Origin of the sequence: Microcoleus sp. S36a_B3, assembly GCF_036700745.1 — a bacterium.
Lineage (GTDB): Bacteria > Cyanobacteriota > Cyanobacteriia > Cyanobacteriales > Microcoleaceae > Microcoleus.
Genome location: NZ_JAUBPN010000017.1, coordinates 1 through 57,671, shown reverse-complemented (window position 1 = coordinate 57,671; position 57,671 = coordinate 1). Strand labels below are relative to the sequence as shown.

Below are 57,671 nucleotides of genomic sequence, written 5' to 3'. Positions count from 1 at the left end.
TGGCTCGCTAAATCAATCGCAAATCAGGATAGCCGGCCAACATATCATCAGCAGTGAGAGTGTCGCCGCTAGCTTGAGGAGTCCACAGCACCTCAACCGCCAGCAACTGCTCGCTCGATACTCCACCAATCTGGCGCAAAGCTTGGCGCAAATCTTCAGAGTTTTTCACCGAGGGCAATTCCAATTTGCCTTGAGTACCGACAATCACCGTCACCACAATAAATTCACCGGGAGCGGAATTCAAATCGGAAGTAACCAGCGCGCCGTTTTCCTGCAAACCAGGCAAGATATTGCTGCTCCCTGCCTGCCGGAGCTGATTGTTATAATTCGAGAGCGTTTCTTCAGAAAACTTACTGCGTTCTGCCAAAGAAAACTGGTTAAATTTAGCTTCGGCTGCTTCCAAGCGAGTTTGCATAGATTCAGCGCCCGCGTAAACCCAGTATTCAGGATGGCGCAGCATCGCCAGAGTAGATTCTTGCAGCACTTGAGCGCGACCGACTGCTGTATCGGTATCCGCTGTGCGCGCTAGGGAGTCGAGTTCGGCTTGCAAACTGCGGGCCTCTGCTAACAAACCCACTTGCAAGCGGGCCACAGATACCGTGGTGCTAGAAACGCTGTTGCCGAGTTCGTCAGTTCCACCCCGGGCGCTGCGGAAGCTTTGCACGAGGAAATTGGCGATCGAAATAAAAATCAAAATCGAGAACAGGCCGCCAAATCCGCCGCCAAATCCAAAAAACGGCAGCAAGAACGGGAAACCAAATCCACCGCCAAATCCGCCACCATAGCCGCCAGGGTAGTAACCCCCTCCAGACGGCGCGCGACTGGGAGATGAATAACTGCGCGCGGGCGCTCCAAAAGATCCGCCGCCCATACGTCCTCCGCTGCGAGCAGCCAGGGCTCCGTCAGCGTTACTGAGGGCTAGCGTCACTACCAGACCGATCGCAAATAGTGATTTCAAAAGCGGTTTGATCATCTTTGTAATTAGTTGCTTGTACATAACACCGTTACTATTCGATACATTTATAATTTACAATCTATTCTTGCGGATGGGCAACGCGGTTGTAGGGGTGAACGGTGCGAGATATCCGTACTAGCCGAACTCTCCATCGCTAGAACTCTGTCGGGGAACGACAAAGGCTAGAGAGAGTATAGATCACTAAAGTCCTTACTACGAACCACGGACGCGGATTTTACAGAACTTTACGTAGTTTCAGGGCGATCGACAAACAATAAGCTTTAGACTTTTAAAGAAATGCCCCCAGTCCTAGAAACCAGGACTTTATCCACCGTAAAAAATATTATGTTTCCAACCCACCGCCCCCGCCGCCTCCGCAACCATCCCCAACTCCGCCGGATGGTACGCGAAAATATCTTGACAACCAGCGATTTAATTTACCCTCTATTTGCCGTACCGGGGCAAGCTGTTGCCAAAGAAGTTACATCGATGCCCGGAGTTTACCAGCTATCGGTAGACAAAATCGTAGAAGAAGCAAAAGAAGTTTACGACCTCGGCATTCCCGCGATTATTTTATTCGGCATTCCCGCAGACAAAGATACAGATGCGACTGGTGCTTGGCACGACTGCGGCATCGTCCAACAAGCTACCGCAGCAGTGAAAGCCGCCGTACCCGATTTAATTGTCATGGTTGATACTTGTCTGTGCGAATATACCAGTCACGGTCACTGCGGCTATTTGGAAGTCGGAGATTTAAGCGGCCGAGTTTTGAACGATCCCACACTAGAATTGCTCAAAAAAACCGCCGTTGCTCAAGCTAGGGCGGGTGCAGATATTATTGCACCTTCGGGAATGATGGACGGTTTTGTCGGAGCAATTCGTGAAGGATTGGACAGTGCGGGATTTGAAGATATTCCTATCATGTCTTACGCGGCAAAATATGCCTCAGCTTATTATGGCCCGTTCCGGGATGCGGCGGATTCTGCTCCTCAATTTGGCGATCGGCGCACCTACCAAATGGATCCCGGAAACGGCAGCGAAGCTCTCAAAGAAATTGCTCTCGACATTGCCGAAGGCGCGGATATGCTGATGGTTAAACCGGCTTTAGCATACATGGACATCATCTGGCGCGTTAAGGAAGCAACCAACCTACCAGTTGCGGCTTACAACGTTTCTGGAGAATATGCGATGGTGAAAGCCGCCGCCCTTAACGGTTGGATTGATGAAGAAAGAGTAGTGATGGAAACCTTGACAGGATTTAAGCGTGCTGGTGCTGATTTGATCTTGACTTATCACGCCAAAGATGCGGCCCGCTGGCTGCAAAACTGAGCCCTACCTAATGCCCCAATACGTTTGGAGTCGGAATAACGGGCGGTTGAAACCGCCTCAGCGTCAAACCAAACCCATGCTAAGCGGGTTGAAGAAAACGAGGTAAAAATTATGCGCTCATCTTCTTCAGTCCGCAGAGGCAGACTTTGCTTGAGAAGCAGCGGTTTCAACCGCCGTCCGACTTTTTTCACAAGATTTACACAAAATAGTATTAATAATCACCGAAATTAGTTAGACAATATGTATGAATAACAATAGTTTTGTAAATCGGGAATTTAATTGTCGATAGTTCCCCAACAAAATCAACTATACCGGTTAAGGCAGTAAAAGTAACAGAGTTTAGATAAAACTTAAAGGCACATTGAGCATGACATCAACCAGTAGGGATTCCAGTCACATTCAATTTTGCATAGAGCGCGATCGCGCGGACATCGTACAAATCCAAGAACTATTTAAAGCAGCCGCCTTTTGGGCGAGGGAACGCAAGATAGAAGATTGGGAAATTGCGATCGCCAATAGCGAACCAGTGGTAACAGTTTGGGATTCCTCGCGGGCGATCGGCTTTGCTAGAGCCACATCCGACGGCATCTATCGAGCCACCATCTGGGATGTCGCCATTCACCCAGATTACCAAGGTGCAGGACTAGGCCGCAAATTAGTCCAAACCGTCTTGAGTCATCCTCGGATGTGCCGAGTAGAGCGAGTTTACTTGATGACAACCTACAAACAAAGCTTCTACGAGCGCATCGGTTTTCAGCCCAACGCCAGCACCACAATGGTACTTGAAAATCAGCTTTTAGACGAGAATATCGAATTAGAAATTGGCAAGGGCGAATTGCTAATTTCTAATTGTTAAACAAGCACAAAAGTTACACCAAAATCTCTAAATAGTATGGCGTGCAATGCACACCATACTATTTACAAATAATTTACCTCTTCCCTCCCTCCATTAAATCCATTACACAATCCGTTTCCTTCTTCCTGATGACTAATGACTAATGACTAATGACTACTGACTACTGACTACTGACTAATGACTAATGACTAATGACTACTGACTACTGACTACTGACTTCTTCACAAAGTTGCCAAAGGAATAGAACACTGAGTGCGATTAAAATTCGACTCTTCAGACTCAGAAGGCACAGCTAGAACCTCCAACTTTCCATTCATCAAACTTAACAAAGTCTGATTCATCAATAACCTCATGCCAGAAGACACCTTAGAATTATCGCTGTTGTTATTAGCATCCGACACCAAATCGTGTTTTAGCAAATCCCAAGACTCGCTCCAAGCACTAATTGAACGCTGATCGTCCACCCAAATATGAACGCATCCAGATTCCGGCGAACAATGGGCCGAAACAGAAATACTCCCCTCATCCATCTGAGCAATAGCAGTATCTACCAAATTAATTAAAACTTGCCGAAACCTGGGCAAATCTGCCAATACATAAATCCCCGGATCGGGCGGCAATATCTCCAAACGAATGCTGCGATTAGCAGCTTGCAAGTAAGTTAAATCATCAACTTCATCAAACACCTTAGCTAACTGAATCGGCTCAATATCCATCGTGTCAGTGCCGTGTTCAGTTTTAGCAACAGAGATAATTTCATCTATCAATTTCACCAGCTTGAGTGCTGCAACGTGAGCTTGTTCGACAAACTCTCGTTCCTCTGCAGGATCGTCGCACAAATCCGACAGAATTAATTGCAGCGTACCAATCATAGTGCTCAGGGGCGATCGCAACTCGTGAGAAGTTCGAGCCAAAAAGCCCCCCTTAAATAGACTCATCTCCGATGCCATCTGATAAGCCAATTGAGTTTGCTTCAGTTGCTCAGCCAAGGCATCAAACTTCTCTAAGTTAATTTCTTGAGGAGTTGGCGGCATAGGGGACACAGGTTCTGGCTGTTGCGAGCTTTTTTGTCGCCCGCGCCAAATCAAACTGCTTCCCCAACCCAGTCCTAATCCCATACCTAAATATATCAAGTCGCTCCAGCCGATCGGCGCCATATTGCTTTGCCTAGGAGTTTAGCTTTTAGCATTTTAGCTCGATCGCGCCCTGTCGCAAGATTTCCCAATCACCACCAGTCCATTTCGCCACAGTCGAAGGCAAACTCGAAGCTGTTGTTGCTGTTGTTAATTCAGCAGCAACTAATGTCAAGACTTCGGGAAACTGCGCTTCTATTTCTGCCACCGACGACCGAGGCGCTTGGCCGGATAGATTAGCACTGGTAGTAGCCAAAGGGCCTGTCTGCTCTAAAATCTTGAGGGCGAGGCGAAAATTAGGCACTCGTACTCCGATTGTAGTGCGATCGATCGCATTCATCGCCCGTGGCACCAGTGGCGAAGCCGGCAGCACCAAAGTTAGCGCCCCAGGCCAATAGGATTGGGCCACTTGCTGCCACAATGTTAATTCTGCCGGACTCCCCTGCACGTAGGGCCACAAAGCTTGGGGCGATGCTGCCATCAAAATCAGCGGCTTGTCTTGACTGCGCTGTTTAGCTGCAAAAATCAACTCCGCGCGATCGGGCCGCGCCGCCAAAGCGGGTACAGTATCAGTAGGAAAACTGACAATATAATCTCCTGAAATTGCCCCTTGAATCAAGGAGTCGATCGAAACTTGAGTCATCCGATTTTAGAGGGTAGATTTTAGAGGGTAAAATTGCGCCGCCATTTTCTTTAAAAAATTTTAGTGGCTTTTCTCCATATTATTTTCCAACAATTTACGGAAATCGCACAATTGCTCTTCACCGCTGAATGCACGCTTGGGAACTATAATACACTGCATATTTGACACAGGATAGAGAGACGGCATCGGATAAATCATGAATAAACTGCTAGTTTCGACAAAAAGTGTAAAAGCTTCCCATTTAAAAGTTTCTTGCCAAGTAGGAGTATTAACTATCAGCCGTTCTTCTATCACTTCCACAGTCATAGTTTCTCCCTCGTTCGTCGAATTCTTGAGAATTGGCGCCTTTATCTCTACGCCTGTTACGGGCTTCTCTCTATCTATATATTCTCTATATTCTATATCTATGTCTGTTGTGCTTGTTTTTACAAAAATTTTGCACAAAACAGGCATGACCACCAAAGAAATGCCCACCACTAAAAAGCCCTTCTCTTGACAAACTATTCCCAGGACAAGAAAAAACAACCCTGTTAGAAATACCCACTTATGAATGGAGCGCTTTCTCGATTCTTCCGAATTTGAGTATTTTTTTAAATCCACCCCAATAACTTCGTTGCGATCGCTAGAATTAAGTTGAAAGTCTAACTTCATTACTTTCTATCTAACTATTAAGAACTGGAACAATCTTGCTGCATAGAAATTCTCTCAACGCTTGACGCTGCTCTGGTTTAAAGGCACGTTTTGGGAAAAAATGCTGGGAGTCGGAAAAATAGATAATGAACAAATTTTCGGTTTCTGAAAAATGCGAGTAAAATTGCCACTTGAGTTTGAGACTAACTTTAGCAGTTTCCAACTCCAGTCCAGATTCAGTCACTTGGAGAGTAACCAAGTCGTGCCAAATATTAGTTTTCTGTATCCAACTACGGAGGTGAAAGATGCCAAAAAATTCAAATATCCAATAAAGCAGTTGGCCAATTGTCCACATTAAAAACCAAGGAAAAAAATAGGACGCTGGAATTCCAGGTTTGAACCAAAGTCTAATCTGTAAGAAAATTACAGGCCAAAATAAACCCAGATCGCGCGACATGATATTACGCCGCTCTACGAACTTCACCAGAGGGATATAGCAGATGCTAAAACCGATAATGAAATAACCCCATAGGGGATTTAAACCTACCAGAATATAGGCAATTCCTCCCGCCGCAATAACTACAGCCCGAGTCCACAACTCGAATTTCGAGAAAGGCACTAATTTCGTGGAAATTCTACTCGCTTCTAAATATTCTTTGAAAGTAAACTGGTATTGCAGCCTCACCGTGATACCTCTGACTGAGCGCGATCGCAGTTTTTACGCCAACTATATCTCAAAATCCAGCAAGCAGAGTCTAGCAATTCTATCTTTCCTGGGCTTGTTCCCTAAAGACGATAGGCTAGAGCAAACCGATCGATTCCCGCTAAATCAGAAAATATCTGAACTTGACCATAACTCCCGTGACTTTGCAGCATCTGTGCTATTTGCTCAGCTTGTCCCGCCATCATCTCCACCAACCAAACTCCCCCAGATTCTAAATAATCGGGAGCCGTTTCTACCAAATGCCGGATGCAATCTAAGCCATCAAAACCGCCGTCTAAGGCTAGGTGAGGTTCGTGCTTCAAAACTTCCGGTTGCAGAGTCAGCACGGTGCTGCTGGGAATGTAAGGCGGGTTAGACACCATGCCGCTAACTTTGCCCTTCAGAAATTCTAGGGGTTCCCACCACAAACCTTGATAAAAATTAACTCGCGAGCCAAAACCCAAATTTTCAGCATTTTGTCGAGCCACTGCCAAAGCTTCCGAACTGCAATCTACTGCATAAACTGTAGCATTTGTCAACTCCGAAGCTAGACCGATCGCGATCGCCCCGCTACCCGTACCCAAATCCACCCAATGGGATTTTGGATCGATTGAACAACTTTTAACAGCATCCACAGCCAAATCGATCAGCAATTCCGTTTCAGGACGAGGAATTAGCACCGCCGGCGTTACTTTCAGCGAAAAATTCCGCCAATGTGCGACTCCCGTCAAATACTGCACAGGCACCCGTTCCTGCAAGCGCTGCTCCCACAATAGATCGAGTTCAGGTAAAGACAACTTTAATTCAATTTTTGGCAAATCTTTAAACGACTCCAAACGCAGAGCCAATTTATCCAAACCTGCCAGCTCTTGCAGCAGCCAGTCGAGTTCTGAGTTGGGAATGTCACAGGCGATCGCCTCCGTCTTAGCTTGATTCACCCACTGCCACAACTCTAAACCAGAAACAAATATCAGATTTTTTAGTAATTGAGAATTAGTCATTTGTTATTTGTTATTTGTTATTGGTTGTTGGTTATTGGTTGTTGGTTGTTGGTTATTGGTTGTTGGTTATTTGTTGTTGGTTGTTAGTTATTTGCGATTGGCTATTTGTTATTTGTTGTTGGTTATTATGGCGGTTATCAAAAAAGTGAGGATAGCCCTATGCCCTATGCCGTATGCCGCATAGTACCTCATCTTTCGCTTGCAAGGCTATAGTTATTAGTCATTAGTCATTAGTCATTTGGAATTGGTAAATAGTAGGTTGAGTCGAGCAGTCCAACCTACTAACTCAGTCCTGAATGCAAAACCTAATTATGTAGGGTTCGATTCACACCGCACCTTACCACTATTATCAGTAGTGCCTAAAACCACTTCTTGCGTAAATTCTGTCTGTAACTAATGACTACTGACTAATGACTACTGACTAATGACTACTGACCAATGACTAACAGTTAGCGAGTCGGTCGAGCTGGAGCCGGAGAGGCTGGAGCCGGAGAGGCTGGGGCCACCTGTGGATTTTGGCCAGCACCGGCGGGTTGGAGCGATCGCACAAATTCCAGCGACTCCCGCGACGGCACCAAAATCATTTGGGTCAAAAACTGGTCGTTTTCAGTACGCAGAGCTTCCAAAACGCTTTCCAAGTTCACAACCTCAATCTTAATCGAGGTCGTTATGTTGGGTTGCTGCTGCTTAAAACGCTCCACCATTCCCAGCAATTCTTCCTTATTAAAAAATAAAGGAATCACCTCTTGCTGGCCCCGTTGAATCGTCAAATAACCATTTTCCGCGCCCCCTCTGGCCAAAAACAGAGGTACACCGTTGAATTCGTTAACTTGTTGCCCAGTCTGCTGAAGTACAGTTTTAGCCGACTGCACCTGCTGCGGAGCCGGCACAAAAGCAAACTGCACCTGATCCGGCTTGCCTTTATTGGCTTGAGTGATTTGATAAATTTCCCCCAGCGACACCGGCATCACGCGCACCGATGCAGCCAACTGAGGATTTCTGGTTTTGAGCTGATCGACAAAAGCTTGAGCATCTTTCTGGCTGATAAAAATTCCCGCCACCGAAGCATTGCCAGTTTGACCTTGACCTTGTTTGGGTACAGAAGCGATCAGGGGCGCACCTTGAGCATCTGTAATTGTAAATACCGGCACCGATCGCAATTTTTCCAAAATTTGTGGTTCGGGAATTGCCAGTGCAGACATCTTACCCATTGGCTGCGGCCCGAGCAGAGCGCAGCCGACAATTCCCAATATTGCGCCGAAACGAACTAATGATTTCATGTTTTTCCACCAGGAGCAGTTCTGAAACACATTAACGCAAAGACTGACACCTTGACACGATCGGCAAAAACTGCCTCAATCTTTTTACATTTTGACTAAATGTAAAACTCAGAGACTGTTTCTGTTTCAATCTATCTATTATTTAACATTGTGCGATCGGGATGACAGGATTTGAACCTGCGACATCCTGCTCCCAAAGCAGGCGCGCTACCAAGCTGCGCTACATCCCGTTGTGATAGTTAGCTATCCTTTAACTATTAACACACAACACCCTCAGTTTGTCAAGCTTTTTTTTATTTTAGCTTTGGGTGCTGGGCCGAAGTTACCTTCAGTTTTTGCTATGTGACAATAGTTGCACCACTTCAAAGCAGCCATGCTGCGAAACATCTGGAGCGTAAATGACCCCGCCCAAACACGGATACAGTTTCCCGCAGGGTTCTCGCGAACAGGTAAAAATTTGAGACTAAAGTTCCTGCTTTGGTGATTCACCCAGCAGCAAGCAAATCTCCAATACCCGAATCGACTTACCGCAGCGCAGGGGGCGAGGAGGTGTTAGCAGCGTCGATATTGAATGCTGGACTTTGCTCTCAAAAAATCAACGCCGATTTGCACCTGACTGGCTAATCTGGATACCAAAACATACCTTTAATCCCCTCCGGATCGGACATAAAGCCCAAATTTCGGTAAAAATCCACCACTTGAGGGTCAGCAAATAAAGTAATGTTGCTGATATCTTCACTGCGGAGTTTTTTAATGATGTATTGCATCAGCGCTTTGCCCATGCCTTTACCCTGGTAGTCAGGATGAACTACCACATCCCAAAGCGTGGCATTAAAAGCATGGTCTGAAGTCGCTCTGGCGAAACCCACCAGCCGTCGCTGGTTGCCACGCATCTCCCACATAGAGACGACTAGGAAGCTGTGCTGAATAGCTTTTTTGACTTTACGCAGGGGACGGCGAGACCAACCCACTGCATTACAAAGTTCTTCGAGTTCGTAGAGATCGATGTCCCGATCGCAACTGAAAAAGATGCGAGCATTGCCACTGGCGGGTTTGCGAAATGTTGGGGAAAGCGGATCGCCTAACCCGACGGCCACATCTTCCTCAAATTCCGCTGTTTGGGATACAGAGGCAGACTCAGGACTACTAAATAAGTTTTTCCAAAAACCCATGCAGGCGCGGTTGAGGTAGTAGAAGTTGGACTACGTGAAAGAAAACCCGACAGACAAACCCACTCCGAGTGGCGTGGGATAAATTACGGGTAGCCTTTTGAGCAACAGTTTACGGTAAACTCATCTTACGCCGAAAGCAGCGATTTGTCGTCTAACATTGAGTCTGAGCTTTTTTTGATTCTCGTCAAGTTAGGGAGAAATGTTCTGCAAGCCTGTGCTCGAACAATCCGCTCTTAAGGTAAAATTTGTTGCTGGCTCACGACAGAGGCATTTTGGGAATTGCTTCTTTTAAGTGCTGCCGATCGCGCCGGAACTTATACGCTGGCTGGGAAATACGACCCGAAGATCGCAACCGTGACCTTCTGGTAATACATTCTCACACAGATTTTACCCACCCAACAACGGATATCGTGCCACTTACGACCGTCGTGGAGAGATAGAAATTTTAGACAAGAGTTCCAACTCCCAGATTCATCTGTGGAGTAAATCTACAATCTAAAATCTACTGACCTCTGGTTTTAGTTTAGAGGCGATCGCAATTTAAGTCCGATCGTCAAATCGAAAATCCCATTGCCATAAGGCATGGGAGAGCAAATACCTAGTATATCTCCCGCACCTTCCCCTCAATTATGGCTTCGGGTTTAAAACCATCTACCCTAGAACTTCTCAAGCGCTTTAACCGAGCGTTTCCACAGTTTTACGAGCAATTTGTCAGCAGCGAAATCCAACTGCAAAACCTCAAATTAGCTTATCAGCTTTACAAAACTCGGCAAGCAGTCATCGAAATCAGAGCCGAAGGTAATAAAAGTGCCCTGCATTTTGCTTACCGGAACCAATCTTTTCTCCTGAGCGACATTTTTGGAGTATTGGCGGCCTACGGGCTGACCATTCACAGTCTGAGTCTGTACGGTCAAATTTACCCGCCAATGCTGGTATTTATCAAATTGGTAGTATCTCGCGGCGGCAAGGTGCTGGCAGATAAAACAGCAGAAAATGTCTGCAGGGCAGTTCGAGAGGCCTTGGCTGGCCATTTTGAGGTTGAAGAGATGTTGGCTGTGGAATTTAATCTAGACGCGGGTTTGGAGGATGTGGCAACTGAATTTTACGTCGATCCGGTTTTCCACTTGCCAGCTTTGCTGATAGAAGCTGATAATCAGCCTGGACTTTTTTACAAAGTTATGTATGCCATCTGGCAAGAGGATTTGTTGGTGGTAAATGCTAATTTGCTGGTTTGGCGGGGGCGAACTCGCCTGATTCTCTACTTGTTGGGGCCCAATGAAAGTTTAATTCCTGAGTATCTGGGCCAGAAAATCGCTGAGGGGGTCAGACAAAGATTGCTGGGCGAGCGATTTTAGGTGGTTGGCAGCGGGCAGTTGACTGTTGGCAGTTGTAGTTGGCGATCGATCTGTTCTTGAGCGTTGATTTCGGGATAGGATAAATGTATGGCAACCATCGACATCCTAGGGGTTCGGCACGCTTGCGATCTGACGGCTCCGACTGCAACTTCTCCGGTTCTGGTATTTGTCCACGGCTGGCTGTTAAGCCGCCGCTACTGGCAACCTGTGACCGATCGCTTGGCACCAAACTATCAGTGCTTGACCTACGATTTGCGCGGGTTTGGCGATTCTCAACCGGACGGCGACGGCCATCCGGGGCCTTCGGAACCGCTCGATTCCTGCTACACTCCCGCAGCTTACGCTCGCGATTTGGAAATTTTACTCGAAAAACTAGATATTTCTAATGCTTGGTTGGTGGGGCACTCTCTCGGCGGTACGATCGCTCTTTGGGCCGCCAGTCAATTGTCCGATCGCGTTAAAGGTGTCGTCTGCATCAATGCAGGCGGTGGCATCTATCTAAAGGAAGAATTCGAGCGCTTTCGAGCGGTCGGCAAGCAGCTAGTAAAAATGCGTCCCCGCTGGCTGTCTCACTTGCCGCTAGCAGATTTCGTGTTTGCCCGCGATTCTGTGGCAAGATCGATCGGCAGATGTTGGGGAAGGCAGCGCTTGATAGATTTCGTGGCAGCCAATCCTGACGCAGCTTTGCGGGCTTTGTTGGACTCCACCACAGAAGCGGAGATTCACCTCTTGCCGCAAATAGTGTCCCAACTCAAGCAGCCTGTTTATTTTATTGCCGGCAGTAAAGACAAAATTATGGAACCAAAATACGTGCTGCATTTGGCTAGCTTTCACTGGATGTTCCAAGGTTGCGGCGAGAATGTCCTTCAGATTGATAGCGGTCATTTGGCAATGGTGGAACAGCCGGATGCAGTGGCTAGTTACTTGCAAAATATTCTTCACGAACACGCTTAAAGGGCATGGGGCATGGAGCATGGGGCATCGGCAAAACAGGGCATGGGCATCGGCCAAACAGGGCATGGGGCATGGGAGGTTATTGGTAACTAATAACCAATAACCAATAACCCATAACCAATAGCCAATAACCAATAGCCAATAGCCAATAACCAGTAACCAATAACCAATAACCAGTAACCAATAACCAATAACCAGTAACCAATAACTACTGCCTTCTTCCTTAACCTAAAATCTGTTATGTTTAAATAAGTAACTCTGCCCGATCGCCCTCTCGACAGAGATTCTCAATCAATAGTGGCTTTCAACTCTAAATTGTAATTCTACTTAAATATCTGTGCGCGTTAACCTCACCGATCGGCAACAACACATCCTTTGGGCAACGGTTCGCCACTACATAGCTACAGCGGAACCCGTTGGCTCAAAAGCTTTGGTTGACGAATTCAACCTCAGCGTCAGCCCAGCTACAATTCGCAATGCTATGGGGACTCTCGAAAAAGCTGGACTGCTATATCAGCCCCACACTTCGGCCGGACGAATCCCCTCTGACTCCGGCTACAGAATTTATGTAGACCAGTTGATTCAGCCCTCTGATACCCTCGCCCGCAAGGTGGAACAGGTACTAGACCAGCTCAACTGGTCAGACGGCCGCATGGATGCCGCACTCCGCGGCGCTGCTCAAATCCTGGCAACTATCAGCGGCTACATTGCCATGATCACGATACCGCAAACCAATACGGCTTGCTTGCGCCACTTGCAACTGGTGCAGCTAGAGGCGGGAAAGGTGATGCTGATCGTGGTGACTGATGTTTACGAAACTCATTCGGTGTTGGTGCAGTTACCCAAGCACGCAGATGGTAGCTGGCCAGATGAGGCAATTGTCGATCGCCAATTGCAGATTTTGTCAAATTTTTTGAACACCAAGCTGCGGGGGCGATCGATCTCGGAACTCTCAACTGTAGACTGGAGCGAGTTAGATCGAGACTTTGAACTCTACGCAGAATGGATGGAAACCATGCTGGCTGCTTTGAGCAGCCGCCAAAGCAATCCCACCTACACGCGAATTCTGATTGGCGGTTTGGCAGAAGCCCTGCGCTTGCCTGAGTTTTCGCAGTTGCAGCAAGTGCAAACCCTGGTGCAATTGCTCGAACAAGAGCAGGAACTGCTTTGGCCTTTGATTTTTGAATCGCCGGATTTGGAGAAGTCAGGGAAGCGGGTAACGGTGCGTATTGGCTCGGAAAATTCCTTAGAACCAATTCGCGGCTGTACTCTGATTTCTTCGATTTACCGCCGGGGATCGGTGCCGGTGGGTAGTGTTGGGGTTTTGGGGCCGACGCGGATGGTTTACGAAAATGCGATCGCGGTGGTGGAAGCTGCAGCAGATTATTTGTCGGAAGCTATGGGCGGAAATCGAGTTAATTTTCCAGAAGGATAAGCTGTGACGGCATTTGAATTTAATTTTGGGGCGGGCTAAGAGTGCCCGCCCGACTCATGGTTTCGAGAAATAGGGTTTTGAAAGTTAGATCCCACATTCGGCACCCTCAATTGTTGCTCGTTACGAATAAGAGCCTGGTAATGCAGATAGGCAAGGCTCTGCTTCTCTTTACCTCGCGGCTTGTGGAAAGAGAAAAGCGCGGCCGATGTTTAAGTTATTAAATTTTTGTTCCTTAGATCCCACATTCGACACCATCAACTGTTACGTTCGGTTTTTACGGTTTTAGATATAGCATTTAAGCTATAAATTATACTTTAAACCGTATATTTACGCAAACAAATCGGGAATAAGCCCGATCGCTCGCTGAAACAATCGATTATTCTCGGTGATTGTACTGTGAAACAGCCAGGGTAAGGAATATGGGTTAATACCTTGTTAGATGCACGCTAATGCGATCGCCCCAAGTTGAAGTAATTTGGTTTTTTTTGTGCCCTAAAGCCGCTTGCAACATCGAAACAACCGGGGTTGATTGACAAAAAATCTTGGCTTTCAGGTTCTGGTTGGGCCAAGAAACTAAACCACTCGCGCTTCACGAGAGATTTTTATTCTAAAAAACGGGGTTTCTGCCTCCCTGGGTCGATCGGAAACAGTGAGGATTTGCAGGCGATTAAGAGCTCGATAGCTTAGTTTCTCGCTGGGAGATGGCAAGTGGGGCGATCGCACCTTGGCGATCCAAAAATTAAGGAAACTGGACAGACAATGCTAGGGAGGCACAAGTCAGTAAAATTTCCAAATATTAAGACATTTTAGAGAGTTCGTCAAAAACAACTAAAAAAGATTAGTGTTGATATGAAAGCTATATTTCTTTTGGAAATAGCTCTGGTTAGACAAATGCAAATAACTTGCAGTAAATTTAGCTTGATTGCGGCTCCATCAAAGATTTAAACGCTGAGTTAAGATCGAAACTCAATTTAGGGAATTTTCTTTTAGCATTCAATGAAATCGACCGATCAAACTAAGAATACCTTTGCAATTACAACGCCTCTGTACTATGTAAACGATTTACCTCACGTTGGCAGCGCTTACACGACTATGGCCGCAGATGCCCTAGCCAGATTTGAGCGGCTGCGGGGCAAATCGGTCTTGATGATTACCGGGACTGACGAACACGGGCAGAAAATTCAGCGCACCGCCGAAAGTTTGGGACGATCGCCCCAAGCTCACTGCGACTTAGTAGTTCCGGCCTTTGAAACGCTGTGGGAACAACTCTCTATCCAGTACGATCGCTTCATCCGCACAACTTCGCGCCGCCACGAGTACATTGTCAAAGAATTTTTCCAGCGCGTCTGGAACTCCGGCGACATCTACTTGAACCAGCAACAAGGCTGGTACTGCGTCTCCTGCGAAGAATTTAAAGATGAGCGGGATTTGTTACCGGGAAATCGGTGTTCCGTCCACACCAGCAAGGAAGTTGAGTGGCGCGACGAAGAAAACTACTTTTTTCGCCTGTCGCGATATCAAGACCAACTGCTGGCCTTGTACGCAGAACGTCCAGACTTCATCGCGCCGGAAAGTCGGCGCAATGAAGTTCTCAGCTTCGTCAACTCCGGCCTGCAAGACTTTTCGATTTCGAGAGTTAATCTCGCGTGGGGCCTACCAATACCGGTTGATTCGAGTCACACTATTTACGTCTGGTTTGACGCTTTGCTGGGATATGTCACAGCCTTGCTAGATCCGGACAGCGATCCGATGTTAGAGAATGCTTTATCTAAATGGTGGCCGATTGACCTGCACTTGATCGGCAAAGATATTCTCCGGTTTCATGCAGTTTACTGGCCGGCAATGCTAATGTCAGCGGGTTTGTCAGTGCCGGGGCGCGTCTTCGCTCACGGTTTTTTGACCAAAGACGGCAAAAAAATGGGGAAATCGGAGGGCAATACTTTAAACCCAGTTGAATTGGTAAATAAATACGGCGCTGATGCAGTGCGTTACTATTTCCTCAAAGAAATTGAGTTCGGAGAAGACGGCGATTTTAATGAAACTCGGTTTATCAATATATTGAATGCTGAGCTAGCAAACGATTTGGGAAATTTGCTCAACCGCACCTTAAACATGGCTCGCAAATATTGCGGAGGCTTAGTGCCAAATGTATCAGCAGATAACATTTCCGGCGACAACCTTCTCAAGAGTATGAGCCTGGATTTGGGCGATCGAGTCGCGGGTTTTTACGAAGAATTGGCTTTTAGCAAGGCTTGCGAAGCTGTACTTGCATTAGTGAGAGCCGGGAACAAGTTTATTGACGTACAAGCACCTTGGAGTTTGTACAAGCAAGGACAGCTCGAAAGTGTCCAACAAGTGCTATATTCTGTTCTGGAATCTGTTAGACTGGCATCTTACCTTTTATCGCCGATTCTTCCTAATATCAGCACTGCTATCTATCAGCAGCTAGGTTTTTCAATTGACTTTAACGATCGGGTTGCCGTTAACAGTTCAGCGACTTTTGCAGTTCATGCTGCCTGGGGCGCAATGCCTGCCAACCAAACTCTGGGAGAACCCCAACCAGTGTTTAAGCGGCTCGAACTGTTGGAAACATTACCGTCATAGTTCGCAGCCAGCGATCGGGGTGCTATGACAGATTATGAATTAGCACTTTTTTCCTTAACCAATCTTTCATAAAAATTGAGGCATAACAATCATGTTGAATAGAATAGAAAGCAACGACCTTTTTACACCGGAACAGGTTCTCGAAAATCGGGGTCGAGTAGCAATTTTTATTGACGGCTCTAACCTTTTTTACGCGGCTTTGCAGTTGGGAATAGAAATTGATTACACTAAGCTCCTGTGCCGTTTAACTGCGGGTTCGCGGCTGCTGCGCTCTTTTTTCTACACTGGTGTCGATCGCACTAACGAGAAACAGCAAGGGTTTTTGCTGTGGATGCGCCGCAACGGCTACCGAGTGATTTCTAAGGATTTGGTGCAGTTACCAGATGGTTCTAAGAAAGCCAATTTGGATGTAGAAATTGCTGTGGACATGATGGCTTTAGTGGGGTCCTACGACACGGCCGTTTTGGTCAGCGGTGACGGCGATTTGGCCTATGCTGTGGATGCTGTGAGCTATCGCGGTGTGCGGGTGGAAGTCGTCAGTTTGCGATCGATGACCAGTGACAGTTTAATTAATGTAGCCGATCGCTACATCGATTTAGAAATGATTAAGGATGACATCCAAAAAACATCGCGCCCTAACTATGCTTACCGCCCGCTGTCGGGTCTAAGCTTGATGGAAGAACACGACGATAGATAGGGATTTGGCAAGAGGTAGTAGGGAATGGGGAATAGGAAATGGGGGATAGGCATAGGTAATAGGTAAGGGGTGGAATCATTAAAAATAAGAAGTTAAAAATTTAGATAAAGTATAAAACATTTTTAATTTTTGATTTAGTGTTTTTAATTAGCCAACTACCAATTACCAATTACCAATTACCAATTACCAATTACAAATTCCCAATTATCGATTACCAATGATTAATCTCCAATCTCAAAATTTCCATCTCAAATCCCCAAAATTCGTGCTGCTATTTTTAGCAGCATTGATTTTGGGGATTAGTGCTTGTGCTGCTCCCCAAGAAACTCAAAAGAATAAATTAGCGGACGATCTCAAAACCGCTCAGCAGGCAAACAGCAGTTTAACATTGAACAAAGTAACCCTAGAACAAGCAAACGAAAAGGGCGAAACCTTCTGGAAAGTGAACTCAAAAACTGCCGTTTACAGCAAAGACAAAAAGACTGTTGACGTTCAGAAACCAGTGGGAAAATTGTTTCAGGATGGCAAAGAAATATACGACATTCAGGGAGATACCGGGCAGGTATTTCAGGAAGGAAATCAGGTTTTTATCAAAGGTAACATCGTCGCTACTGACCTAAAAAATGGCTTGGTATTGCGGGGAAACGAGCTTGAGTGGCGACCGAAGGAAGATGTTTTAGTTGTTCGCAATAATTTGACCGGAGAGAACAAACAGGTGACAGCTTCAGCGAAGGAAGCGCGGGTTTTCAGTAGGGCGAAGAGGATGGAGTTATTTGGTTCTGTCGTGGCGAATGTGAAAGATCCGGTTTTGCAACTGCGTACCGAGCACTTAGTGTGGTTTGTCGAGCAACAAAAAATAAACAGCGACCAACCGACTCAAATTGATAGATATAAAGATAAAAAAGTAACAGACAGCGGTTTTGCTGACCAGGTAGATGTAGACTTAAAAACCAAGATTGCTACCTTAACGAAAAACGCTCAATTAATGCCATCCGACCCGCCGCTGCAAATAGAAAGTAGTTTGATGAGTTGGAATTTTCCGGCTCAATCTGTGGTATCGCCAGGGCCTGTGAAGGTTTTTCACCGGGTGGAAAAGGTGACGATGACTGGGGATCAGGGGCGGGGAGATTTAGAGAAAAAGATTTTTTATTTAACTGGAAATGTGGTAGGAATTGGGGAAAAACGTCAATCTCAATTAAATACCGATCGCGTAACATGGTATTTAACTAACCAAACTTTTGACGCAGAAGGCAATGTGGTTTACAAGCAACTAAATCCGGTGTTTAATTTAACTGGGCCGAGGGCGGCGGGAGAGCTTAAAAATCAAACTGTGATTGTTAAGGGTGACGGTGGTGGCGGCCAAGTTGTTACGGAGTTTGTGCCGGATGAAAATAAGGGAATTTTGGAAAGTAAATAGAATTGCAACCGCAGATGTCGGCAGACGAACGCAGGTGAACGCAGATATAATGAAGACGGGATTGAGTAAGGAGCGGTTCGGATGACGAAAACTTTAGAAAAGTTAGAAAAGCTCGATGAACCTATCTTAATTGACGGACTGAGCTGGAGAGAGTTTAAAGCTGTTGAACAGTTACTATCACGTCCGGGAATCAGGCTGTCATTTTTAGATGGGGTGTTGGAGATTAGACGTATGCCTGGAAGAAAACATCAAATTGTTAAAGAACGGATTTCAACGCTAGTGAATCTGTATTTGGAATCCACAGGGATTGACTTTACGCCAACTGGCTCGGTGACACTAGAAAGTGAAACTGGAAGGGTGAAGCGAGAAGCGGATTGGTCTTACGAATTGGGCGCTAACCGAGAACGTCCTGATTTGGTGGTGGAAGTGGTGGTGAGTAGCGGTGGGATTAATAAGTTAGAGGCTTACAAACGCCTGGAAATTCCTGAAGTTTGGTTTTGGGAAAATGGCGCACTTGGTATGTATTTGTTGGGGGCTGATGGATATGCAGAGGTCGATCGCTCTGGTGTTCTCCCAGACTTAGATATTGTACTATTGGCGCGGTGTATCAATATGGAAAATCACCTTCAAGCCATGCGCGAATTCAGACAAGCAATTCCAAGTGTTTAGAGAGGCTGCGCGTGAAAAACGACAAATCACAATTAGAAGCTTTTTAACGCCACACGCGCCTCAAATTTAGCACAAATCCGGGCAATATATCTTCACCGGACAACTCGGCTGGATCGATTAATATTTCTACTTCTACCTGCTGTCTATAAATTTCTACCCGCCGATTTTGCGGGTCAATTAACCAACCCAATCTCGCCCCGTTTTCCATGTATTCCCGCATCTTTACTTGGAGAGTCGGGAGACTGTCAGATGCCGATTCCCTACGGGATAGCTTCGCTTCACGCAATTCTACTACAAAGTCTGGACACAGGGGAACGAAGCCTTTTCGCTGTTTTGGTGTCAAGGCTTCGAGGCGTTCTCGACTCACCCAGGAAGCGTCGGGAGAACGGTTAGCACCGTTAGGAAGGATGAATCCTCCCGAAGAGTCAAAACCCCATCCTAAATCCTCGTTGTCATCGCACCAGCGAGCAAGTTGCCCGGTAATGTTGAAATTCCTTTCGCTGGATTCTCCGCCGGTGGGTGGATTCACGATTAATTCTCCTTCTGTGGTTCTTTCTAATCTCAAGTCGGGATTTGCCAATGCTAAAGCCTCGAATTGTTCGCCGGTGACTAATAGGGCGATCGAATTCGGCACTTCTAGAGATATAGTTTGTGGTTCAGTAAATGTTTGTACCATATTCAATTCCAGGGTTTTTTGGGTAAAACTTGGTAACAAAAAACTATTGTGTAGGGTGCGTCGCTGTGATATTTTCAAGCTGACTTGCAGATTGTCAATAGCGACGCACCCTACAGTTTCTACTTCTTCCTTCTTCCTTCTTCCCTCTTCCTTCTTCCTTCGATTACAACTGACCAAAACCTTTTTTAGGCTTGTTCTTTTTCTTTTTCTTCTGACCGCCCATTCCCGGCATTCCCGGCATTCCTCCCATTCCTGGCATTCCCGGCATTCCTCCCATTCCTGCAAAATTGCCTTGACTCATTTGCTGCATCATGGTACGCATTTTTTGGAAGTCGCTGACGAGTTTTGTTACGTCATTTTCGGCGTAGCCTGCGCCTTTGCCGATGCGGCGGCGGCGGGATGGAGAACTTGCTAAAAGTTCGGGATTGCGGCGTTCTTCAATTGTCATTGAATTAATCATGGCTTCGGTGCGTTTTAGCTGCACTTCTCCCTGCCGCATTTGTTCGTCTGAGAGTTTGTTCATCCCCGGAATCATTTTCATGATGCCGCCGAGGGAACCCATATTTTTTAACAGCCTGGTTTGTTTGAGAAAGTCGGTAAAGTCAAACTTTGCCGTGAGCATTTTCTCTTGCATTTTCTCGGCATCGGCGATGTCGAATTCTTCTTGCGCTTTTTCTACTAGCGTCAAGACATCGCCCATGCCAAGTATTCTCGATGCCATGCGATCGGGATAAAATGGTTGCAATGCTTCCACTTTTTCGCCTACGCCGACAAATTTAATCGGCGCGCCGGATATTTGGCGCACGGACAAGGCTGCACCGCCGCGGCTGTCGCCGTCTAATTTGGTGAGGATTGCACCGGTAATCCCGATTTGTTCGTGAAAGGTGCGGGTTAAATTTGCGGCTTCTTGGCCAGTCATGGCATCAACAACTAACAGCGTTTCATGGGGTTGTACTGTTTGTTTGATGCGAACCAATTCTGCCATCATTTCTTGGTCGATTTGCAGGCGGCCTGCTGTATCGATGATGATGGTATCTACGCCTAGTTCTTTGCCGCGTTCGAGCCCTTGGCGGGCGATTTCTACGGGATCGGTATCTTTGCCTAATTCAAATACTGGTACGTCGATTTGTTTGCCGAGGGTCAGCAATTGGTCGATCGCCGCTGGTCGATAAATGTCGGTGGCGACTAGCAGTGCGGTAAGATTTTGCTTGCGGAGGTGCAGGGCTAGTTTGGCGGTAGCTGTGGTTTTCCCGGTTCCTTGCAAACCTGCCATCAGGATCACTGTGGGCCCGGATTCGGCGGTGGCGAGGGGTACATTGGTTTCCCCCATGACGCGGACGAGTTCGTCGTGGACGATTTTGATGAATTGTTGGTCGGGACGGACGCCTGAAACGACTTCTGCCCCTTGTGCTTTGGCCGTTACCTCTCCGACAAAGTTTTTGACGACTTGGAGGTTGACATCGGCTTCCAGGAGGGCGCGGCGGACTTCTTTGATGGCGTCTTGGATGTTGCTCTCGGAGATTTTATTCTGTCCGCGCAGTTTTTTCCAGGTGGATTCGAGTCGATCGGCAAGGGCTTCAAACATAGGGCTTTGTTGGCTAGTCAGTCTTTTTTATTTTAAGGCTAAACGGGGGTTTTTGGATTGATGTTTGCTGAAAGAGTCCCAAACGCACGATCGACTCAAGAAACCGGGTTTTTTATGAAAATATTTCTTATCACCCACAGCATCGTGTAAAAAACCCGGTTTCTGCCCTCATGGGTAGTTTGATGTTTGTATTTTTTAACCGCTGGCGATTTTCCACTAATTTTTGTTTTATTCTGTTGGCGGGTGCCGCCAGCACTCCCACTGACGCCTAACGGTGACAGCAATATTATTGTTTAGTTGTAGTGCTGTGACTGTCGCGCGACAGCAGTCTGTAACTCCTCGAATTTCTGTACCTTCTTCACTCCATGCAAAATGATCCGACCATTGCTGAGTGCGCGGGTTAAACAACGTAACGCGCGTTTGTGTGACTGAATCTAATGCGTCTGTTTGGGTTCCTTTGTAATTATTGCACAGACTGCAGACCAGCCAGAGGTTTTCTTCAGCGTCGGTGCCACCCACAGCTTTGGGAATAATATGGTCAATTTCTAATATTCCCAGCACATACATTTGTAAACTACGACAATAACCGCATCAGTCAAGTCGCGAGCGTACAAATTTTAATTTTTAGATTTTGAATTTAGGATTAAACTATTAAAAATTGATTGTTAGTTTAACAAATAATTATTAATCAAAAAAAACTCAGTCTTCTTTTAGAGGACTTGAGCTGTGAGGCAGGGAATTAATTCCCTGCCGGACTTTTGGACTGCGGAAAAGATTTATTAGCGCCAGCGATCGTTAGCTTCGATCTACTCAATAAATAGCTCGATCGCCCATCAAATCCGCCTACACAAAACTAAGCCAAAAACTGGAACTGAGTACCGTTAATTGCCAAAGCAAACGGACTGGCTTCTTCAAAGGAACCGAGAAGCTCAAAGTTATCTGTGTTTAAAACTACCCCCAAAATCCGTCCGTCTCTTCGATTGCGAATCACCATATCATCAATAATTCCGTCGTTATCGTAAGCGATCAGATTGTCGTCAGTGAAGAGGAGGTCTAGTTCCGTTAAACCGTCAGTCAAACCGATGCGATCGCCTTCCTCAAAATTAAAATCTGTAATGACATCGGCTGCATTGACTCCAAATCCTTCGTCGTTGCTTCTGAGCACAAATATATCAGCACCGGGGCCTCCCGTGAGCACGTCAACTCCCCGATCGCCCACCAAGAAATCGTTGCCATCATTGCCGTCTAAATCGTCGTCTCCTTGCCCTCCCCGCAGGACATCGTTTCCAGACCCTCCAAAAATAATGTCGTTTCCCGCGTCGCCCCTAACTAAATCGTTGCCATCATTTCCATCCAGGCGATCGTTCTCTTTGCCGCCGTAAATGATATCATTTCCCTCGCCACCGCCGATAATATCATCCCCATTATTTCCTAGCAGCCGTTCGTTAGAATCCGACGAACCTGCTATGGTATCGTTGCCGTCTAGTCCCCAAACTCCCCAGGGAAAAGACGATAAATTTCCCTCTTCTACGTCAATCTCATCTGGTGTAGCGAATGCCAAAAAACGCGGCCCGCCGCCAGCAAATACAGGAAATCCAGTCAAATCACCGATGAGATTGTTAATCGTCAAAGCCATAAGTATGTCCTTGCAAAATGTTAATATTTACATTATATATTTTAATTAAATCATTGGCCAATAGCAAGGATATTTTATTTTGCATTACTTCAATTAACTAAATAATTGATGGCAATTGGCAAATTATCAATTACTAATTACAATTTTAAATTACCAAGGCTGTGCGTCGTTCAAGCCAAAGCTGCTATTTCGCCGAGGAGTCAAATAGCATTAGTCGCTGACAGTATCCGCTACGGCTCACCGCCTATAATGGGTGTGACCCGTCAGGCCGCAAACACGTTAATATCACCTATAACGTCGAGACTCAGAGGTTGTTTGTCAAGCAAAGTAAAAGTTTCTGGGGCGATCGTCCAAAAATACACTTAGTTTCCGAGACCAATACACAAACTTTACAAACAAGATCTAAGTTCTTTACATTCGCTCTAAATCCCCGTTCGCTCATTTTTTAACAAAATCCACTGCTTTCAGGTGTTTTGCTTATGTCTACTCCTAAATCGCCTTCCCCTCAAAACAACAATAACTCCGTAAAATCACGGTCAACCGCAAGTATCGCTCAAACAGAGCAAGACAGTGACAAGATGTCAAGCGAACCAAGCATGGAACAGCTACTCGAAGCTTTGGCGGCCCAAGTACCCAGTAAATCTGCTGAAATTGAACCCTTGAAAACGTGGAAACAAGATTTACAGCGATTGTTTCAATTTCTCGGCGATCGCCGCGTTTTAATCGCAGTAATGCAACCGGGAACTTTTGCCCTGCGGTACGCTAACGCAGCATTTTGCCGCTTGGCCGGTTGGGAAGAAACGTCCTTGGCAACTCAATCTATCAACGGTTTGTTTGCAGAAACCGACATCACTCTGCTGGAACTGTTCGAGGATTGGGGCGGCAAAACAGCAGAACAATTGTACCGCCGCCATCTTTTGCACTGGGTATTTAAGCAATATTATCAAATTGACATTGATGGTTTGCGGGTGCTAGAAGAACCTGTCACTGCGAGTGTAAAAAACCCCAAACACCGAGAACCCAGATTTATAGAATTTTGGCTGGGTTCGGAACAGTTGAAAATTACTCGAATTGACTCAAAAATAGATGAATTCGCAGATGTTTCTTTAAGATTAATGCCTGTAGCGGAACGGGAAGCTTGGCTGATGCAGCCGAATCAACTGGAGAATTTAGCCGATCGATTGCAGTTGGATAATTATCGCGTAGAAGGCTTGCTGTTGCTAGAAGGTTTTGATGTCACTGTGCAGGAGCAAATTCGCCGACTGACTCAGTTATTGATCGATCAAGATTCGATGCTGCGACCAGACAAATTTGAGAAAATTGATCGGTGTTTGCGATCGCTTTTCAATGCTGACGGCACTTTGCTGCTGCGGCCCGACGGCGAACAGGTACAGCTATTAGTTGCAAAAGACGGCCAACATTTGCAGCCAATTCTTTATTCAATGAATTCTTTAGAAGCTTCTCACTTTTTGAAGGCCACAGCAGCAAATCAAGTTTGGAACGTGCCAGACTTGCGTAGGGAGTGCGAAACCGAGTGCGATCGAACTTTGCGGAGAATGGGAACTCGATCGATGCTGCTGGTGCCCCTGGTAGTCAAATCCGTCACCCGTGAGGGGTGCGGGGTGCGGATTTTGGGTGTTGTGGGGCTGTTGTGCGATCGGCCAAACCACTTCAACGGCATTGACGCTCAACACGCCCAAGAACTCATTCCCGCCTTCATTGCAGCCCTGCGGCAAGCCATCCAAGAACGGTTTACCCACATTCACAACATCCACCCCGCAGTCGAGTGGCGGTTCGCCCAAGAAGCAGAAAGGCGAAGTTGGGGACTACCTGCTGAAACAATCGTATTTGCTGATGTTCATCCGCTGTACGGAATTTCGGACATTCGCGGTTCTAGCGACGAAAGAAACCGAGCCATTCAAACTGATTTGCTCGAACAATTCCGCTTAGGTTTAGTCATAGCTGATGCCGTTTGCGAAACACAAACTACCCACCTCGGCGAGCAACTGCGGCTCGACTTGCTCGACTACATCCAGCATTTAAAACAAAAAGTAACAGTCGATATGGAGGTGCGAGCCGCCGAGTATTTAAACGAGCATTTAGAAGTATATTTTGACTATTTTGTGCAGTGCGGGCCCAAGGTTCAGGCAGCCGTTGAAGCTTACCAAGCAGCCTGTGAAAACGAACATAACTGCGTTTACAGCGATCGCAACCGCTACGACCAAATGCTGAACTTAATCAGCACCAAACTCCAGGAAACCTGGGCCCGCTGGCAAGAAAAAATGCAGCAAATTCTCCCCCACTACTGCGACATCGAATGCACCGACGGCATCGATCACATGATTTATGTAGGAAAATCGATCGATCCCAAATTTAGCCAGTTTCACCTGCACAGTTTGCGGTACGAACAACTGCGAGCTATTTGCGATTGTGGCCGCACAGTTTTTCGCCTACAAGCCGAGTCTCAAATCAATATGGAACTCGCACATTTAGTCTTAGTGCAGAATACCACGATCGACATTTTTCACAACGAAAACACCGAAAAAATGTTTGATGTCAAAGGCACTCGCGACATTCGCTACGAACTTGTGAAAAAGCGGATCGAAAAAGCCGTTGACAAAGACGCACAAGAGCGAATTACCCAGTCGGGAATGTTGACTGTTGTTTATTCCACCGAGGAAGAGTGGGAAGAGTATCAGCAATACTTGCGCTACTTGTCTCGCGAAGGTTGGGTAGAGCCAAAAGTTCAGACTGGTATGGTAGAATCACTCCAAGGAGTCAGCGGTTTAAAATTCGCCCGCGTGCGTATTTTACCTGACCCGGAATCTATTTCTACTATCTGTGAAGTTACAGTAGTCAGCGATTGAGAACCTGTTCAATTGCCTATTTGAGACCCAGTGCGATCGCTCCCATCTCCGGCTGTTTTAGGCCCAGTGCGATCGCTCCCATCCCCCTGAAAAACTTTGCAGCCAAAGCATTCGGGACTCACACACAAGACCAATATTACATTTTAAATGTTGGTTGACACAAATGATCAAGCCCACATTTTCACTTAGTTTATATTCCGTGTGATTGGAAATCGCCAAATACACGATCAAAATCACACTTAATTTAGATTAAGTAGTGTTAACCTAATGATAATTAGCTCCTGTAATTTATAAGTTAAGTTATGTTAAACTTATCAGAATACCAAATAAATTCTACTCTGCACGAAGGCGTCGAAACAATCATCTATCGCGGACAAACACCGAGAAAAGCGGCACCAGAAATTCTGAAAGTCCTCAAAGCCGAATATCCCACCCTCGAAGCCATTACCAGGCTCAAACACGAATATCAAATCCGCCAAAATTTAGACAGCGAACAAATCGTCAAAGCCATCAGTATCGAAACATTCGACCACCGATTAGGCATCGTTTTAGAAGACTTTGGCGGCGAATCCCTCGCAAAACTGCTGGAAAGAGAAACCTTGAGCCTGCAAGCCAAGTTACACATCGCCATCCAAATAGTCAAAGCCTTACAATACCTGCATTTTCATCACATTATTCACAAAGACATCAAACCCAGCAACATCATAATTAACTCGCAAACAAAACAAGTAAAAATCACCGACTTCGGCATTGCTACAAAACTCAACAAAGAAAATCCGCAATTTAACAATCCCAACTCAGTCGAAGGCACATTAGCCTATATGTCACCCGAACAAACCGGGAGAATGAACCGCACCCTCGACTACCGCACAGACTTTTATTCCCTTGGTATCACCTTATATGAAATGCTGGCAGGAAAATTGCCTTTCTGCAGCAACGACCCCTTAGAAGTAGTTTATAGCCACATTGCAGTTCAACCAATATATCCCCATCAAACCAATTCAGAAATACCTGTCGCCATCTCAGAGATAGTGATGAAATTAATGGCAAAGAATGCCGAAGATAGATATCAAAGTGCTGCCGGATTGTTAGCCGACTTAGAAATTTCTTTGGATCAGTTAGAAACCACCGGACAAATTGCCGACTTCATCCCCGGACGCTTAGATATTCTCAGCCAATTGTTAATCCCCCAAAAATTGTATGGTAGAGAACAACAAGTCAACGAACTATTAGCAGCATTTGAACGTGTAGGGGCGGGTTCACCCAAATCTTTGCAACCCAACCTAAATACAGAAAAACCCGCCCGCCCCAATGCAGAAACCCTTTCAGTCGCATCTTTTCCACCAAACCAAAATACAGAAAAATTCGCCCATTGCCAAAGCGAACTAATGCTAGTATCAGGCTACTCAGGCATCGGTAAATCAGCCGTAGTCAACGAAGTTAGCAAACCCATTACCCGGTCAAAAGGTTACTTCATCAGCGGCAAATTTGACCAACTAAAACGCAACATTCCTTATGCCTCATTAATCCAAGCATTTAACTCCTTGCTGCGACAATTGCTAACAGAAAGTGCTGTTTCCTTAGAAATATGGCGCACTAAAATTTTAACAGCAGTGGGAACAGACGGCCAAGTAATTGCCGACGTAATTCCAAAAGTTGAATTAATCATCGGCAAGCAGCCAGAAGTCCCAGAACTCGCCCCTGTAGAATCCCAAAATCGATTCAATCGGGTATTCAAAGAATTTATTCGCGTTTTCGCCCAAAAAGAACACCCCCTAGTTATCTTTTTAGACGATTTGCAGTGGGCCGATTCAGCAACATTAAAGTTGACGCAAATACTGATAACTGACCCTGACCAAGAATATTTGTTGCTAATCGGTGCCTATCGAGACAATGAAGTTAGTCCGACCCACCCCTTAATTCAGACTGTAGAAGAAATTGAAAAAACTGGTACAATAGTCAACAATATCGTGTTGCAACCGCTAGATTTAGCAAATGTGACGGAATTAGTCACTGAAACACTTAACACTTGCAAAGAAAAAGTAACAAATCTAGCCGAGTTAATCTGGAATAAAACGGGCGGCAATCCTTTTTTCTTGACCCAATTACTCCAAGCACTTTATCAAGACTCTCTTTTGAAATTTGAATTTAATCACATTATAAATGAGGGAAGTCAAGGTGGCTGGTATTGGAGTATCGATGAAATCCAAGCCATTGGAATCACCGATAAAAGTGTGGTGGAACTGGTAGCTTCTCGCATTGAAAAGCTGCCCACAGCCACGCAAGAAGTGTTGAAGCTAGCAGCTTGCGTGGGAGATAAATTTGCTTTAGATGTGCTGTCACTTGTTAGCGAAAAGTCAGCTAATACGACAGCAACTGAACTTTATTCAGCTTTGCAATCCGGGTTAATTCTGCCATTGAGCGATGCTTATCGCATTCCTTTAGTTTTCGATCGAGCCGAATCAATCAATCTCAAGTTAGACACTTCGCGGGTTAGTTACAGATTTTTGCACGATCGCGTTCAGCAAGCAGCCTATTCGCTAATTCCCGAAGACCAAAAGCAATCCACCCATTTAAAAATTGGTCAATTACTGTTACAAAATACTCCACCAGACAAGCTAGAAGAAAACATCTTTGATATCGTCAATCAATTGAATGTCGGAATTGACACGATTAGCCAACAGTCAGAAAAAACTCAGTTGGCACAATTAAATTTAACTGCTGGACGCAAGGCTAAAGCGGCTGCTGCGTATGAAGCTGCTGTTAGGTATTTGCGGGTTGCTATGGGATTATTGCCAGCGGATTGTTGGAAAAGTCACTATGAGTTGACGTTAGCAATTTACGAGTCAACGGCAGAAGCTGAATACTTAAACATCAACTATGAAGATTCAAAAAATCTGGTTGATATTGTACTGCAAAAATCTAAAAACTTACTGGAAAAAGTGAATGTTTATCAACTTCAAATTCAGTCTTATAACGCTCAGAATAGACTTGTAGAAGCACTCAATACAGGACTGGAAGTCCTTAAATTGTTAGGCATTTCTTTTCCTCAAAATCCCAAGGCGCTAAATATTATGGCGGGACTGATTAATACAAAACTAAGCTTAGGATTGAGACGAATTGAGGATTTAGCTAACTTGCCAGAAATGATTGATCCCGACAAACAAGCAGCCATGCGGATTTTATCAGGGATTTTCAGCACTGCTGTTCAGACCAAGCCCCGACTGGTACCGCTACTGGCTTTTAGGATGGTCAAGCTGTGCATTAAATATGGTAATTCGCCTTATGCAAGTATTGCTTACGTTTTTTATGGCGTAGTTATGTACAAGGTAGGGGATATTAGTTTGGCATACCAATTCGGTCAACTGGCAATTAGGATGTTAGACAAATTTCCCTCCCGTTCAATCAAAAGTAGAGTTTATGCACCCTTTGGTTGCTTTATTAACCACTGGAAAGCCTCTGTCAAGTCCGGATTAGGCGATCTCAAAGAAGGTTTTAAAACTGGGATGGAAACTGGAGAGTTGGAATATGCTGGTTATTCTATAAATGAATATTGCTTCAAAAAACTGTCGATAGGAGAGCCTCTAGATTTGGTGGAGCAGGAGATGGGGAAATATATCAAACTAATGCAGCAATTTCAACTAGAACAGGCTGTACAGTATATAAGTATAAGCCGACAAACAGCCCTCAATTTGCGCGGTCAATCTGTCGAACCATGCCATTTAGTCGGCGAGAGCTTAAATGAAGTTGAAACGCTCCCCGCTTTAATAGAAGCTAAAAACTTTCTTTTAGTTTGTTTGATTTATAACGCCAAAGCTCAGCTTAATTTTTTGTTCAAAAACTACGTGGAAACCTTGGATAATTCAAGGTTATTTGAAAAACATGAAGAAGCCGCCGCCGCATTTTATGTAGTTTCTATTAGTAACTTCTACTACTCTCTCAGTCTCCTCGCTTTGTTTCCCCAAGCTGGCAAAGGTGAGCAAAAGCAATATCTTAAAAAAGTGATACAGTTACAAAAAAAGATGAAAAACTGGGCCGATTGCGCTCCGATGAATTATCAACACAAATACGACTTGGTAGCAGGGGAAACAGCGCGAGTTTTGGGGAAAAATACCGAAGCAATGGGATTGTACGATCGCGCAATTGATGGAGCAGCCAAAAACGGTTACATTCAAGAGGAAGCATTAGCCTATGAATTAGCAGGAGAATTTTATCAAGCTTTGGGTAAAGAGATAGTTTCTCAAGCATATCTGACTAAAGCTTATTATGGATATATCCATTGGGGAGCCATAGCTAAAGTTAAACATTTAGAATCAACACATCCTTTCTTAGCAGCACAGACGCGCACAATTCAAACCCCAACCCTAGATGTCACCCGCACTGCCACCGGCAATACTACCAGTAGTAGTTTAGGCGATTTCTTAGACTTAGCTACTTTTATTAAGTCGGCGCAAGCCATTAACGGTGAAATTGTTCTAGAAAAATTGTTGACCAAATTAATCAAAATTATTTTAGAAAATGCGGCGGCTCAAAAAGTAGTGCTGCTGCTGCTGAAAAACGATATTCTCTGCATAGAAGCTACTGGGAATTTTGCGGAGGATAAAGTGACAATTTTACAGTCTATTCCCGTAGAAAATTGTCAAGATATTCCCCTGTCTGTGATTAATTATGTACACAGCAGTCAAAAGCATCTGGTTTTAGACAATGCGACTGTCGCCGAACCTTTTAATGTAGATACCTACATTCAGAAATATCAACCCAAATCAATTCTCTGTTTGCCGATTATTTATCAATCTCAGCGGCGCGGAATAATTTATCTAGAAAATGCTTTGACGGTAGGAGCTTTTACAGCAGAGAGAGTAGAAGTATTCAAAGTGTTAATTTCTCAAGTTGCTATTGCTGTAGAGAATGCTGGTTTGTACGCGCGCGAGAAAGAAAAATCTCAACAGTTAGAAAAATCTTTCAATGAATTGCAACAGGCGCAACTGCAACTGATTCAAAGCGAAAAAATGTCTGCTCTCGGCAACTTGATTGCAGGGGTTGCTCACGAAATTAACAATCCGCTTGGTTTTATTGCGGGCAATCTTGATGCTGCTGCTGAGGCGAGCTTAGATTTGATTGATTGCTTACAACTTTACCAAGAAAAATTTCCTAATCCAGGAAATGAGTTAGAAGATAAAGCATCGGAGATTGATTTAGAATATTTGATCGAAGATTTGCCGAAAATGCTTTTATCTATGAAATCAGGTACAGAGCGCATCCGCAATATTAGCAAGTCTTTGCGGACTTTTTCCCGCGCTGACACTGCGAATAAAGTGTCAGCAAATATTCATGAGGGCATCGACAGCACTTTGATGATTTTACAGTATCGTCTGAAAGCTAAAGATACTCGCCCCGCGATTAAAGTTATCAAAGAATACGGAGATATCCCGCCAGTTAAATGTTATTTTGGGCAACTGAATCAGGTATTTATGAATTTGCTGGCAAATGCGATCGAGTGTTTTGACGAATTCAATCAGGGTCGCACTTATGCTGAAATTGAAGCTTTACCGAATACGATCGCCATTATCACTCAAGTCTCCGAGGATAACAACAGCGTGGTGATTACAATCAAAGATAACGGTCAAGGGATGTCATCGGAGCTCAAGTCGAAAATATTTGACCATCTATTTACTACCAAAGGAGTAGGGAAAGGTACGGGTTTGGGGTTGTCTATCAGCCGCCAAATTGTGGAAGAAACCCATGGCGGTAAACTAACTTGTGAATCAGTGCTGGGAGAAGGTTCGGAATTTGCGATCGCCCTTCCCCTGAATTAAGATTATGGAACTATGGCGTGTTTTAAAACCCGGAGATCCCCCCTAACCCCCCTTAATAAGGGGGGGACAAGAGTATCCTCAAAGTCAACCCCTACTCCCCTTTTTAAGGGGGATTTAGGGGGATCGAGACTCGGCTAAAAACGGCACAACACATATATGAAAATTTGTCAATGCCTAATTATTTCTGAAAAAGTCCGCTGTTCACAGTCTACATTCGGCAGTATGCAGTTACATTATTAGCTAAATGTAATAACTATATTTGATAGGAGTTTTTCGAGTGAACGCTGCCGAACAAGCCAAAAATATAGAAGTTGCCAGCAAAATTGCTGCGGTTGTTAATTTATTCAAGTCCGAATTCCCGGATGCAAAAGTCGATTTGAAACCTTGGATGAATGACCAGGATACCAGAGAACTTGTAGATCCAGATTCGATCGACATTGGCTTCCATTTTCCCGGTAGAAGCCGCTTGTTGCAAAGCCGCAGCATCTTGATTCAAATCCGATTTTACCAAGATCCGGTGGAAGGATATCGGCGGGCGATCGGGGTTGAGGCCGCCGGTTACGATCATAGCGGTCAGCAGTGGCACTTTTCTACTGTGGAAAATTGGAATTTTCTCGGTCTAACCGAACCTGCGGTGGAGTCGGCGCAAAAACTCAAAGACTTTTGCCAGCAGATATTCGATTTGTTTAATCAATCTTTTTGAGGACTTCAGTTTTCACTGCGAACCTGTTTGTAGTAAGGACTTTAGTCTTTGCTATTATCGCAATTGTCGATCGACTTACAACCAACTGGATAAGCAGATTTGTAAGTAGTCGATCGCTTGCCAAACAAAGTATAGCGGTTATCGCGGACTTGTTCGTACACGCGATCGCCCATCCACTTCATCCCCGGCATTGCCCGGTAAGCAGCCACAAACACCTCACCAGCAGGCATTATCCGCCCGATTTCCTCCGCCGCATCGCTACCTTGCCAGCGTTTTTCTAGATTCTGTGAATCTATCAAAATCATCCCCATTTCGCAGTCATCGGCGGTGATGCCAAAGCGATCTAATCCCTCTAAATCTTGCATAGAAATATACTCAAAATTCTGCCCTCGATCTAAGTTTTCTAGTAACTGGACCAAGGTGACACAGAGATTGCAATTGCCGTCGTAAATTACCTTATAATTCATTGGTTGAATGTTGAATGTTGAATGTTGAATGTTGAATGTTGACTGTTAACTGTTGACTGTTGAATGTTGACTGTTGACTGTTGACTGTTGACTGTTAACTACTGCCAACTGCCAACTGCCAACTGACTACTGCCAACTGCCAACTGCCAACTGCCAACTGCCAACTGCCAACTGACTACTGACTACTGACTTCTAGCGACAGGAATCTCGATCGCAAATTCCGTACCTTGACCCGGTGCAGAATGACATTTAAGCTGACCGCCGTGCTTTTCTACCACAATTTGATAGCTGATAGACAACCCCAAACCCGTACCTTTACCGGGTTCTTTTGTAGTAAAAAACGGATCGAACAGCCTTTGATGAACCTCTGCTGGAATCCCCGGCCCGTTGTCAGCAATCCGAATCACTATATGAGAAGCATCCCCAACAGAATGATCCGCCACAGCATCCTGTTCGTATTTTACACCAGTACAAATCCGCAGCGTCGGCGAAGGACAAGAAGGAATAGGCGCAAGTTCCCCATCTGCCCAATGTCCCGTGTCCATTGCTTCTTCCAAAGCATCTATTGCATTACCGATAATATTCATAAAAACCTGATTCAACTGTCCGGCATAACACTGTACGCGAGGCAAATCACCAAACTCTTTGACTAGCGTAATTTTCGGATGTCCTGCAGTTTCTTTTAACCTGTGCTGCAAAATCAACAAAGTGCTGTCAATCCCTTCGTGAATGTCAACCTGTTTTTGTTCGGCTTCATCCAATCGCGAGAAATTCTTCAGCGACAGCACAATTTGACGAATTCGCTCGGCTCCCATTTTCATCGATGTTAACAGTTTTGGCAAATCTTTGAGCAGAAAATGCAAATCTACATCCTCTATCTCTTGTAGAATTGCTGCTGTTGGTTGAGGATATTCCTCCTGGTAAAGTTGCAGCATTTTTAGCAAGTCTTTAAAGTAATCGTCAGCGTGCATGACGTTGCCGTAAATAAAGCTAACTGGATTGTTGATTTCGTGAGCTACACCAGCTACTAACTGCCCCAAACTCACCATTTTTTCATTTTGAACCATCATGCTTTGAGTTTTGTGCACGTCCCGCAGCGCTTTGGCAAGTTCTTCATTTTTATTCCTCAATTGACTTTCCGAAAGGCGCACTGCTTCTTCTGCTTGTTTGCGATCGGTAATATCTTTGCGAATTGCTACATATTGATGGGGTTCTCCGTTAGAATTTAAGCAAGGTACAATAGTTGTATCCAACCAGAATAATGTGCCGTCTTTAGCTTGATTTTTCATCTCTCCCCGCCAAACATTTCCTTGGCGAATGGTAGACCAAAGATGCTTGAAAAAATCCGGTGAATGATAAGCTGAATTGACAAGTCTGTGGGTTTTGCCGATCAAGTCTTCTCGATTGTATTTAAAGAGTTCGCAAAATTGGTTGTTGACATAGGTAATGACACCGAATTCGTCGGTATTCGAGACGATCGCAGATTCATCTAATGCAAATTTTTCAAATTCTAATTCTTGCAGAGTTTGGCGCAGTTCGGCTTCGGCTTGCTTGCGATCGCTAATATCGGTAATCATCCGCAAAACACCCGAAAATTCGCCTTTGTCATCGAACATCGGTGTCGCTGAGACGATCGCCCACAAGTGAGATCCATCAGAGCGAGTAAACTTAAAATCGTGGCGTTCCCGAATACCTTGTCGCCTGCGTTTTACGTAACCTTCAGCTATTTCCCTGGCCTCGGCGTCGATAAACTCAAATAGCGATCGCCCCAGCATCTCCTCCACAGTATACCCCAGCATTTCCGCCATCCGAGAGTTAGCAAAAGTCGTGGTGCTATCACCGTCAAACATCCAAACACCCTCCGAAGCCGTCTCGACAATGCAGCGGTAATAACTCTCGCTCTCCCTCACTGTTGCCTCTGCTTGCTTGCGATCGGTAATATCAGTTTCTACCGCAATAAAACCTTCTAGTTCCCCAGTTTCTTGATAAATCGGCACGATCGACATCGCCACCCAATAACCTTTTCCATCCTTGCTGTAATTGTAAATTTCCTGATTAAACGGTTCACCTGTCGCCAAAGCCGATCGCATTTGAGCAATAGTTAACGGGTCAGTGTGAGGGCCTTGCAGCACATCAACCGGTTTTTTTCCCAGCACTTCTCCTAGCTTGTAACCGCTAATCCGAGTAAACCCTTCATTCACCCATTCAATGCAGCCTCCATCGTCAGTAATAATCACACCATTTTGCGTTTTTTGAGCCACGATCGCCAACCGCAACAATTCTGTTTCAGTTTTTTTACTTTCCGTAATATCTTGAGCAATACCCAGAATGTACTTAGGCGTACCCGAACTGTCAAACAAAGGAACTTTTTTAGCCTGCAAAATCCGCTTTCCCCGGCGCGGTAGTTGAATAGTTTGTTCTGGCAAATCCACACATTTTCCCGTAGCCAATACTTCTAAATCTTGTGTTTGCAAGTAATTTGCCTGCTCTGCTTCCAACAAATCAGCAGCATTGTTATTAAGTACTTCATCGCTGGAATAGCCAAATAAATTTTCGCTGGCTTTATTCCAATAAATAAATTTTTGTTCCCTAGCATCTTTAATAAACACGCTAATCGGCAGATTTTGCAGTACCGCATTCAGAAAATCTTCTGTATTTCGCAGTTGTTCCTCAGCTTGTTTGCGCTCCGTAATATCCCAAATCACTCCGTCGATATAAAAAACCCGAGACTGAAAATTTGCGGGCGAAATCGGCGAATCCGCAGCAGACAAAAAACCCTCAATTTTCCCTTGTCCCTCTTGTTTTCCTCTAGCCTCATCCACCTCGCCGCCAACAGATCTGCCTTTTTCGCAAACCCAGCTAATTGCACCGTCAGCCCGGATAATACGGTATTCAAGAATGTACGGAGTTTTTGTTGCTACACTTTTTTGGACAGCAGCATCCACATTTTGACAGTCTTGAGGATGGATAATGCTGGCAAAAGAACGGAGGCGATCGTTGATAAAATCAGAAGATGGATAGCCTGATATTTCTTGAATTGCCTCGCTCAAAAACGCCATTGTCCGTGTTGTGAATCCGCCGTCGCCCGTACCCTCGCAGGTACATCGGTAGACAGCACCGGGAATATTAGCTACTAAGTTTTTATAGCGTGCTTCGCTGCTTAACAAAGCTGAGTTGTCTTCGTTATGGCGATCGCTGTTATTAAATTTAGAAGAATTCGATGAAGTTTGCATAATGTAGTCACTTGTGAGTGTGGGGGCAAGTGTTAGAGTAGATGCCTGTATAAAAAATGAATTTAATTGGGACAATAATCCGCTATCAACTAATATAGTACAAAATTACTTGGGCTAACATTCAGAAAATTTTATTCTGGCTAATAGGCAAAGCTAATCAAAGATATTATGTAGAACGCAGAAGGCCGTTCGCCAAGGGATTTGATAACGGATTTAAGGGATTTAACACATGGATGTTCGGGAAATATTTTTCCGATTCTCCCCTTGAGACTATCTCCCTCTTTCCCCATCGGACTATTCTCCCCATCTTCCCCTCTTCCCCGATCTCCATTGGGAGCGCCTGTGTTTTACTTTTGATCTGGCGAACTCTTAAGCTCGCACTGTAACAAAAAATACTTTGTGGCAAACTTTACAGATGCTCTCTCCCCATTACACCATTAGACTATCTCCCCCCGCTGCCACTTCCCCAATTCCCCACTCTCGTTAGAATAAGAGAAGTTGCCTTGCTATCGATCGCCCTCAAACAAAAACCATGACTCAACAACAACCCCGGATTTGCATTCTCGGCGGAGGCTTTGGCGGACTCTACACAGCCCTGCGCTTGAGTCAGTTACCCTTCTCCAAAGCCGAAAAACCCGAAATAGTCCTAGTCGATCGGCGCGATCGCTTCCTGTTCGTTCCCCTGCTGTACGAACTCCTCACCGGCGAACTCCAAACCTGGGAAATCGCCCCGCCGTTTGCCGAACTATTGGAAAACACAGGCGTGCGCTTTTGTCAAGGCACTGTATCGGGCATCGACTTAGACCAGAAGCGAGTGGAGTTACGCGACGGGCCAGAAATTCCGTGCGATCGCCTCGTTTTAGCTTTAGGTGGCGAAACCCCTCTCGATATGGTAAGAGGAGCCGTTGAATACGCTTATTCGTTCCGCACCCTCAAGGACGCCTACAGCTTGGAAGAAAGATTGCGGTTTCTCGAATCCAGCAATACCGACAAAATTCGGGTGGCGATCGTCGGTGCCGGTTATTCGGGAGTAGAATTAGCTTGTAAATTAGCCGATCGACTCGGAGAAAAAGGTCGCATCCGGTTAGTCGAGCAAAGCAACACAATTCTGCAGACATCGCCAGAGTTCAACCGCGAAGCCGCCAACAAAGCACTAGAAAAGCGCAAAGTGTGGATCGACTTAGAAACATCAGTAGAGGCGATCGAATCCGACACCATATCCTTAGTCTACAAAGGACAATTAGACGTTCTCCCCGTAGACATAGTATTGTGGACAGTAGGAACTCAAGTTAGTCAAGCAGTGCGATCGCTACCCCTCAAACAAAACCGCCGCGGTCAACTAATAGTGAATCCGCAGATGCAAATTATCGACCATCCCGACATATTTGCCTTGGGAGACATAGCAGAATGTCACGATGCAACCGGTCAAAAAGTCCCCGGAACAGCCCAAACAGCCTTCCAGCAAGCTGACTACACCGCCTGGAACATTTGGGCATCCCTCACCGGCCGCCCATTACTTCCTTTCCGCTATCAGCCGCTAGGAGAAATGATGACATTAGGAATTGACAACGCCACCCTGGCCGGTTTAGGAATTAAACTCGACGGACAACTAGCCCACATTGCTCGCCGCTTAGCTTATCTCTATCGGATGCCAACATTTGATCATCAGTTAAAAGTTGGTTTCAATTGGATTAGCAAACCAATTCAGGATTTACTTAAAAAGTAATAGATAAGACGGCGAATAGAATTCGCGTCTACACAAACGATGTCCGCCTCCGCGGACGGAAAAAAATAACTTAATTCCATTCGCCCAATCTTCTTCTGATTCTTCAACCTGCGGAGGCAGGTTTTGTTTGTGTAGACGCGAATTCCATTCGCCCGGTCTTCTATTACTCCTTTTCAAATTCATTCTAACTAATGACAAAAATTATTTTTTTAGATGCCGCCGGTACACTGTTTGACGTTCGCGGCAGCGTCGGCGAGGTATATGGAAAATTAGCCAGCAATTGGGGAATAACTGTTTCTAACGAAGAGTTAAATGCAGCATTTTCCCAAAGTTTTGCCACAGCCAGTCCGATGGCATTTCCTGGGATAGAAGCGGCAAAAATTCCCCAGCTAGAATTTGAATGGTGGCTGACAGTTTCCGCGAAAGCATTTCAAATAGCAGGCGTTTTCCATCAATTCTCAGACTTTCCAAATTTCTTTGCCGAACTCTACGCTCATTTTGCCACCGCCGAACCTTGGTTTGTCTATCCCGATGTATTCCCCGCCTTAAATAGGTGGCAGCAACAAGGAATTGAATTAGCCGTAGTCTCGAATTTTGATTCGCGACTTTATCCAGTATTAAAAGCACTCAATTTAGCAGAATATTTCACATCAGTCACAATTTCCACCGAAGTTGGTGCCGCAAAACCACAGTCTCAAATTTTTACCGCAGCTTTGCAGAAACATAATTGCCTTGCTGAAGATGTGTTGCATATTGGCGATAGTTTCAAGGCTGATTATTGTGGTGCTAAAAATTCTGGGTTAAAGGCAATTTGGTTGAATCGCCAGCAGGAAATACTAGATTTAGAAAAGTTAAATTTTCCGAAGGTGGAGGAATTTGCTAGTTTGGATTTGATCTAAATATGATTTTTATGATGTTAAGTTTATGATTTTTATGAATTGACTTTAAAAATTATTTATTGAATAATATGGATAATTTAACCGCAGAGGGCGCAGAGGGCGCGGAGGAAGAGAAGAGAGGGGTGATTTATATATCTGATTTTTACTGGAAAACTCTATGGAAACTCGACTTACTCAAGTTCAGTTAGCACAGGTTGTCGCTGAAATCGATAGGTTATCAAACCAGCGTGATTTAGAATTGGGGACTGATCAGGTAAGAGAAATTTTACGGGAGTTGAATTTGCCTGATGAACTTCTGGAAGATGCGATCGCCCAAATGCGCCGTCGCGAAGCCCTAGAAAAACAGCAGCGACGCAACCGTTGGATCGCGATCGCCACGACAGTTGTTGTCATCTCTGCGATCGGTATAGGCGTGCTGTTCGGGCAAAATCAGCAGCAGCAAACTGCTCAAATTGTCGTAGGAGAAGACCGAATTGCCCTATCTCAAAAGGGCGGTGACAGCCTTACTCAAGTCAACCGTCAAATCAACCCCCGAATCTACTACCAGGTGACGTTGAAAAATGCTCCGATCGGTCGTGAGTTGTCTTTACAATGCGACTGGATTAATTCTAGCGGTCAAACTGTGCATCAGGGCAGGTATCAAACTCGCACGATCGATACTGCGGTTTGGAATACGCACTGCTTTTACGATCTCGGATCGGCTTCACCACCGGGAAACTGGGAAGTTCGGATGTCCCTGGATGGGCGCGCGATCAGCAGTGAACCTTTCACGGTGAAATAGATATGGGTGCGATCGACAAACCTTCACATTTTATCGGCTATTGGGGACTGGACGATTGCACAAAAACGCTCAGCCGTTTAGTCCCAGATTACTTCATCCGGCAGGGCAAATTATCAGACTGGGCGATCGCCTCTGCATCTGTACTCACGGCTGACACAGTGACGCTGAATGCTTGCGGGCGATTTCAACCGACGGATTTTCCGGGAGATGCTTGGGCGGCGATAGAAGCGAAACAGCTACGGCTGGGGCGCGATCCTTTTGGGCGAGTGCCGCTTTACTGGATGCAGTTGGGAGAAACGATTTGGTTTGCGACGCAAATGCAATTGCTGCTACCGCTGATTGCTTCCCCTCAAATTAGCCCGATCGCGCTACACAGTTATGCTTGTTTTTCCTACGTGCCCACGCCGTTAACGCCGATCGAGCAAATTGCATCCGTAGCAGCCGGAAGCGAGATGATTTGGGAAATCGCCGATGTTAACGATCTGCCGAAAGTACGGGCGGCGAAGCTATCCCGTAGGGAATCGCTGCAATCGGCTTGGCAAGAAGCGCCCCAACTACTGCGGAGTGAGGATGAGGCGATCGCACAATTGCAAGGGCTGTTGCAACAGGCGATCGATCGACAAGTGGCCGATTTGCCAATCGACGAACCCGTAGGCGTTTTACTCTCCGGTGGCATTGATTCTTCCCTAGTGACAGCGCTGCTAGTGAAAGCAGGCTTGCAAGTGCGCGCCTATGCCCTCGATTTTGGTGTCGAAGCCTATTCCGAACTGCCCTACGCCCAACAGGTGGCGGACTTTTTCCAGATTCCGCTGATCCGAGTGGCTGCGACAGGCGATGCAGTGTTGCGCGCGATCGGGCCAACCGCCAAAGCCCTCGATTTACCCTATGGAGATGGCACCACGGCTGCACTGTTTTTGCTCAAACAGGCAGCGGCGCAAGACGTGCGAGTTGTATTCAATGGCGAGAATGGCGATCAGCTATTTGCCGGATGGACAAACAAGCCTTTGATTGCCAACGGAGTTTACAGTGCAGAACATCCTGCGGGAAAAGAAACCTTTGAACAGCAGTATTTGCGGACGTTTCAGCGATTTTATGGTTATGAAAAACAGATTTTTTCGCCCGAAATGCTCGATCGCATCCAGTCTCACGATTTGAGCGTTTACCTGCAAGACGCGATCGATCCCGAAACCTGTCCCTCCCTGCTAGCGAGGCTGCGGCGCGCTTCGCTGATGCTCAAAGGTGCCCAAAATATTCAGCCGAGGGCCACGGCATTGGCGTTTGCTTGCGGTTTGTGGGTGCGATCGCCCTTCTGCGACCCCGACCTCACAGCATGGACGTTTCAACTCCCTGGCGAGCTGCTACTGCAAGGTGCGTGCGAAAAATACATCCTCAAAAAAGCCTCCGAACGCTGGCTGCCACCGGAAATTATCTGGCGGGAAAAGCGCGGGATGGGTGTGCCGTTGAAGGTTTGGTATTACCGGGAGTTTTGGGGTGCGATCGGCGATCGGCTGAATCCGAATCTGTTGCGATCGCAAAATTGCTGGCAACCTTATTTGGCCGACTCCATGCTATCGGGACAACTCGGAGTTGCAATGCGCGATCGCTATATTGGCAATAATCTCTGGTTGCTGCTGATGTGGCAGGCATGGCGAACCGAGGTTTTAGGCGAAATTCCGGTTAAGCGATCGCTTGATCATGTGTTTTGGTTGCCACCGGCGATCGGGCAACGCATTTGGAAATATCGAAGGAGGTTGACTGTTGACTGTTGACTGTTGATTTTACAATCTTCCCTGTTCCGAACATCCGTTAAATCCGTTAAATAATCAGTTGCCAAACATCCGTTACATCCGTTAAATAATCCGTTGCCGAACTTCTTCTATATGATTGAATCTTTGCTAGAGAATGAAACCAAAATACATTCGCCGCCATTCTCCGAAGCAATGGCCCAGCGACTGTTATCAACTTATGGTTCGCCCTTATATGTGTATCAAGCCGATCGCCTGCGTCAAACCCTAGAACACATTACCCGATCGATCGACTATCCGCACGTTCAGTTTCATTTTGCCACCGTCACCAACGGCAATATTGCTTTGTTGCAACTGATTCAGGAAGCTGGTTGGGGGCTGCACGCGAATACACCGGGGGATGTTTTTTTGGGGCTGAAAGCGGGTTTTACGGGCGATCGCATTGTCTACACGGGCAGTAACCTCAACAGGGCGGATATTCAGCAATTGATTGAATGGAAGATCGATCGATTTAACTTCGATAGTCTGTCGCAACTCCAGGATTTTTGCGAATATTCCGGCAGTCAACCGCGATCGATCCGTGCCGAAATTGGACTGCGCCTCAACTCACCGGAATTGACGGGAGACAGCCGAATCGGAGTGCGTCCCGCCGAATTTGAAAAAGCGAACGAAATCGCGCAGCAGCAAGGGTTTAGCATCACTGGACTGCATTTTTATCGGGGGACGGGAACGAACGCCACGGGCGCTTTTACGCAAGCGATCGATCGCCTGATTGCGATCGCCCAACAGTTACCCGATTGGCGAATTCTCGATTTTGGGGGTGGTTTTGGCTATCCCTATCGAGGCGGTGCAGTGTTTGACTGGCGGGAGTTTGGGGCGGCGATTACTGAACGATTGAGTGCGCTATCTCGCCCGATCGAGTTAGTAATTGAACCGGGACGATCGGCGATCGCAGGTTGCGGTATTTTGTTAGCAAAAGTTGTGTCAGTGAAGTGGTTGGGCCATCGGCAAATAGTCGGCGTGGATACCACTGTATCAAATCTATCAGTGCCTTCGGTACACGGAGGCTATCGGGCGATCGCAACTTGGGAAACCGACGATGTATCGCGACATGAAACGGATATTTGCGGCAACACGACTTATTCGCGGGATTATTTGGGGCGCAACTGTTGGCTACCCAAACTCAAAATTGGAGATGCGATCCTGATTTTGGATAGCGGGGCTTACGGCTATGCGATGTCGTCACATTTTCTGCACCGCCCCCGCCCTGCTGAGGTGTTGATTGATGCTACGGGCGATCGATTAATTCGACAGCGAGAAGACTATTCTATTTTGTTAAACGGGCAAATATTTTAATAGGGCATTGGGCATTGGGCATTGGGCATAGTTTCTTCCTTCTTCCTTCTACTTATTATCTCTCTTCTCTTCCTCTGCGTCCTCTGCGGCCTCTGCGGTTAAATCATTCCAAAACAACAGTCAACGATATAAATCCATTAAATCAATCAGGAGTAACCGAAATGGGAATGAAATGTGTCCAGTGTAATACCGATAACAATTTGCGCGATCGTACTACCAACTCAGGGCGCTGTAAGAATTGCAACCATCCCTTTGTCTTTGATCCCACTACTATCACCGATCAAAAAATCGCCTTCACCGATCCATTTTTCAAGAATGCGATCGCAGATATCTCCAGCCAAAATATGTTATTTTTTACGCCCAAACAGTTTTTGTATTTGATGGATAAACGGCTAAAAAATCGCACGTCATCTAACCTCTGGAAGTGGACTTTAGAATATTTGATCCAGAGCGTGATAATTCTAATCGTTGGCGGTTTATTCATGAGCTCTATTTTTTCTGATACTGTGGGATTTTTGATAGTCTGGGCAGTTTTAAATATTATTTGGATTGGGGGATTTTTTGCCAAAAGCAAATCTACCGAGCAAAGTGCTCGCAACAGAAGAATTAATGCCACAAATTTACAAACTTTAGGAATAATGATGTTAGTAACAGGGATTTCAGCAAGCTTGATACTGAACTATGTCCCAGGATACATCGCAGCGATCGCCCTAGGACTATTTTCCTACTGGCTGGGCATTTCACAAAAAAATAGTCCACAGATAACTGGTGAAATATTTCTAGTCAATCAAGCCCAGAGTAATGAGTGGCTGCTAGACTGGCAAAGAGTAAACGGTACACTAGAAAAACTCCTCCCTACACCTCGCAAAGAAGCTTTATCCGCCAGCATCGATCCCGAAATCAGCGCCTACAGTTTCGATCGCGCAATCATCTGCGACAGTGACGAAACCGCCCAATTCCTGATTGCCAACAACGTCCATTTTGAGAACAACTGCGCCATTCTCAGCATCAGCGGCTATCCCCAAAGCATCTTCGACACAGTAATCGCAATGCTGCGACGCAATGCGGATTTAAAAGTATATGCGCTGCACGATGCGAATTCTGCTGGAGTTAGTTTAGTGCATCAATTACGAACCAGTCCCAACTGGTTTGCAAATCAAGCCGTCACAATTTTTGATTTAGGCATTTCTCCCCGTCAAATCTTGGAAACCCGCGATATGTTTGTACAGCAATCTCAAACAATGGCACAAAGCGCTCGTCAATTACCCGACGCTGTGAGGCAAGGTTTAACAGCAGAAGAACTAGCGTGGTTAGATGCGGGTAATTTCGTGGAATTAGAATCTTTTACGCCGCAGCGGTTGTTGCGCGTGGTGAATTATGGACTTGCTCAGAGTGGCGATCCGCAGGGCAACGACGGCTTAATATTAGCGGATAATTCTGTGGGATATGGTGGCGGCTATGTGTTTGTTTCTGATAGTTTCGGTTGAGGAACAGAGGAGACGGCAATGCCGTTTCCCTACCCCAAAACAATCGTAGCAACAGAGGAGACGGCAATGCCGTTTCCCTACCCCAAAATAATCGTAGCAACAGAGGAGACGGCAATGCCGTTTCCTGATTTCGGGTAACTTGCCCGTCATTTAAAAACACTCCCTAACGGCGATTCACCTGTAACCAAATTTCCAGTGTTACCAACAGCCACAGCTTCAGCCCGTAGCGGGGAAAAACTTCGCCTCGATAGTTTAGCCATTCCTCAATCAATGCCCGATCGAGGTAAGGTGCGATCGCCGCATGACGATTCAACAGCAACGATCGCGCTTGTCGTTGCCAATCCCTCAAAAACCACTGCTGCATTGACATTACCATCCCGCTTTTTGGACGGTTGACGATCGCATCTGGCAGTAAATCGGCAACAGCAGCCTTGAGCACAGCCTTTTCCTGGGCACCCGAAAGCTTGTATTCTGGGGGAATTTGCAAACTCAGCGCCACCATCCGCCGATCGAATAAAGGCGATCGCGCTTGCAATCGGGCAGCAGCCGTGAGATTATTCACCTTAGTTAAAATGTAATCGGCACCCTTAAACTCAATATTCAGCCGCATCAACCGATTCAAAAACGTAGTTTCTGTCTGCTGCAATTCCTGTGCAAACACCGAAGGCGCATCTTTTACCTGATTCCAAACCTCCGGTTTCAGCAAGCGCGGTAAATCCACATAGCATTTCTGAAACGAAGTCAAGTAAGCTGCGATCGGATCTGGTTTACCCTGAATCGAACCATACAAACTATTCAGCAACATCGGCTTATTTTTCGGCCCGCCAAAACACGGATCGCCACCTTCCCCATTCAGTACCACATCTGCAAATTGTTTTGCCGATCGCCCCAACAGCAAATTGGGCACCGTCAAGCCTTCCCCCACCGGATCGTCCATAGCAGCCAGCGTTTCCGGTAGCAATTCCCAAATTTGCTTGGGCGAAACTTCTAAAATATGGTGCTCGGTGCCACAATGTGCTGCGACGATGTTAGCAAATTCAATCTCGTTTGGATATTGGGCCCCAAAGTGCATCGAAAAAGTGTGCACCGGCCGATCGTGCAACCGGGATGCGATCGCAGTCACGCAACTTGAATCAATGCCACCCGAAAGGTATGCTGCGACAGGTTCCCCGGCTGGTAGCCCTTCTTGCACCAGTTGTTCCAAGAGCGATCGCACTTGTTGACTGTGCCATTCCAAAGGGCGATCGGCATTCGTAATTTGCTCCTGCGGTTCCCAGTACCTCTGCGCCTTAACATCCGGTAAATACAAGTAACTACCAGGGCGCAATTCTCGCACCGATTCCCACAGCGTTTGGGCTCCGGGTACAAAGGCACAGCACAAATAGTCGCGCAAAGCAACTAAATCGAGTGTGCGATCGTGATACGGATTGAGCGATCGCAGTCGAGGCGCAATCCAGCGAGTATTTCCCGCACGGGTGTAATAGAGCGTTTTGGCTCCGACGCGATCGCGCCCCAGACACAAGGTTTTCTCCTCTAAATCCCACACAGCCAGCGCAAACTGTCCTTCCAGCAAGCTCAAAGTTTGAGGGCCCGACTGTTCCCACAGCCGCCCGACGATCGCCAAATCCGTCAATCCATCGCTGTCAATCTGTTGTTTGAGTAGCAAAGTGCGATCGAAGGAACAGTCACCCACCAGCACAAATCGCTGAGTAGGGCTGAAGGTAGGTTCAGCTCCAATTATGGCAAAACCGGCGGTTTCCCAAGTTGCAGGGTGCGATCGGGCTTTTGGACCCCAAGCGATCGCCCAATTCGGGTTAATCGACTTCTGATTTTCCATCGATTTATATCCGGTTGTATCGGAATAATTAAACCGCGAAGGCGCAAAGGACTCGAAGGAAGTCCCCCCTGCCCCCCCAAGGGGGGAAAGAAGAAGATGCTGTTCTTTCTTCGCGCTCTTCGCGTCTTCGCGGTTCGTTTAATCTTACTCCATAACAGAACTTTATATAATACAATTCCGATTAAAAAACATTAGAAAGCAACTTATAAATCAAGCGAAATACGGCTGTTGCCGCGATCGCCCCCAAAGCCCCCAAACATCCCACAAACAACACGCCAACGATCGGAGAACCGGGATAAATCATAGTTGCGGCCTTCTGCAAAGCCGGGAAAAACCACAGCACAGCCAGAGTACCAACACCAATAATCAGCATCTCAGTTTGTTCGATCGCCCTGCGGTACTGAGCGTAAATCAGCCCCCCCACGATCGCACCCAGCAACCCGATACTCAAGCCCGGAGATAGCAGCCAACTCGTCAGGGCGATCGCCAGCAACGCCCCCTCAAAACCCGTAAACGCAGCCCCACGCAAAACCTCCCAAATCGAAAAAGCCCCTCTCGGCCGAGGTTGCAGACTTCCCGGAGGAGTCACAGCAACAGGCACCGGAGGCGGCAGAGGAGGTGGTAGCTGCACAGGAGGTAGGGGGGGCGGAGTCTGCACAGCAGGCGGCTGCACGACCACCGTAGGCTGTTGAGAATTGTATTTCAGAGCCGCTTGCACCTCCGCAGCAGATTGATAGCGCTGACTCGGAGCCGGCAACAACATTCGATCGAGAACTTCAGCCAAACGCGGGCTTACCTGCACCCTAGAATGCCAATTCCACTGATTTTGATAACTATCAAACAATTCCACCGGCTGCAAACCGCTCAGCAAAGTAATGCAAGTCACAGCCAAAGCATAAAAATCCGTTGCCGGATAAACTTCTTGCCCGTTCATCTGTTCTGGCGGAGCGTAACCCAAAGAATAAATACCAGTCGAAGCCTTAGAAGTTCCCGCAGTTTGCGTCACTTGTTTAACAGCCCCAAAATCTAATAAATAAAGCCGACCATTTTTAGCCCGCATAATATTAGCAGGTTTAATATCCCGGTGAATCGAACCGCGAGAATGCACAAAATCGAGAACCTTCAAAATTTCTCCCAGCACCTCCAGCGTTTGGGCCTCCGAAAACTTACCCTTAGCAGCAAGTTCCTCCTCCAAATTTTCACCGTCAATAAATTCTTGAACCAAATAGAAAAACTGATCGTTGTTCCCCCCTTGCAAACTCGGAACAGTCAGCTCAAAAAACGCCAGCAAACTCGGAATTTGCGAATGTTCGTTTCCCAGTTCTTCCAGCACCGCCGCTTCCCGTTCAAACAGAGTATGAGCGATTCTTAGCTGTGCCGGAGTCATATTTGCCGACGGCTGCAAAAGTTTAGCCACGCACTGCCGCATCGCCGGAGTGTAGCGGTCTCTAGCCAAAAATGCCGCCCCAAAACCGCCTTGACCCAACAACCTCGCGGGCAAATAGCGGCCGCTCAAAATTAGGGGCATCCCGCAAGTCGTGCAAAACTTTTGCTGCACAGTTTTCAGCAGGGAACTGTCATCGAGGTCTGCAAAATTGTTTTGAGGGCGCGGGCAGGCCGGGCGGGTGCAGTAAACTTCCATTGTGGTTTGGGAATTGGGAATTGGGAATTGGGAATTGGGAATTGGTAATTGGTAATTGGTAATTGGGATTGCTAATAGAGGGTTGGGATTTGCTAGTTGCTAATGGTTTAATTCCTAATTATGTGCTGTTAAACTTTCTTTTTATGCAAGTTCCACTTTATTTTACCCTCTTTAGCTAGTTTTTGTATTAGCTTGTGGCATCAAACAAGCCGATTACCCATTAAGCTGTTCTACGTTTTAATTGTGCATCAAGAATCAATCAAGATATTGTGGAATCGGCACTTCCCGAGCCAGTTCCGAACATCCAATTTAAATGCAAAACAACTTACCGATTACCATTACCGATGACCCACGATCAATTAGCAAATTTTTCCAGGCGCGATCAAACCATATTTTAATCTCTAAACTAACAGCGAACTGCGCGCCTGCCAACGACCTCAAAGATTAATTTTCCGCTGCATTGGGAGTTACTATTTCTATCAGAGGTAAATCGATCGCCGGAGCTGCTTTTTTCTCCTGGATGGTGGAATAAGTAGCAAACAGGGGCAGAATTTCATTGCTGAAAGCCTCTGCTGCTTTAGAACGGTAGCGGTTGGGGTTGCAAATCAGCGACAAAATCCGCGTTACTAACACTTCGTCCATTTTAGATTTGTGCAAAACGCCCATCAGCAACTCTTTTTCGATCGCCGAAACCGACACAAAAGCAGCACCTAGCCCCGACTGAACCGCATTTTTAATAGCTTCGATCGAATTGAGTTCCATCTCGATTTTCAGGCGGCGCGTGTCAATGCCGCAGCGAGTCAGTACCTGATCGATTACTTTGCGGATAGTAGACTGGGAGTCTAGGGAAATAAACTGCAATTTATAAAGGTCTTCTTTTTGGATACTTTCTTGCTGTACCATCGGGTGAGACGGAGGCAGAATCAGAGCCAGTTCGTCCTCTGCGTAAGGAACAATTTCTAAAGCTTCTACAAGTTCGGTAGGAATTTCTCCGCCCACAATTGCTAAATCGATTTGCCCGTTGGCCACACTCCACGCGGTGCGGCGGGTAGAGTGAACGTGAAGCTGTACCGCTACATCCGGGTACTTTTGGCGGAACATCCCGATCATCCTGGGTAGCAAATATGTCCCCGTTGTTTGAGAAGCGCCGACTATCAAAGTACCGCCTTGGAGATTTTGCAAGTCTTCGAGAGCTCGACAAGTTTCTTGACAAAGCGATAAAATTTTCTCGCCGTAACTCAGCAGCAGGTGTCCGGCTTCGGTGAGTTGAGCCCTGCGCCCCCCCCTGTCAAACAGCGGCACGTCCAACTGTCTTTCTAGGTTTTGCACCTGCAAGCTAACTGCGGGCTGGGATACGTAGAGGCTGTCGGCGGCGCGTTTGAAGCTTCCTTCGGAGGCGATCGCCTTGAGAATGCGTAACTGGTCTAAAGTGAAAGGAAGGTCAGACATATATCTAAATTGTCAGTTGTCAGTTGTCAGTTGTCAGTTGACGGTTGTCAGTTGTCAGTTGTCAGTTGTCAGTTGGTAGGGGCGGTGGATGGTGCGTGCGGGCCCTCTTAGCTGTCAGTTGTCAGTTGACGGTTGTCAGTTGTCATAACAGCAAACAGCGAGCAGTCAACAGCGAACAGTCAACAGCAAACAGCGAACAGTGAACAGTTAACTGACTGATAACCGCTGAATGCTCCTATAGATACTTTGTGACACAACTTGGCCACGAATCAATAACTTTTCTTAATATTTGCAATGACGATCGACTTAGCGCTTGACTCCCACTTAGTTATTCTGGGACTTTTATTCGGTTTTGCGATCGCCCACAGCGGTTTAGCAGCCCTCCGGCCAACAGGTGAAAAGCTGATGGGGGCTAGACTTTACCGGGTTTTGTTTGCCCTTGTCAGTTTGCCGCTGGCGGTAATTCTGATTGTCTATTTTTTCAACCACCGCTACGACGGCGTGCAGCTTTGGCAAGTACAGGGAGTGCCCGGAGTTAAACCCGCAGTTTGGATACTTTCAGCAATTTCGTTTCTGTTTCTGTACCCCGCAACCTTCAACCTCCTAGAAATTGCCGCCATCCAAAAGCCGGATGTTCACCTCTACGAAGCCGGGATCATCCGCATCACCCGTCACCCGCAAATGGTGGGACAGGTGATTTGGTGCGTGGCCCACACCCTGTGGATTGGCACTAGCTTTACCCTCTTCACTTCCATCGGTTTGGTACTTCACCACCTGTTCGGAGTGTGGCACGGCGACCAGCGGCTGCGGGCGCGTTTTGGCGAATCCTTTGAAACCATCAAATCTCAAACCTCAATTATTCCATTTTTGGCCATCCTGCAAAAGCGTCAAACCCTTGATTTGCTTGAGTTTATGCGTCCTTCCTACGTAGGTGTAGTTATTTTTACGGGCCTGTTGTGGAAAATTCATCCTTTTTTGATGCGTGTCACTGGGAACATATACTGGTAGCATGATCCCTAGGATAGAAAAAAAATTATTAAATTTTGAGGGATCATGGTGTTGTCGGTTAGCGAACGCACTTTTGCACAAGAGGTATTTCAAGCCTCTACCCCCGTTTTAGTTCACTTTTGGGCACCTTGGTGCGGTTTGTGCCGCGCGATCGACCCTACGCTTGCGACTTTTGATGCACAGTGGGCAGGAAAAGTCAAGCTCCTAGGGGTGAATGCCGACCAAAGTTTGAAGTTAGCCAACACTTATCGGCTGACAAGTCTGCCGACTCTGATTTTGTTTGAGGGCGAAAAAGTTCGATTTAGATTTGAACATTATCAAGGACGCGAGGAACTGCGGCGCACTCTCGATTCTTGGATGCTAGCCACTGTGAATTCTCCCCAAACTCAACGCCTGCAACCGCAGCAAGCAGTTAACAGGTAAGGATTCCCAGACATTTGGCCCGCGCGGTAGAAAGTATTTGGAATTCCCCATTTATTTCGATCGGCCATCCGACGACACCTCAGTAGAGGCAGAAACCGAGTTTTTTTACGAAAATACGGCGTATATCGCCTGATATCGATAAAAACTCCGTTTCTTGAGTCGATCGGCTCCAAAAGTGTATTGATTTGTCAATCTATCTTTAGGAATAGATTGAAAGCGAACAAGATCGATCGGGAAAAAACAAAGCAGTTCTCCAGCATTGTCGATCGGCAATACTGAAAAATTGGAGCGAGTATTTTTGCCCAGTGGCGCAGGCGTGTGTCACAATTGTTTACAGTTTTGGCAATATCTAGTAGAAACTTTAAACAACCTATCAGTCATGGAACTGCTTTATCTATACGCTTGGCTGATTCCAGTCCTGCCGCTGGCAGGCGCAATGCTAGTAGGTTTAGGCTTAATCACCTTTAACCAGGCAACCAACAAACTCCGACAAGCGAATGCGATCTTCATCGTCTCCACGCTGGGAGGGTCAATGGTACTATCTTTCGCATTGCTGTGGAGTCAACTACAGGGCCACGCACCCTACACCCGCAATATTGAGTGGGCCTCTGCTGGCGACTTCTCGCTAAAAATGGGCTATATCATCGACCCCCTGACGGCGGTAATGCTGGCGATCGTCACCACGGTCGCCTTTTTGGTGATGATTTATACCGACGGGTACATGGCACACGATGACGGGTACGTGCGATTTTACGCCTACCTGAGCATCTTCAGCGCCTCAATGTTAGGTCTAGTCCTCAGCCCGAACATCATTCAGGTTTACATTTTCTGGGAACTCGTAGGTATGTGTTCATACCTGCTAGTAGGCTTTTGGTACGATCGCAAACCCGCAGCAGACGCCTGCCAAAAAGCCTTCGTCACCAACCGCGTCGGCGACTTCGGCTTGCTGCTAGGCATCCTCGGCATTTACTGGGCAACCGGCAGCTTTGAATTTGAGGTGATGGGCGAACGCCTCCACTCTCTAGTCGAATCCGGCGCCCTTTCGGCGACTCTAGCGACAATCTTCGGAGTTTTGATCTTTTTGGGCCCAGCCGCCAAATCAGCTCAATTCCCCCTCCACGTCTGGCTCCCAGACGCAATGGAAGGCCCCACACCGATTTCGGCCCTGATTCACGCGGCCACGATGGTAGCCGCCGGCGTATTCCTGATCGCTCGGATGTACCCAGTGTTTGAAGGGCTGCCGGCTGTGATGAATTTGATCGCCTGCACCGGCTGTTTTACAGCATTCATGGGTGCTTCGATCGCAATTACGCAAAATGACATCAAAAAAGGCCTCGCCTACTCCACCATCTCCCAATTGGGCTACATGGTCATGGCAATGGGAGTCGGCGCCTACAGTGCCGGACTGTTCCACTTAATGACCCACGCTTACTTCAAAGCAATGCTGTTCCTGTGCTCAGGTTCAGTCATTCACGGCATGGAAAATGTCGTCGGCCACAACCCAGCTCTGGCTCAAGACATGAGAGTCATGGGGGGCTTGCGTAAATATATGCCGATTACCGCTTCTTGCTTTTTAATCGGTAATTTAGCAATCTGCGGCATTCCGCCCTTTGCAGGTTTTTGGTCAAAAGACGAAATCCTCGCCCAAGCTTTTCACGCTAATCCAGCTCTCTGGGCTGTGAGTTGGCTGACTGCGGGCATGACCGCGTTTTATATGTTTCGGATGTATTTCAGCACCTTTGAGGGCGAATTCCGAGGCAATGACAGCGCCATCAAGCAACGACTCCTACAACCTAATCTGGTTTTCGGCCCCGGAGCGATGAATGTTAAGGAATTGGCACCGACTGGCGAAAGTCACGGCGAACACGACCATTTTCCTCACGAATCTCCTCTGACAATGGCTCTGCCGTTGGTGTTGCTGGCTGTACCTTCAGTATTTATCGGTTTTGTCGGTACGCCGTTTGCTAATTATTTCGAGCAGTTTGTGCACGCGCCGGGGGAATCTCTAGAAGAAGTTTTGCAACACGCCGCTCAGTTTGATTTGACGGAATTCCTCATCATGGGCGGGAGCTCTGTAGGTATTGCTTTGCTTGGCATTACTTTGGCTTCTCTGATGTATTTGAGCCGGAAAATTGACCCGAGTGCGGTAGCTGCAAAAATCAAACCGCTTTACGAGTTCTCCCTCAACAAGTGGTATCTCGACGATATCAACGAAGTTCTCTTTGTCAAAGGCAGCCGCCGTTTAGCGCGACAAGTCATGGAAGTGGATTTGCGAGTTGTCGATGGTATTGTCAACTTGACAGGGTTTCTGACTCTGGTAACAGGCGAAGGTTTGAAATACTTTGAAAGCGGTCGCGCTCAATTTTACGCCCTGATCGTGTTTGTCGCAGTTCTGGGTTTTGCGATCGTTTCTGGAGTCAGTTAAATCTGTAGGGAAATGGCAATGCCTATTGGTCTCAACAATCGCCTGAAACCTTTTGTCTTTCTCCTTTACTGCCGAAGTCTGATCCCCCTAAATCCCCCTTAAGAAGGGGGACTTTGAGCAGATTCTTGTCCCACCCCCTACTCCCCTTTTTAAGGGGGGCTAGGGGGATCTGGCCTCGGAGATCGACGAGAGATACAAAGGTTTTCAGGCGATTGTTGAGACGCCTTGGGCGAAGCGAAGCGGAGGGATTGCCGTATCCCCACCAAGAGATATTTTAAGAAATGCTATTAGCTCAGTAACTCACAATTGACAATTAGCCAATAGAAATAAATTTTGAATGAAACTCATTTTTGGCGATCGTACAAATTGTCGCAAATATAGCAAAAACAAATGTTTCGTATAAAGAAAGTATAAAATTTATAGGAAAACGGTTAAAATATGTTTAAACCTAATAGTTGATGGCTAATTTTAAAACGCAATGGATACAGCTAATTTCCCCTGGTTAACAACAACAATTCTGTTTCCCATTGCTGCGTCCTTGCTGATTCCTTTGATTCCCGACAAGGATGGCAAGACGGTGCGCTGGTATGCACTAATTGTAGGTTTGATCGATTTTGCTCTGCTTGTTTACGCTTTTTGCACTCATTACGACTTCAGCAATCCAGATTTGCAACTGGTAGAAAGCTATACTTGGGTACAGCAACTCGATTTAAATTGGTCGGTGGGTGCTGACGGTTTGTCGATGCCGTTGATTTTGCTGACTGGTTTTATTACTACGCTGGCTACTTTAGCAGCTTGGCCGGTCACATTTAAACCTAAGCTTTTTTACTTTTTGATGCTGATCATGTACGGCGGACAAATCGCAGTTTTTGCCGTACAGGATATGTTGCTGTTTTTCCTAGTTTGGGAACTGGAATTAGTCCCCATTTACCTAATTTTGTCCATCTGGGGCGGCAAGAAGCGCCTCTACGCAGCAACTAAGTTTATCCTGTACACCGCAGGCGGTTCGCTGTTTATTTTGGTGGGCGCGCTGACAATGGCGTTTTATGGCGATACCGTGACTTTCGATATGCGGGCGATCGCGCTTAAAGACTTCGCCCCCAATATAGAATTGCTCCTGTACGCAGGTTTCTTAATAGCCTACGGCGTCAAACTGCCAATTTTTCCCCTCCACACTTGGCTCCCTGACGCTCACGGCGAAGCCACCGCACCCGCCCATATGTTGCTAGCAGGAATTCTGCTAAAAATGGGCGGCTACGCTTTATTGCGGATGAATGCGGGAATGCTCCCCGATGCTCACGCTACCTTCGCACCGCTGTTAGTAATTTTGGGTGTAGTTAACATTGTTTACGCCGCCTTAACTTCTTTTGCTCAGCGCAACTTGAAGCGGAAAATTGCTTATTCTTCGATTTCGCACATGGGCTTTGTGCTGATTGGGATAGCTTCGTTTACCGATTTGGGAACCAGTGGTGCAATGCTGCAAATGGTTTCCCACGGTTTAATCGGGGCGAGTTTGTTCTTCATGGTAGGTTGCACTTACGATCGCACCCACACCCTCATGCTCGACGAAATGGGCGGTGTCGGTAAGAAAATGCGTAAGGTTTTCGCGATGTGGACTGCTTGTTCTATGGCTTCCTTGGCTTTGCCGGGAATGAGCGGTTTTGTAGCAGAATTGATGGTGTTTGTGGGTTTTGCAACCAGCGATGCTTACAATCCGGTATTTAAGGTTTGCGTGGTATTTCTAGCGGCTGTCGGCGTAATTTTGACTCCGATTTATCTGCTGTCAATGCTGCGGGAAATCTTCTACGGCCCTGAGAATAAGGAATTGTCGGAACACGAGGAATTGGTGGATGCGGAACCGCGAGAAGTGTTTATTATTGCGGCTCTGTTAGTGCCGATTATTGGCATTGGGTTGTATCCAAAGATGCTGACTCAGGTTTACGATGCGACTACTTCACAGTTGACTGCAAAGTTGCGGGCTTCTGTACCGTCTCTGGTGGCTAAGGCTGCTGATAAAACGGTGGCTCTGCGCGCTCCGGCGATCGAGCCGAGCAAGTTGTGATTTAAACTGGATTTAGGAAGAAAACCCCCAAACCTAATTTAAAAACGGGTTTGGGGGTTTTCTATTTTGTTTTTCGGTGGGGCGATCGAAACTGAATTCTTTGGTGGTTGTGCTATCTTAGTGGAGTATCTGTTAAAAACATTACATTAGCAGCCATGCCGACACCTTCCACAAGTGATTTACCAAAACCTAAATCTTGGGATGAGTTTGAGGATATTACATGGGAAATTTATAAACGAAAATGGCAGGAGAATCATGCACAGAGATATGGCAGAAGTGGGCAGGAACAAAACGGTATTGATATTTATGGTCGGCAAAACAGTTCCGACAAGTATATAGGTGTTCAGTGTAAACGATATAAGGATAAAAAGCTAACCCAGGAAATAATCAAGGCAGAGATTGTCAAAGCAGAAGGCTTTTCATATCCACTCAGTGAGTACATTATTGCAACTACGGCATCAAGAGATACAAAGCTTCAAGATTTTGTCCTGTCTTTAAATCAAGAGCGTGGAGCAGAAAATAAGTTCGCTGTCTATATAGTGTTTTGGGAAGATATATGCAATGACTTGGCAGATCCCAATAATCGTGATTTGCTCAAGAAGTATTATTCTGAGTGGGAACCGATATTTAGCAATGAAGAGAAATCTATAAGTGAGCAGGTTGCATCTATTCATTGTCTTTTGAGCTTTGAAATACAGCAAGACTGCAACTTACTTCAGGAACTTCTTAATCAAAATCAATATGATTTATTGGAAAAATGGCAATCATGCTTTAGTCAAAATCGCGGCGTATGGGGAGATATCCCGTCTCGTTTACTTCTTGCTGGAAGTAGTAGAGAGTTAATGTCAAAAGTTCAATTTTTTTACCAGCAATTGGATGATATTGAGAGTAGGTGCAAAAGTCTACTTACCTTTAAATCTCCTATTCAACCTTTTGAGTCAAAACCCAAATATGCTGGGTTGCACTGTGATACAATGGCTAGTCAAAAAACGACCGAATCAGAAGAGATAAAGTTAATTAATCGAAATAAAAAATGCTCTATGAACTTCAATAAGCTGAAAGAAAAAGTTCAGGAAACGCTGAATCTTGGCAATCAAGTAACTTGTGAATTCAATTAAATTATGCAATTGCTCGGACTTGATATAACAAGCCCGTTGTAGGCCGACTGTATCGAGCATCTACAATTGAGTGAGGCGGAGTATTCTCGATTAAGCTTTATACTGAGGAATTTTTATGTTGAACGTGACAGTTGACGAAATTCAGCGCGATCCTTCAAAGTATCTGCGTCAAGTGGAAGCAGGTGCAACTTTTGTTATCCTGCTTGCAGATAAGCCGATCGCCGAACTAAGACCGATTTCTAGCAGCAAGCAATTACGACCATTTGGTTTGTGTGCAGGCGAGTTTACCGTTCCAGATGATTTCGATGCTCCTTTGCCGGAAGATATCCTCAGTGCATTTGAAGGTAAATGAAGATTCTGCTAGATACGCACATCTTTTTATGGTTCATCAGTGGTGACGCCCAGTTATCAACAGATGTTCGAGATGCAATTCGCGATCCAGATAATGAGGTATATTTGAGTGCAGTTTCAGTCTGGGAAGCAATTGTCAAGTACCAGTTGGGTAAGTTACCTCTGCCGGAGCATCCCGAAACATATTTACCCAAACAGCGCGATCTTCATCAAATTGTCAGTCTTTCTCTTGATGAAAGTAGCGTAGCTCAACTGGCTAAACTGCCACCATTACATCGCGATCCATTTGACAGAATGCTTATCTGTCAAGCTTTAGAGAATGGTCTGACTATTGCGACAGTAGATGGGGCAATTCGTGCCTACTCGGTCAGCGTTATGTAGGAGTGTAAGTGAGCTATCATATCCATAACAGGATCAAAAGTTACAAAAAAGAGGGAATGTATGCAAACAATCCTTTTGAGTCGTGAAGAAGTCGCTCGTCGTGCGAAACATTTGTATGAAAGCACCATCCGCCCAAAAATTGAATTAGAAGAGAATATTGGCAAGATGGTCATCATTGATATTGAAACAGGTGACTACGAAGTTGATAAAACTGGGCTAAAAGCCGCACGTAGTCTGATGGCAAAGCATCCGTATGCTCGACTTTTTGGCATTCGTATTGGTTACAATGTGGCTGCTTCGTTGGGTGGTGTAATGGAGCGTGTTAGTAAGTGATTTCTGGTATCATATCCATATCGATCGGATATATAGCTATTAGAGATTGCTCATGAAGATTAAAGCGATTATCTGGCAAGAAGATGGCGTATGGTGTGGCTCAGTTCCAGCACTTCCAGGTTGTCACACATGGGGAGAGAGTTACGAACAGTTGTTAGAGATGCTTGAAGATGCTGTTCAGGGTTGGCTTGAAGTCGCTAGCCAACAAAATGAGCTTGCACCCGATAAACAGTTAATTGAGTTATCTCTATGAAATCTGTTTCTGGAAAAGCACTCTGCAAAATCGTTGAGGGATATGGTTGGGAGCTAAAAAGAATCACTGGTAGCCATCATATCTACGCAAAAGAGGAGGTTGCAGTTATTCTCTCTATTCCTGTACATAGCAATAGAGATTTACCTACTGGAACCCTAAGAAGTCTTCTCAAAGATGCTGGGATTGCGGAGGAAAATCTGCAATATTAGCCTGCTATTCAGTACGATCGCTCTTTTAGCTTCTAGCATTATTGTTCTACGAAGAGTTCTGTCTTCAAAAATGGCGATCCTCTTCGTTGGCGCAGCCCCCGTAGGGGCGGGCTTCGCTAACGCACCGAGTAAGTGAGTATCATATCCATAACAAGAGCAAGAATTACAAAAAAGAGGAAATGTGTGCAAACAATCCTTTTGAGTTGTGAAGAAGTCGCCCGTCGTGCAAAACATTTGTATGAGAGCACCATCCGCAAAAAAATAGAGTTAGAAGAGAATATTGGCAAGATGGTTAAGCTGAGACGCAGCTAGATTGTATAATATAAAAAAATAAGCAATCATTAGTTATAGTGTATGCCAGCCAAAAATC

The 57,671-nt window shown here is 46.1% G+C and carries 46 protein-coding genes and 1 tRNA gene; 29 read left to right on the top strand and 18 right to left on the bottom strand.

From position 1 onward, the window contains the following. Positions 1–7: 7 nt before the first annotated feature. Positions 8–997 carry a DUF1517 domain-containing protein gene (locus tag QUA01_RS18700; protein ID WP_194070635.1) on the bottom strand — a complete coding sequence of 330 codons (990 nt, stop codon included), beginning with the start codon at positions 995–997 and terminating at the stop codon, positions 8–10. 303 nt (positions 998–1,300) lie between these two features. On the opposite strand from QUA01_RS18700, the gene hemB reads away from it, so the two are divergent. After that, on the top strand, positions 1,301–2,284 hold the full coding sequence (hemB, locus tag QUA01_RS18695) for a porphobilinogen synthase (protein ID WP_333091797.1): 984 nt from the start codon (positions 1,301–1,303) through the stop codon (positions 2,282–2,284). 367 nt (positions 2,285–2,651) lie between these two features. Then, positions 2,652–3,140 carry a GNAT family N-acetyltransferase gene (locus QUA01_RS18690; RefSeq protein WP_333091799.1) on the top strand — a complete coding sequence of 163 codons (489 nt, stop codon included), beginning with the start codon at positions 2,652–2,654 and terminating at the stop codon, positions 3,138–3,140. A 221-nt stretch (positions 3,141–3,361) separates the two neighbouring features. Here QUA01_RS18690 and QUA01_RS18685 read toward each other — a convergent pair whose 3' ends face one another. The 8 genes from QUA01_RS18685 to QUA01_RS18650 form a co-directional block, all read right to left on the bottom strand. Beyond that, positions 3,362–4,297: a sensor histidine kinase gene (locus QUA01_RS18685; protein ID WP_333091800.1), complete on the bottom strand. Its 936-nt coding sequence runs from the start codon at positions 4,295–4,297 to the stop codon at positions 3,362–3,364. Positions 4,298–4,322: 25 nt separating this feature from the next. Continuing rightward, entirely contained in the window at positions 4,323–4,916 is a 594-nt protein-coding gene (locus QUA01_RS18680; RefSeq protein WP_333091802.1) for an L-threonylcarbamoyladenylate synthase, read from the bottom strand. Between the two features lie 60 nt (positions 4,917–4,976). Further along, positions 4,977–5,567, bottom strand: coding sequence for a YcxB family protein (locus QUA01_RS18675; protein WP_333091804.1), 591 nt, complete (start codon positions 5,565–5,567; stop codon positions 4,977–4,979). Positions 5,568–5,577: 10 nt separating this feature from the next. Then, entirely contained in the window at positions 5,578–6,231 is a 654-nt protein-coding gene (locus tag QUA01_RS18670; RefSeq protein WP_333091805.1) for a YcxB family protein, read from the bottom strand. 101 nt (positions 6,232–6,332) lie between these two features. Beyond that, a complete protein-coding gene (prmC, locus tag QUA01_RS18665) occupies positions 6,333–7,250 on the bottom strand; it encodes a peptide chain release factor N(5)-glutamine methyltransferase (protein ID WP_333091807.1) in 918 nt (305 codons plus the stop codon). A gap of 449 nt (positions 7,251–7,699) precedes the next feature. Beyond that, the gene (locus QUA01_RS18660; RefSeq protein ID WP_333091808.1) at positions 7,700–8,530 is read right to left on the bottom strand and encodes a Tic22 family protein; all 831 of its coding nucleotides are present in this window, start codon (positions 8,528–8,530) and stop codon (positions 7,700–7,702) included. A gap of 156 nt (positions 8,531–8,686) precedes the next feature. Beyond that, positions 8,687–8,760, bottom strand: a tRNA-Pro gene (locus tag QUA01_RS18655). Positions 8,761–9,150: 390 nt separating this feature from the next. Further along, positions 9,151–9,702, bottom strand: a complete 552-nt coding sequence (locus QUA01_RS18650) for a GNAT family N-acetyltransferase (protein WP_333091809.1) — start codon at positions 9,700–9,702, stop codon at positions 9,151–9,153. A 629-nt stretch (positions 9,703–10,331) separates the two neighbouring features. Here QUA01_RS18650 and QUA01_RS18645 point away from each other — a divergent pair. The 7 genes from QUA01_RS18645 (at position 10,332) to QUA01_RS18615 (ending at position 18,833) form a co-directional block, all read left to right on the top strand. After that, positions 10,332–11,057, top strand: a complete 726-nt coding sequence (locus tag QUA01_RS18645) for a hypothetical protein (protein WP_006631881.1) — start codon at positions 10,332–10,334, stop codon at positions 11,055–11,057. An 87-nt stretch (positions 11,058–11,144) separates the two neighbouring features. Continuing rightward, entirely contained in the window at positions 11,145–12,011 is an 867-nt protein-coding gene (locus tag QUA01_RS18640; protein WP_333091811.1) for an alpha/beta fold hydrolase, read from the top strand. Between the two features lie 331 nt (positions 12,012–12,342). After that, entirely contained in the window at positions 12,343–13,446 is a 1,104-nt protein-coding gene (hrcA, locus tag QUA01_RS18635) for a heat-inducible transcriptional repressor HrcA (protein ID WP_442921562.1), read from the top strand. 996 nt (positions 13,447–14,442) lie between these two features. Further along, positions 14,443–16,050, top strand: a complete 1,608-nt coding sequence (metG, locus tag QUA01_RS18630) for a methionine--tRNA ligase (protein ID WP_333091813.1) — start codon at positions 14,443–14,445, stop codon at positions 16,048–16,050. 91 nt (positions 16,051–16,141) lie between these two features. Next, complete coding sequence (locus QUA01_RS18625) at positions 16,142–16,747, top strand: LabA-like NYN domain-containing protein (RefSeq protein ID WP_006631885.1); 606 nt, start codon at positions 16,142–16,144, stop codon at positions 16,745–16,747. A gap of 217 nt (positions 16,748–16,964) precedes the next feature. Beyond that, complete coding sequence (gene lptC / locus QUA01_RS18620; RefSeq protein ID WP_333091814.1) at positions 16,965–18,164, top strand: LPS export ABC transporter periplasmic protein LptC; 1,200 nt, start codon at positions 16,965–16,967, stop codon at positions 18,162–18,164. 81 nt (positions 18,165–18,245) lie between these two features. Then, positions 18,246–18,833, top strand: coding sequence for a Uma2 family endonuclease (locus QUA01_RS18615; RefSeq protein ID WP_333091816.1), 588 nt, complete (start codon positions 18,246–18,248; stop codon positions 18,831–18,833). Between the two features lie 43 nt (positions 18,834–18,876). On the opposite strand, the gene QUA01_RS18610 is transcribed toward QUA01_RS18615, so the two are convergent. The 4 genes from QUA01_RS18610 to QUA01_RS18595 form a co-directional block, all read right to left on the bottom strand. Further along, positions 18,877–19,509 carry a Uma2 family endonuclease gene (locus QUA01_RS18610; protein WP_333091855.1) on the bottom strand — a complete coding sequence of 211 codons (633 nt, stop codon included), beginning with the start codon at positions 19,507–19,509 and terminating at the stop codon, positions 18,877–18,879. A 163-nt stretch (positions 19,510–19,672) separates the two neighbouring features. Continuing rightward, complete coding sequence (gene ffh / locus QUA01_RS18605) at positions 19,673–21,094, bottom strand: signal recognition particle protein (protein WP_333091818.1); 1,422 nt, start codon at positions 21,092–21,094, stop codon at positions 19,673–19,675. A 228-nt stretch (positions 21,095–21,322) separates the two neighbouring features. Continuing rightward, the gene (locus tag QUA01_RS18600; protein WP_333091820.1) at positions 21,323–21,661 is read right to left on the bottom strand and encodes an HNH endonuclease; all 339 of its coding nucleotides are present in this window, start codon (positions 21,659–21,661) and stop codon (positions 21,323–21,325) included. A 286-nt stretch (positions 21,662–21,947) separates the two neighbouring features. Continuing rightward, positions 21,948–22,730, bottom strand: coding sequence for a calcium-binding protein (locus QUA01_RS18595; protein ID WP_333091821.1), 783 nt, complete (start codon positions 22,728–22,730; stop codon positions 21,948–21,950). 578 nt (positions 22,731–23,308) lie between these two features. Here QUA01_RS18595 and QUA01_RS18590 point away from each other — a divergent pair. From QUA01_RS18590 to QUA01_RS18580, 3 genes are all read left to right on the top strand, one after another. Next, positions 23,309–25,597 (top strand): GAF domain-containing protein, encoded by a 2,289-nt coding sequence (locus QUA01_RS18590; RefSeq protein ID WP_333091822.1) that lies wholly within the window; start codon positions 23,309–23,311, stop codon positions 25,595–25,597. A gap of 302 nt (positions 25,598–25,899) precedes the next feature. Then, positions 25,900–31,413: a trifunctional serine/threonine-protein kinase/ATP-binding protein/sensor histidine kinase gene (locus QUA01_RS18585; protein ID WP_333091823.1), complete on the top strand. Its 5,514-nt coding sequence runs from the start codon at positions 25,900–25,902 to the stop codon at positions 31,411–31,413. Positions 31,414–31,690: 277 nt separating this feature from the next. Continuing rightward, positions 31,691–32,116 carry a hypothetical protein gene (locus tag QUA01_RS18580; RefSeq protein WP_333091824.1) on the top strand — a complete coding sequence of 142 codons (426 nt, stop codon included), beginning with the start codon at positions 31,691–31,693 and terminating at the stop codon, positions 32,114–32,116. A gap of 41 nt (positions 32,117–32,157) precedes the next feature. Here QUA01_RS18580 and QUA01_RS18575 read toward each other — a convergent pair whose 3' ends face one another. Together QUA01_RS18575 and QUA01_RS18570 are read right to left on the bottom strand one after the other, a co-directional pair. Then, positions 32,158–32,583 carry a thiol-disulfide oxidoreductase DCC family protein gene (locus QUA01_RS18575; RefSeq protein ID WP_333091825.1) on the bottom strand — a complete coding sequence of 142 codons (426 nt, stop codon included), beginning with the start codon at positions 32,581–32,583 and terminating at the stop codon, positions 32,158–32,160. A gap of 182 nt (positions 32,584–32,765) precedes the next feature. Next, positions 32,766–35,816 (bottom strand): PAS domain-containing sensor histidine kinase, encoded by a 3,051-nt coding sequence (locus tag QUA01_RS18570; protein ID WP_333091826.1) that lies wholly within the window; start codon positions 35,814–35,816, stop codon positions 32,766–32,768. 532 nt (positions 35,817–36,348) lie between these two features. Here QUA01_RS18570 and QUA01_RS18565 point away from each other — a divergent pair. From QUA01_RS18565 to QUA01_RS18540, 6 genes are all read left to right on the top strand, one after another. Then, positions 36,349–37,542, top strand: coding sequence for an NAD(P)/FAD-dependent oxidoreductase (locus tag QUA01_RS18565; protein ID WP_333091827.1), 1,194 nt, complete (start codon positions 36,349–36,351; stop codon positions 37,540–37,542). 191 nt (positions 37,543–37,733) lie between these two features. Further along, a complete protein-coding gene (locus tag QUA01_RS18560; RefSeq protein WP_333091828.1) occupies positions 37,734–38,441 on the top strand; it encodes an HAD-IA family hydrolase in 708 nt (235 codons plus the stop codon). 157 nt (positions 38,442–38,598) lie between these two features. Then, complete coding sequence (locus QUA01_RS18555; protein WP_333091829.1) at positions 38,599–39,222, top strand: DUF3859 domain-containing protein; 624 nt, start codon at positions 38,599–38,601, stop codon at positions 39,220–39,222. A gap of 2 nt (positions 39,223–39,224) precedes the next feature. Next, positions 39,225–40,991: an asparagine synthetase B family protein gene (locus QUA01_RS18550; RefSeq protein ID WP_333091831.1), complete on the top strand. Its 1,767-nt coding sequence runs from the start codon at positions 39,225–39,227 to the stop codon at positions 40,989–40,991. A 111-nt stretch (positions 40,992–41,102) separates the two neighbouring features. Beyond that, positions 41,103–42,323, top strand: coding sequence for a diaminopimelate decarboxylase family protein (locus tag QUA01_RS18545; protein WP_333091833.1), 1,221 nt, complete (start codon positions 41,103–41,105; stop codon positions 42,321–42,323). A gap of 167 nt (positions 42,324–42,490) precedes the next feature. Beyond that, positions 42,491–43,810, top strand: coding sequence for a hypothetical protein (locus QUA01_RS18540; protein ID WP_333091834.1), 1,320 nt, complete (start codon positions 42,491–42,493; stop codon positions 43,808–43,810). A 163-nt stretch (positions 43,811–43,973) separates the two neighbouring features. Here the strand turns inward: QUA01_RS18540 and QUA01_RS18535 are convergent, their stop codons facing one another. The 3 genes from QUA01_RS18535 to QUA01_RS18525 all read right to left on the bottom strand — a co-directional run bounded on the left by QUA01_RS18535 (position 43,974) and on the right by QUA01_RS18525 (position 48,738). Further along, entirely contained in the window at positions 43,974–45,647 is a 1,674-nt protein-coding gene (locus QUA01_RS18535; RefSeq protein ID WP_333091836.1) for an asparagine synthetase B family protein, read from the bottom strand. A gap of 181 nt (positions 45,648–45,828) precedes the next feature. Further along, a complete protein-coding gene (locus QUA01_RS18530) occupies positions 45,829–47,289 on the bottom strand; it encodes a serine/threonine-protein kinase (protein WP_333091838.1) in 1,461 nt (486 codons plus the stop codon). 444 nt (positions 47,290–47,733) lie between these two features. Then, a complete protein-coding gene (locus tag QUA01_RS18525) occupies positions 47,734–48,738 on the bottom strand; it encodes a LysR family transcriptional regulator (protein ID WP_333091839.1) in 1,005 nt (334 codons plus the stop codon). Positions 48,739–49,032: 294 nt separating this feature from the next. On the opposite strand from QUA01_RS18525, the gene QUA01_RS18520 reads away from it, so the two are divergent. From QUA01_RS18520 to QUA01_RS18470, 11 genes are all read left to right on the top strand, one after another. After that, positions 49,033–49,746: an NnrU family protein gene (locus tag QUA01_RS18520; RefSeq protein ID WP_333091841.1), complete on the top strand. Its 714-nt coding sequence runs from the start codon at positions 49,033–49,035 to the stop codon at positions 49,744–49,746. A 45-nt stretch (positions 49,747–49,791) separates the two neighbouring features. Further along, positions 49,792–50,169 carry a thioredoxin family protein gene (locus tag QUA01_RS18515; protein WP_333091842.1) on the top strand — a complete coding sequence of 126 codons (378 nt, stop codon included), beginning with the start codon at positions 49,792–49,794 and terminating at the stop codon, positions 50,167–50,169. A gap of 379 nt (positions 50,170–50,548) precedes the next feature. Next, entirely contained in the window at positions 50,549–52,594 is a 2,046-nt protein-coding gene (locus tag QUA01_RS18510; protein ID WP_333091857.1) for an NAD(P)H-quinone oxidoreductase subunit 5, read from the top strand. 478 nt (positions 52,595–53,072) lie between these two features. Beyond that, a complete protein-coding gene (locus QUA01_RS18505) occupies positions 53,073–54,656 on the top strand; it encodes an NAD(P)H-quinone oxidoreductase subunit 4 (RefSeq protein ID WP_442921561.1) in 1,584 nt (527 codons plus the stop codon). Positions 54,657–54,811: 155 nt separating this feature from the next. Next, positions 54,812–55,774 carry a restriction endonuclease gene (locus tag QUA01_RS18500; protein WP_333091844.1) on the top strand — a complete coding sequence of 321 codons (963 nt, stop codon included), beginning with the start codon at positions 54,812–54,814 and terminating at the stop codon, positions 55,772–55,774. A gap of 115 nt (positions 55,775–55,889) precedes the next feature. Continuing rightward, a complete protein-coding gene (locus QUA01_RS18495) occupies positions 55,890–56,126 on the top strand; it encodes a type II toxin-antitoxin system Phd/YefM family antitoxin (protein ID WP_333091846.1) in 237 nt (78 codons plus the stop codon). Beyond that, a complete protein-coding gene (locus QUA01_RS18490) occupies positions 56,123–56,506 on the top strand; it encodes a type II toxin-antitoxin system VapC family toxin (protein ID WP_190663897.1) in 384 nt (127 codons plus the stop codon). The genes QUA01_RS18495 and QUA01_RS18490 overlap by 4 nt, the downstream gene beginning before the upstream one ends. A gap of 60 nt (positions 56,507–56,566) precedes the next feature. Further along, positions 56,567–56,839 carry a hypothetical protein gene (locus tag QUA01_RS18485; protein ID WP_333091848.1) on the top strand — a complete coding sequence of 91 codons (273 nt, stop codon included), beginning with the start codon at positions 56,567–56,569 and terminating at the stop codon, positions 56,837–56,839. A gap of 52 nt (positions 56,840–56,891) precedes the next feature. Further along, positions 56,892–57,092 carry a type II toxin-antitoxin system HicB family antitoxin gene (locus tag QUA01_RS18480; protein ID WP_106146251.1) on the top strand — a complete coding sequence of 67 codons (201 nt, stop codon included), beginning with the start codon at positions 56,892–56,894 and terminating at the stop codon, positions 57,090–57,092. Beyond that, positions 57,089–57,301, top strand: coding sequence for a type II toxin-antitoxin system HicA family toxin (locus QUA01_RS18475; RefSeq protein ID WP_333091850.1), 213 nt, complete (start codon positions 57,089–57,091; stop codon positions 57,299–57,301). Before QUA01_RS18480 ends, QUA01_RS18475 begins: the two co-directional genes overlap by 4 nt. 183 nt (positions 57,302–57,484) lie before the next feature. After that, positions 57,485–57,613: a hypothetical protein gene (locus QUA01_RS18470; RefSeq protein ID WP_333091852.1), complete on the top strand. Its 129-nt coding sequence runs from the start codon at positions 57,485–57,487 to the stop codon at positions 57,611–57,613. Positions 57,614–57,671: the final 58 nt, after the last annotated feature.

What these genes read in the sequence shown, in the direction of transcription:
- QUA01_RS18520 (WP_333091841.1), top strand. Translation starts at nt 49,033, where the DNA reads ATGACGATCGACTTAGCGCTTGACTCCCACTTAGTTATTCTGGGACTT.
- QUA01_RS18510 (WP_333091857.1), top strand. Translation starts at nt 50,549, where the DNA reads ATGGAACTGCTTTATCTATACGCTTGGCTGATTCCAGTCCTGCCGCTG.
- QUA01_RS18595 (WP_333091821.1), bottom strand. Translation starts at nt 22,730, where the DNA reads ATGGCTTTGACGATTAACAATCTCATCGGTGATTTGACTGGATTTCCT.
- ffh (WP_333091818.1), bottom strand. Translation starts at nt 21,094, where the DNA reads ATGTTTGAAGCCCTTGCCGATCGACTCGAATCCACCTGGAAAAAACTG.
- QUA01_RS18650 (WP_333091809.1), bottom strand. Translation starts at nt 9,702, where the DNA reads ATGGGTTTTTGGAAAAACTTATTTAGTAGTCCTGAGTCTGCCTCTGTA.
- QUA01_RS18585 (WP_333091823.1), top strand. Translation starts at nt 25,900, where the DNA reads ATGTTAAACTTATCAGAATACCAAATAAATTCTACTCTGCACGAAGGC.
- QUA01_RS18685 (WP_333091800.1), bottom strand. Translation starts at nt 4,297, where the DNA reads ATGGCGCCGATCGGCTGGAGCGACTTGATATATTTAGGTATGGGATTA.
- QUA01_RS18495 (WP_333091846.1), top strand. Translation starts at nt 55,890, where the DNA reads ATGTTGAACGTGACAGTTGACGAAATTCAGCGCGATCCTTCAAAGTAT.
- QUA01_RS18610 (WP_333091855.1), bottom strand. Translation starts at nt 19,509, where the DNA reads ATGGTACAAACATTTACTGAACCACAAACTATATCTCTAGAAGTGCCG.
- metG (WP_333091813.1), top strand. Translation starts at nt 14,443, where the DNA reads ATGAAATCGACCGATCAAACTAAGAATACCTTTGCAATTACAACGCCT.
- QUA01_RS18545 (WP_333091833.1), top strand. Translation starts at nt 41,103, where the DNA reads ATGATTGAATCTTTGCTAGAGAATGAAACCAAAATACATTCGCCGCCA.
- lptC (WP_333091814.1), top strand. Translation starts at nt 16,965, where the DNA reads ATGATTAATCTCCAATCTCAAAATTTCCATCTCAAATCCCCAAAATTC.
- QUA01_RS18515 (WP_333091842.1), top strand. Translation starts at nt 49,792, where the DNA reads ATGGTGTTGTCGGTTAGCGAACGCACTTTTGCACAAGAGGTATTTCAA.
- QUA01_RS18550 (WP_333091831.1), top strand. Translation starts at nt 39,225, where the DNA reads ATGGGTGCGATCGACAAACCTTCACATTTTATCGGCTATTGGGGACTG.
- QUA01_RS18645 (WP_006631881.1), top strand. Translation starts at nt 10,332, where the DNA reads ATGGCTTCGGGTTTAAAACCATCTACCCTAGAACTTCTCAAGCGCTTT.
- QUA01_RS18535 (WP_333091836.1), bottom strand. Translation starts at nt 45,647, where the DNA reads ATGGAAAATCAGAAGTCGATTAACCCGAATTGGGCGATCGCTTGGGGT.
- QUA01_RS18575 (WP_333091825.1), bottom strand. Translation starts at nt 32,583, where the DNA reads ATGAATTATAAGGTAATTTACGACGGCAATTGCAATCTCTGTGTCACC.
- QUA01_RS18505 (WP_442921561.1), top strand. Translation starts at nt 53,073, where the DNA reads ATGGATACAGCTAATTTCCCCTGGTTAACAACAACAATTCTGTTTCCC.
- QUA01_RS18690 (WP_333091799.1), top strand. Translation starts at nt 2,652, where the DNA reads ATGACATCAACCAGTAGGGATTCCAGTCACATTCAATTTTGCATAGAG.
- QUA01_RS18675 (WP_333091804.1), bottom strand. Translation starts at nt 5,567, where the DNA reads ATGAAGTTAGACTTTCAACTTAATTCTAGCGATCGCAACGAAGTTATT.
- QUA01_RS18500 (WP_333091844.1), top strand. Translation starts at nt 54,812, where the DNA reads ATGCCGACACCTTCCACAAGTGATTTACCAAAACCTAAATCTTGGGAT.
- QUA01_RS18660 (WP_333091808.1), bottom strand. Translation starts at nt 8,530, where the DNA reads ATGAAATCATTAGTTCGTTTCGGCGCAATATTGGGAATTGTCGGCTGC.
- QUA01_RS18640 (WP_333091811.1), top strand. Translation starts at nt 11,145, where the DNA reads ATGGCAACCATCGACATCCTAGGGGTTCGGCACGCTTGCGATCTGACG.
- QUA01_RS18680 (WP_333091802.1), bottom strand. Translation starts at nt 4,916, where the DNA reads ATGACTCAAGTTTCGATCGACTCCTTGATTCAAGGGGCAATTTCAGGA.
- QUA01_RS18525 (WP_333091839.1), bottom strand. Translation starts at nt 48,738, where the DNA reads ATGTCTGACCTTCCTTTCACTTTAGACCAGTTACGCATTCTCAAGGCG.
- QUA01_RS18565 (WP_333091827.1), top strand. Translation starts at nt 36,349, where the DNA reads ATGACTCAACAACAACCCCGGATTTGCATTCTCGGCGGAGGCTTTGGC.
- prmC (WP_333091807.1), bottom strand. Translation starts at nt 7,250, where the DNA reads ATGACTAATTCTCAATTACTAAAAAATCTGATATTTGTTTCTGGTTTA.
- QUA01_RS18475 (WP_333091850.1), top strand. Translation starts at nt 57,089, where the DNA reads ATGAAATCTGTTTCTGGAAAAGCACTCTGCAAAATCGTTGAGGGATAT.
- QUA01_RS18560 (WP_333091828.1), top strand. Translation starts at nt 37,734, where the DNA reads ATGACAAAAATTATTTTTTTAGATGCCGCCGGTACACTGTTTGACGTT.
- QUA01_RS18625 (WP_006631885.1), top strand. Translation starts at nt 16,142, where the DNA reads ATGTTGAATAGAATAGAAAGCAACGACCTTTTTACACCGGAACAGGTT.
- QUA01_RS18490 (WP_190663897.1), top strand. Translation starts at nt 56,123, where the DNA reads ATGAAGATTCTGCTAGATACGCACATCTTTTTATGGTTCATCAGTGGT.
- QUA01_RS18590 (WP_333091822.1), top strand. Translation starts at nt 23,309, where the DNA reads ATGTCAAGCGAACCAAGCATGGAACAGCTACTCGAAGCTTTGGCGGCC.
- QUA01_RS18530 (WP_333091838.1), bottom strand. Translation starts at nt 47,289, where the DNA reads ATGGAAGTTTACTGCACCCGCCCGGCCTGCCCGCGCCCTCAAAACAAT.
- QUA01_RS18700 (WP_194070635.1), bottom strand. Translation starts at nt 997, where the DNA reads ATGTACAAGCAACTAATTACAAAGATGATCAAACCGCTTTTGAAATCA.
- QUA01_RS18615 (WP_333091816.1), top strand. Translation starts at nt 18,246, where the DNA reads ATGACGAAAACTTTAGAAAAGTTAGAAAAGCTCGATGAACCTATCTTA.
- QUA01_RS18540 (WP_333091834.1), top strand. Translation starts at nt 42,491, where the DNA reads ATGAAATGTGTCCAGTGTAATACCGATAACAATTTGCGCGATCGTACT.
- QUA01_RS18570 (WP_333091826.1), bottom strand. Translation starts at nt 35,816, where the DNA reads ATGCAAACTTCATCGAATTCTTCTAAATTTAATAACAGCGATCGCCAT.
- QUA01_RS18480 (WP_106146251.1), top strand. Translation starts at nt 56,892, where the DNA reads ATGAAGATTAAAGCGATTATCTGGCAAGAAGATGGCGTATGGTGTGGC.
- QUA01_RS18555 (WP_333091829.1), top strand. Translation starts at nt 38,599, where the DNA reads ATGGAAACTCGACTTACTCAAGTTCAGTTAGCACAGGTTGTCGCTGAA.
- QUA01_RS18600 (WP_333091820.1), bottom strand. Translation starts at nt 21,661, where the DNA reads ATGTATGTGCTGGGAATATTAGAAATTGACCATATTATTCCCAAAGCT.
- hemB (WP_333091797.1), top strand. Translation starts at nt 1,301, where the DNA reads ATGTTTCCAACCCACCGCCCCCGCCGCCTCCGCAACCATCCCCAACTC.
- QUA01_RS18485 (WP_333091848.1), top strand. Translation starts at nt 56,567, where the DNA reads ATGCAAACAATCCTTTTGAGTCGTGAAGAAGTCGCTCGTCGTGCGAAA.